The organism is Mesorhizobium sp. M7A.F.Ca.MR.176.00.0.0 (genome assembly GCF_004023165.1).
In the GTDB taxonomy this organism is placed as follows: domain Bacteria; phylum Pseudomonadota; class Alphaproteobacteria; order Rhizobiales; family Rhizobiaceae; genus Mesorhizobium.
In genome coordinates this window covers 1-57,671 of the sequence record NZ_RZTC01000016.1, presented here as the reverse complement: position 1 = coordinate 57,671, position 57,671 = coordinate 1, and the positions used below count along the sequence as shown (strand labels likewise).

48 protein-coding genes and 1 riboswitch (1 of these 49 running past the window's edge) are annotated in these 57,671 nt (G+C 63.1%); of the genes, 20 read left to right on the top strand and 28 right to left on the bottom strand.

Features of this window, described 5'->3' with window-relative positions; translation table 11 throughout:
- The 3 genes from EOB59_RS08200 to EOB59_RS08190 all read right to left on the bottom strand — a co-directional run.
- Positions 1-151, bottom strand: the 5' portion of a protein-coding gene (locus EOB59_RS08200; RefSeq protein ID WP_245486565.1) for a TonB-dependent siderophore receptor. 2,045 nt of this gene lie to the left of the window's left edge; 151 of the gene's 2,196 nt are visible here — the first part of the coding sequence; the start codon lies at positions 149-151; its stop codon lies beyond the left edge, outside the window.
- Positions 152-287: 136 nt separating this feature from the next.
- Positions 288-1,172: an AraC family transcriptional regulator gene (locus EOB59_RS08195; RefSeq protein ID WP_164895607.1), complete on the bottom strand. Its 885-nt coding sequence runs from the start codon at positions 1,170-1,172 to the stop codon at positions 288-290.
- Positions 1,173-1,298: 126 nt separating this feature from the next.
- On the bottom strand, positions 1,299-2,654 hold the full coding sequence (locus tag EOB59_RS08190; RefSeq protein ID WP_127268594.1) for a glutamine synthetase family protein: 1,356 nt from the start codon (positions 2,652-2,654) through the stop codon (positions 1,299-1,301).
- A gap of 211 nt (positions 2,655-2,865) precedes the next feature.
- On the opposite strand from EOB59_RS08190, the gene EOB59_RS08185 reads away from it, so the two are divergent.
- A complete protein-coding gene (locus EOB59_RS08185; RefSeq protein ID WP_128288126.1) occupies positions 2,866-3,372 on the top strand; it encodes a hypothetical protein in 507 nt (168 codons plus the stop codon).
- Positions 3,373-3,456: 84 nt separating this feature from the next.
- On the opposite strand, the gene EOB59_RS08180 is transcribed toward EOB59_RS08185, so the two are convergent.
- Positions 3,457-4,155, bottom strand: coding sequence for a GntR family transcriptional regulator (locus tag EOB59_RS08180; RefSeq protein ID WP_127811079.1), 699 nt, complete (start codon positions 4,153-4,155; stop codon positions 3,457-3,459).
- A gap of 385 nt (positions 4,156-4,540) precedes the next feature.
- On the opposite strand from EOB59_RS08180, the gene ftsZ reads away from it, so the two are divergent.
- The 6 genes from ftsZ to EOB59_RS08150 all read left to right on the top strand — a co-directional run bounded on the left by ftsZ (position 4,541) and on the right by EOB59_RS08150 (position 13,187).
- Entirely contained in the window at positions 4,541-5,575 is a 1,035-nt protein-coding gene (ftsZ, locus tag EOB59_RS08175; protein ID WP_127270104.1) for a cell division protein FtsZ, read from the top strand.
- A gap of 218 nt (positions 5,576-5,793) precedes the next feature.
- On the top strand, positions 5,794-7,179 hold the full coding sequence (locus tag EOB59_RS08170; RefSeq protein ID WP_245482764.1) for an SWIM zinc finger family protein: 1,386 nt from the start codon (positions 5,794-5,796) through the stop codon (positions 7,177-7,179).
- Entirely contained in the window at positions 7,176-8,615 is a 1,440-nt protein-coding gene (locus EOB59_RS08165; protein ID WP_127811077.1) for a DUF5691 domain-containing protein, read from the top strand. The genes EOB59_RS08170 and EOB59_RS08165 overlap by 4 nt, the downstream gene beginning before the upstream one ends.
- A gap of 19 nt (positions 8,616-8,634) precedes the next feature.
- Positions 8,635-9,714, top strand: coding sequence for an AAA family ATPase (locus tag EOB59_RS08160; RefSeq protein ID WP_127398719.1), 1,080 nt, complete (start codon positions 8,635-8,637; stop codon positions 9,712-9,714).
- Between the two features lie 4 nt (positions 9,715-9,718).
- Positions 9,719-11,968 carry a DUF5682 family protein gene (locus EOB59_RS08155; protein ID WP_127811076.1) on the top strand — a complete coding sequence of 750 codons (2,250 nt, stop codon included), beginning with the start codon at positions 9,719-9,721 and terminating at the stop codon, positions 11,966-11,968.
- Positions 11,961-13,187 carry a VWA domain-containing protein gene (locus EOB59_RS08150; protein ID WP_127270708.1) on the top strand — a complete coding sequence of 409 codons (1,227 nt, stop codon included), beginning with the start codon at positions 11,961-11,963 and terminating at the stop codon, positions 13,185-13,187. Before EOB59_RS08155 ends, EOB59_RS08150 begins: the two co-directional genes overlap by 8 nt.
- A 60-nt stretch (positions 13,188-13,247) precedes the next feature.
- Here EOB59_RS08150 and fba read toward each other — a convergent pair whose 3' ends face one another.
- The 3 genes from fba to EOB59_RS08135 form a co-directional block, all read right to left on the bottom strand.
- A complete protein-coding gene (fba, locus tag EOB59_RS08145) occupies positions 13,248-14,312 on the bottom strand; it encodes a class II fructose-bisphosphate aldolase (RefSeq protein WP_013532928.1) in 1,065 nt (354 codons plus the stop codon).
- Between the two features lie 162 nt (positions 14,313-14,474).
- Positions 14,475-14,948, bottom strand: a complete 474-nt coding sequence (locus tag EOB59_RS08140; protein WP_127397370.1) for a 6,7-dimethyl-8-ribityllumazine synthase — start codon at positions 14,946-14,948, stop codon at positions 14,475-14,477.
- A 76-nt stretch (positions 14,949-15,024) separates the two neighbouring features.
- A riboswitch (FMN riboswitch) is annotated at positions 15,025-15,172 on the bottom strand.
- A 66-nt stretch (positions 15,173-15,238) separates the two neighbouring features.
- Positions 15,239-16,408 carry an MFS transporter gene (locus EOB59_RS08135; RefSeq protein ID WP_128288125.1) on the bottom strand — a complete coding sequence of 390 codons (1,170 nt, stop codon included), beginning with the start codon at positions 16,406-16,408 and terminating at the stop codon, positions 15,239-15,241.
- A gap of 49 nt (positions 16,409-16,457) precedes the next feature.
- Between EOB59_RS08135 and EOB59_RS08130 the strand changes: the two genes are divergently transcribed.
- The gene (locus EOB59_RS08130) at positions 16,458-16,997 is read left to right on the top strand and encodes an Lrp/AsnC family transcriptional regulator (RefSeq protein WP_127320961.1); all 540 of its coding nucleotides are present in this window, start codon (positions 16,458-16,460) and stop codon (positions 16,995-16,997) included.
- A gap of 9 nt (positions 16,998-17,006) precedes the next feature.
- On the opposite strand, the gene mtnA is transcribed toward EOB59_RS08130, so the two are convergent.
- Both mtnA and mtnK read right to left on the bottom strand, forming a co-directional pair.
- Entirely contained in the window at positions 17,007-18,101 is a 1,095-nt protein-coding gene (mtnA, locus tag EOB59_RS08125; RefSeq protein WP_128288124.1) for an S-methyl-5-thioribose-1-phosphate isomerase, read from the bottom strand.
- Positions 18,098-19,372, bottom strand: a complete 1,275-nt coding sequence (gene mtnK / locus EOB59_RS08120; protein WP_128288123.1) for an S-methyl-5-thioribose kinase — start codon at positions 19,370-19,372, stop codon at positions 18,098-18,100. The genes mtnA and mtnK overlap by 4 nt, the downstream gene beginning before the upstream one ends.
- Positions 19,373-19,507: 135 nt before the next feature.
- On the opposite strand from mtnK, the gene EOB59_RS08115 reads away from it, so the two are divergent.
- The 4 genes from EOB59_RS08115 to EOB59_RS08100 all read left to right on the top strand — a co-directional run bounded on the left by EOB59_RS08115 (position 19,508) and on the right by EOB59_RS08100 (position 24,147).
- Complete coding sequence (locus EOB59_RS08115) at positions 19,508-21,019, top strand: sugar ABC transporter ATP-binding protein (RefSeq protein WP_128288122.1); 1,512 nt, start codon at positions 19,508-19,510, stop codon at positions 21,017-21,019.
- Between the two features lie 82 nt (positions 21,020-21,101).
- Positions 21,102-22,097 carry an ABC transporter permease gene (locus EOB59_RS08110; protein ID WP_127291078.1) on the top strand — a complete coding sequence of 332 codons (996 nt, stop codon included), beginning with the start codon at positions 21,102-21,104 and terminating at the stop codon, positions 22,095-22,097.
- Between the two features lie 50 nt (positions 22,098-22,147).
- Complete coding sequence (locus EOB59_RS08105; RefSeq protein ID WP_023808755.1) at positions 22,148-23,200, top strand: substrate-binding domain-containing protein; 1,053 nt, start codon at positions 22,148-22,150, stop codon at positions 23,198-23,200.
- A gap of 101 nt (positions 23,201-23,301) precedes the next feature.
- Positions 23,302-24,147: an acyl-CoA thioester hydrolase/BAAT C-terminal domain-containing protein gene (locus tag EOB59_RS08100; protein ID WP_128288121.1), complete on the top strand. Its 846-nt coding sequence runs from the start codon at positions 23,302-23,304 to the stop codon at positions 24,145-24,147.
- On the opposite strand, the gene EOB59_RS08095 is transcribed toward EOB59_RS08100, so the two are convergent.
- The 3 genes from EOB59_RS08095 to EOB59_RS08085 form a co-directional block, all read right to left on the bottom strand.
- A complete protein-coding gene (locus EOB59_RS08095; RefSeq protein WP_127811067.1) occupies positions 24,133-24,999 on the bottom strand; it encodes an alpha/beta hydrolase in 867 nt (288 codons plus the stop codon). The two genes, EOB59_RS08100 and EOB59_RS08095, sit on opposite strands and share 15 nt — an antisense overlap.
- Positions 25,000-25,136: 137 nt before the next feature.
- Entirely contained in the window at positions 25,137-27,191 is a 2,055-nt protein-coding gene (locus EOB59_RS08090) for a bifunctional aldolase/short-chain dehydrogenase (protein WP_128288120.1), read from the bottom strand.
- Positions 27,192-27,281: 90 nt separating this feature from the next.
- Positions 27,282-28,247 carry a sugar-binding transcriptional regulator gene (locus EOB59_RS08085; RefSeq protein ID WP_127396099.1) on the bottom strand — a complete coding sequence of 322 codons (966 nt, stop codon included), beginning with the start codon at positions 28,245-28,247 and terminating at the stop codon, positions 27,282-27,284.
- 191 nt (positions 28,248-28,438) lie between these two features.
- Between EOB59_RS08085 and EOB59_RS08080 the strand changes: the two genes are divergently transcribed.
- From EOB59_RS08080 to EOB59_RS08065, 4 genes are all read left to right on the top strand, one after another.
- Positions 28,439-30,079: an acyl-CoA synthetase gene (locus EOB59_RS08080; RefSeq protein ID WP_127396100.1), complete on the top strand. Its 1,641-nt coding sequence runs from the start codon at positions 28,439-28,441 to the stop codon at positions 30,077-30,079.
- A gap of 187 nt (positions 30,080-30,266) precedes the next feature.
- Positions 30,267-30,872: a TetR family transcriptional regulator gene (locus EOB59_RS08075; RefSeq protein ID WP_128288119.1), complete on the top strand. Its 606-nt coding sequence runs from the start codon at positions 30,267-30,269 to the stop codon at positions 30,870-30,872.
- A 51-nt stretch (positions 30,873-30,923) separates the two neighbouring features.
- The gene (locus EOB59_RS08070; RefSeq protein WP_128288118.1) at positions 30,924-32,066 is read left to right on the top strand and encodes an efflux RND transporter periplasmic adaptor subunit; all 1,143 of its coding nucleotides are present in this window, start codon (positions 30,924-30,926) and stop codon (positions 32,064-32,066) included.
- A gap of 199 nt (positions 32,067-32,265) precedes the next feature.
- Positions 32,266-35,412 carry an efflux RND transporter permease subunit gene (locus EOB59_RS08065; RefSeq protein WP_128288117.1) on the top strand — a complete coding sequence of 1,049 codons (3,147 nt, stop codon included), beginning with the start codon at positions 32,266-32,268 and terminating at the stop codon, positions 35,410-35,412.
- Between the two features lie 68 nt (positions 35,413-35,480).
- Here the strand turns inward: EOB59_RS08065 and EOB59_RS08060 are convergent, their stop codons facing one another.
- The 16 genes from EOB59_RS08060 to EOB59_RS07980 form a co-directional block, all read right to left on the bottom strand.
- Positions 35,481-37,190 (bottom strand): APC family permease, encoded by a 1,710-nt coding sequence (locus tag EOB59_RS08060; protein WP_127270074.1) that lies wholly within the window; start codon positions 37,188-37,190, stop codon positions 35,481-35,483.
- Positions 37,191-37,575: 385 nt separating this feature from the next.
- The gene (locus EOB59_RS08055; protein WP_128288116.1) at positions 37,576-39,945 is read right to left on the bottom strand and encodes an aminomethyltransferase family protein; all 2,370 of its coding nucleotides are present in this window, start codon (positions 39,943-39,945) and stop codon (positions 37,576-37,578) included.
- A 347-nt stretch (positions 39,946-40,292) separates the two neighbouring features.
- The gene (locus EOB59_RS08050; protein ID WP_128288115.1) at positions 40,293-40,916 is read right to left on the bottom strand and encodes a sarcosine oxidase subunit gamma family protein; all 624 of its coding nucleotides are present in this window, start codon (positions 40,914-40,916) and stop codon (positions 40,293-40,295) included.
- Positions 40,909-43,890, bottom strand: a complete 2,982-nt coding sequence (locus tag EOB59_RS08045; protein WP_128288114.1) for a sarcosine oxidase subunit alpha — start codon at positions 43,888-43,890, stop codon at positions 40,909-40,911. The genes EOB59_RS08050 and EOB59_RS08045 overlap by 8 nt, the downstream gene beginning before the upstream one ends.
- 241 nt (positions 43,891-44,131) lie before the next feature.
- The gene (locus EOB59_RS08035; RefSeq protein ID WP_128288112.1) at positions 44,132-44,407 is read right to left on the bottom strand and encodes a sarcosine oxidase subunit delta; all 276 of its coding nucleotides are present in this window, start codon (positions 44,405-44,407) and stop codon (positions 44,132-44,134) included.
- A gap of 17 nt (positions 44,408-44,424) precedes the next feature.
- Positions 44,425-45,678: a sarcosine oxidase subunit beta family protein gene (locus tag EOB59_RS08030; protein WP_127270293.1), complete on the bottom strand. Its 1,254-nt coding sequence runs from the start codon at positions 45,676-45,678 to the stop codon at positions 44,425-44,427.
- Between the two features lie 36 nt (positions 45,679-45,714).
- Entirely contained in the window at positions 45,715-47,022 is a 1,308-nt protein-coding gene (gene glnT / locus EOB59_RS08025; protein WP_127397470.1) for a type III glutamate--ammonia ligase, read from the bottom strand.
- A gap of 61 nt (positions 47,023-47,083) precedes the next feature.
- On the bottom strand, positions 47,084-48,412 hold the full coding sequence (locus tag EOB59_RS08020) for an FMN-binding glutamate synthase family protein (protein ID WP_128288111.1): 1,329 nt from the start codon (positions 48,410-48,412) through the stop codon (positions 47,084-47,086).
- Between the two features lie 6 nt (positions 48,413-48,418).
- On the bottom strand, positions 48,419-49,144 hold the full coding sequence (locus EOB59_RS08015) for a GXGXG domain-containing protein (protein ID WP_127811056.1): 726 nt from the start codon (positions 49,142-49,144) through the stop codon (positions 48,419-48,421).
- A gap of 4 nt (positions 49,145-49,148) precedes the next feature.
- Positions 49,149-50,045 (bottom strand): glutamine amidotransferase family protein, encoded by an 897-nt coding sequence (locus tag EOB59_RS08010; protein WP_127397720.1) that lies wholly within the window; start codon positions 50,043-50,045, stop codon positions 49,149-49,151.
- A gap of 103 nt (positions 50,046-50,148) precedes the next feature.
- Positions 50,149-50,472 (bottom strand): hypothetical protein, encoded by a 324-nt coding sequence (locus tag EOB59_RS08005; RefSeq protein WP_127397719.1) that lies wholly within the window; start codon positions 50,470-50,472, stop codon positions 50,149-50,151.
- Positions 50,469-51,158, bottom strand: a complete 690-nt coding sequence (locus EOB59_RS08000) for a hypothetical protein (protein WP_164873888.1) — start codon at positions 51,156-51,158, stop codon at positions 50,469-50,471. Before EOB59_RS08000 ends, EOB59_RS08005 begins: the two co-directional genes overlap by 4 nt.
- A gap of 45 nt (positions 51,159-51,203) precedes the next feature.
- Positions 51,204-52,607, bottom strand: coding sequence for an amino acid permease (locus tag EOB59_RS07995; protein ID WP_023808735.1), 1,404 nt, complete (start codon positions 52,605-52,607; stop codon positions 51,204-51,206).
- Between the two features lie 14 nt (positions 52,608-52,621).
- Positions 52,622-52,783, bottom strand: coding sequence for a hypothetical protein (locus EOB59_RS07990; RefSeq protein WP_013532900.1), 162 nt, complete (start codon positions 52,781-52,783; stop codon positions 52,622-52,624).
- Positions 52,784-52,818: 35 nt separating this feature from the next.
- The gene (locus EOB59_RS07985; protein ID WP_013532899.1) at positions 52,819-53,196 is read right to left on the bottom strand and encodes a hypothetical protein; all 378 of its coding nucleotides are present in this window, start codon (positions 53,194-53,196) and stop codon (positions 52,819-52,821) included.
- A 12-nt stretch (positions 53,197-53,208) separates the two neighbouring features.
- Positions 53,209-53,496: a hypothetical protein gene (locus tag EOB59_RS07980; protein ID WP_027036059.1), complete on the bottom strand. Its 288-nt coding sequence runs from the start codon at positions 53,494-53,496 to the stop codon at positions 53,209-53,211.
- Positions 53,497-53,781: 285 nt separating this feature from the next.
- On the opposite strand from EOB59_RS07980, the gene EOB59_RS07975 reads away from it, so the two are divergent.
- Genes EOB59_RS07975 through EOB59_RS07960 form a run of 4 tightly spaced genes read left to right on the top strand, consistent with a single transcriptional unit; the run spans position 53,782 to position 57,565 of the window.
- Positions 53,782-54,915 carry an aminomethyltransferase family protein gene (locus EOB59_RS07975; RefSeq protein ID WP_127397041.1) on the top strand — a complete coding sequence of 378 codons (1,134 nt, stop codon included), beginning with the start codon at positions 53,782-53,784 and terminating at the stop codon, positions 54,913-54,915.
- Positions 54,916-54,956: 41 nt separating this feature from the next.
- Positions 54,957-55,553, top strand: a complete 597-nt coding sequence (locus tag EOB59_RS07970; protein WP_128288110.1) for a dimethylamine monooxygenase subunit DmmA family protein — start codon at positions 54,957-54,959, stop codon at positions 55,551-55,553.
- Complete coding sequence (locus tag EOB59_RS07965; RefSeq protein ID WP_128288109.1) at positions 55,550-56,515, top strand: PDR/VanB family oxidoreductase; 966 nt, start codon at positions 55,550-55,552, stop codon at positions 56,513-56,515. The genes EOB59_RS07970 and EOB59_RS07965 overlap by 4 nt, the downstream gene beginning before the upstream one ends.
- Positions 56,516-56,524: 9 nt before the next feature.
- On the top strand, positions 56,525-57,565 hold the full coding sequence (locus EOB59_RS07960) for a DUF3445 domain-containing protein (RefSeq protein ID WP_128288108.1): 1,041 nt from the start codon (positions 56,525-56,527) through the stop codon (positions 57,563-57,565).
- Positions 57,566-57,671 lie beyond the last annotated feature (106 nt).

Below are 57,671 nucleotides of genomic sequence, written 5' to 3'. Positions count from 1 at the left end.
TCGCGCCGTCGCCGGCCTCGCCCTCGACCACCACCGGTTGAAGCTGCGTGCTGGTTTGCACCGACTGCGCGAACGCGGCCATTGGCGGGATCATCGCGGCTGCGGCGACGCTGGCCGCCAGAAGCGCCTTCATCCGGTAAGTTCTGCTCATCAGGAAAGTCCCCGCCTGTCGACATTGAGATACTTGATCATTTATCTCAGCTTAACTGCGGGTCATTGGACGGAATTGGGCGGTTTGTCCATTCTTGTCCAAACGAGGGACATGACGGTGTGATGTTGCGGAAATGTCACTGGCGACTGGTGCTCCTCATCCAGGCGCCGGGCGTCAATCCGACAATCGACTTGAACACACGCGTCAGATGCGCCTGGTCGAAAAACCCCGTTGCCTCGGCGATGTCGCCAAGTGAAGCGGCGTCGCGCGCCATCATCGCCTTGGCCCTGTCGACCCGAGCCTGCATTTGCCAGCGATGCGGCGGCACGCCCGTCGCCGCCTTGAAGGCATGGCTCATCGCGGTTTCGGACAGGCCGGTCAGCGCGGCGAGATCGGCAAGCCGGATCCTGCACAGGCAATGCGCGTCTATGTAGTCGGTGACGAGGCGCAGCTTGCGGCGCGAGAGCGGCGACCGTCGCCTGGCGGTATCAGGCTGGTCTATCTGGAACAGGCTTGCGAACAAGGCATTGAGCAAGCCCTCGCCATAGAGATCATGCAGAGGCCGGTCGTTGCCGCATTCGGCGGCAATCATGCCGGCAAGCATGGCGATCCGGTCGTCGCGAAACTGGAAGCGCGACATCCGCAAGGCCTCGTGGTCAAGGCTGCGGCCGAAGCGGCGCGTCAGCGCTGCGGCGTCGAAATGCAGGTCGAGATGCCGGATCCGCCGTAGCCCCTCGACCCGGCCGCGGATCGGCACGCCGGCCGGTATGTAGGCCATGGAAAAAGCCTGGTCGTGGCGGCGCAATTCGCCCTTGGCGCCTTCGACGAAGAAAGCGCCGTCGCCATCCACATCGAGCGCGACGAACAGCCGGGGGTCGGGAGAGACGTAATAGCCTTCGGCCTTGTCACCGCATGAGACATCCCAGAGGTCGGCGACCACGCCGTCCCAGACATGCCATTTCAGATCGCCAATGACTGAAAAGCCCTCAATCCGGCTTTCCATGCGCGCAACGAAGGTCAAGTCCTGTGATCCCAACCATAACATGATAAGAAACATCATGTTTATGCCCGGTTAGCGATCCCACCGCAAGTGCTTTGCGGCTGCTCGAAAATCGGCCGGAACCAATACCGCTGGGCCCGTCAGCCCTCAAACACTTTCGAGGTATGTCTCGATTTCGAAATCGCTGACATTGAGCGCGAACGTGTTCAATTCCTGGCGTTTGCAGGCAACGAAGGAGTCGCGCAGGATGGCTGGAAAAATCTCCGCCACATGCGTCCCGCTCTCGAAGGCGGCGATCGCGGATGCCCAGTCCGGCGGCAGCTTTGCCGGCGGGAGTCCCTGGCCGTCGGTGCCGATCGGATCGCCTGGCGATATTTGTCTTTCAATGCCCGTCAGTGCGGCGCCCAATATGGCCGCTAGCACCAGATAGGGATTGGCGTCGGCTCCCGAAACGCGATGCTCGATGCGGCGCGCACCGGTTGGCCCGCCGGGAATGCGGATCGCCACCATACGGTTCTCATAACCCCAGGCGACTGCGGTCGGCGCATAGGATCTCGGGCGCAGCCTGCGGTAGGAGTTGAAGTGCGGCGCGAACACCAGCGTGCTTTCGGCCATTGCCGCAAGCAGGCCGCCGACCGCATGGCGCATGGTCTCAGAACCCTGGTCGGTGCCGTCATCGAAGACGTTGCGCCCTTCGCCGTCGATCAGGCTGAAATGAACGTGAAAGCCGTTGCCTGCGCGGTCGCCATAGGGCTTAGCCATGAAGCAGGCGGCAAAGCCGTGCTTGCGGGCAATGCCCTTCACCGTGCGCTTGAACAGCACCGCATCGTCAGCCGCCCGCAAGGCGTCCGCGACATGGTTCAGATTGATTTCGAACTGACCGACGCCGTTTTCGGCGATGGCCGTGTCGACGGGAATGCCTTGCGTCCGGCAGGCCTCGTAGACGTCATGGATGAAGGATTCGAAGTCGTCGATCTCGTCGATCGACAGCGCCGCGTCGGAATCGAGACGGCGTCCGGTCACCGGCGAGACCGGTCCGACCGGCCGTTGCGATTGCGGATCGACGAGGTAGAATTCGAGTTCCGTTGCCGCGACCGGGGTCAGGCCCAAGGCCTTGTAGCGATCGAGGATGCGGGCCAGCGCCCGTCGCGGATCGCCGAGATAGGGCGCGCCGCTTTCGTCGGCCAGCCAGAGCGGGACAAGCGCTGTCGGATGCGCCGTCCAGGCCACCGGCAGAATGCCGCGCCCCGTCCACTGGCACAGTCCGTCGGCATCGCCGGTCGAGAATACCAGTGTGTTGCCTTCGATGTCCTCGCCCCACACATCGAGCCCGATCAGCGAAAAAGGCATGCGCAGCTTGCCTTCCAGCGCCTTTCTTGCCTGCTCGACGGGAATGCGCTTGCCGCGCATGATGCCGTTGAGGTCGCACACCGCGGCTCTCAGGCTCTGGATGTCGGTCCTGCTGTCAAGCCAGTTCAAAACGTCCGCAATTGCATCGCTCAATTTATGACCTCTGGTTTTCGAAGGTGCCGCAACCTGACCGGCTGCACTGTCCCTGATAAAAATAGCTTGTGAGTTTTAGGAAAACAAACTTGGCTGTCGCCAAGCGCTTTTCCTTATTTTTTCAAGTCACTAGCTGGGATGTCGGGAGGCATTTCAAAACCAATTGCGCGATCTGCGATCGCAACATAGAGGCAAGAGGTCGGAAAGCCAAGTGGCATTCAAACTGTGGGTTAGTTTGAAATTCAACCTTCAAACAATCCCCTCGGAGTGTCATATTGTTGGCATGGGGCCGCTGACAGGCTGGGGTCAGAGCGGGCGAGGTGTGGCGATTGTGACTGATAACCACGCGAAGCGCCCGCGCCGCCAAGGCGAAAGCAGGAAAGATGAAGAACGGCGTTCTATTATCCGCTCACTGGTTGAGCTAGATCGGCCGGTTGCAGAGCTTGAAAAGCTTTTGGCGCCGCTTCCCTGGGACTATCCAACTGCGCTGGTCACGCTGACCTACGATCACATTCGAAGCGTTCTCTTGCGCTTTCTAGCCGGGAACCTCGAGGCGAAGGACGTCGAGGAATGGGCCGATCTTGTTGAAATGCGAGATGATATCGAGTTCGCAGAAGACCGGACGAAAGAGGTAGTCCATATGCTGTCCACGCCGCAAATCCACTTTCCTATCGACGGCCAGCTTGCGCGGCTTCTGCTATCGCCAATTTCGCACTGACCGACTACCGGCATTCGACGTTCTGGGTTCGCCACCGAGACAACATGGCTGGGCCTTCGATCGAACAATTGTCGCCCGGCGATTCTAGCTTCTCATCTTCGAAAATCTCGCCTGCTGCAGGATGTGCGAGGCGCCTTCGTCGATGTCGCGCACGATGGCGGCGCGGGCGCGCTCGCCATCCTGAGCCTCGATCGCCGCTACGACTTCCTCGTGAAAGTCAATGTCGAGAATGGAGGCGAGGTCATCCTCGAACCCCGTGGCGAGATTCCTGAGAAACGGGCCGACCTGCATCCATACGGTCTCGATCAGGAAGATCATCTGCTCGTTGCCGCAATGGCGATAGATCGAGAATTTGAAGTCGTGGTTCTTGCGCAGATAATCGTCGATATCGCCCTTGCGAGCCGCCAATGTCAGTTCGGTGGCGTGGCGTCGGATCGTGCGCAGATTGTTGCCGTTGATGCGTGTTGTCGCCAGCTCGGTCGCCGAGCCTTCGAGGATAGTCCGCACCGCGGTCAATTGCGAAAACCGGTCGGCCGATATTGCCGGCACTTCGACGCTGCCGTTCGGCATTGGGCTGAGCGCCCGCAGCGCTTGCAGCCGCATGAAGGCGCTGCGCACCGGCATGTCGCTGGTGCCGAGTTCCCTTGCGAGTTTTCGCGATGTCAGCTTCTGGCCCGGCGTGAACTGGCCGGACATCAGTGCCCGCACAAGCTCAAGATAGACTTTTTCATGCAAGGGAACGGTGTCGACGGCGGTCAACCCGAATTGTGTTTTGTCGGCCATCGGCGGGGCGCTGCTTCATCGGTTCAGAAATCTGTGCGGCCGGCTGGTTTCGCCGCTGGGGATTCTGCGTGGCCGAGCCCGGCGAGAACGCCGAAGTCAGCGACTTATCAAGCACATGATAGACGCTTCGATCGTTGCGCGGCAAGCGACGCGTCGCGCCAAGGCTCACGGCTTGATTGTCAGGCACACGGCGTCTCTGCCACGCTGTGCAAAACGGTCATCACAAATCTTGACCTCGCATGCACTTGCACCTCTGGCCGCTGTCTGGCTTTTTGGGCTACCCATCGCAACGGAGTGATTCGCATCATGCCACTCGATTGCAAGGTTTCAAGGCAGTCTGCGGGTGGGTCGTGAAGCGCGCGCAATTGGCGAAGGAGACACAGGCATGGCCGAGTTCAAGAAGCCCGAAATCTCCGAGATGAGACCCAAGATCACCGTGATCGGCGTTGGCGGCGGCGGTGGCAATGCCGTCAACAACATGATCGCGGAGCAGCTTCAGGGCACTGAATTCATCGCCGCCAACACCGACGCCCAGGCGCTGACCATGTCGAAGGCGACGCGGCTGATCCAGCTTGGCGCCCACGTCACCGAAGGATTGGGCGCCGGATCGCTTCCCGAGATCGGCCGCGCCGCGGCCGAGGAATCGCTCGACGAGATCATGGACCATCTGGCCGGCACGCATATGTGTTTCGTCACCGCCGGCATGGGCGGCGGCACGGGAACCGGTGCGGCTCCAATCATCGCCCAGGCGGCGCGCAAGGCCGGCATCCTGACGGTGGGCGTCGTCACCAAGCCTTTCGCCTTCGAGGGCAGGCGCCGAATGCAGATGGCCGAAGAGGGCATCGAGCGGCTGCGCGAGAGCGCCGACACGGTGATCGTCATCCCGAACCAGAACCTGTTTCGGATCGCCGATGCCAAGACCACCTTCGCCGATGCGTTCGTCATTGCCGACCGGGTGCTCTATGCCGGCGTCAGCTGCATCACCGATCTCATCGTCAAGGAAGGCTTGATCAATCTCGACTTCGCCGATGTCAAATCGGTGATGCGCGATATGGGCCGCGCCATGATGGGCACCGGTGAGGCCTCCGGCGAGGGTCGGGCAATGAAGGCGGCCGAAGCCGCGATCGCCAACCCGCTGCTCGACGAAGTGTCGATGAAAGGCGCCAAGGGCGTTCTGGTCTCGATATCGGGCGGCAGGGACATGACCCTGTTCGAGGTCGACGAGGCCGCCACCCGCATTCGCGAAGAGGTCTACGAGGATGCCGACATCATCGTTGGCGCCATCTTCGACAAGGGCATGGAAGGCCGCTTCAGGGTCTCGGTGGTGGCGACGGGTCTCGACCGTGCGTTTGGGGTGGAGGATGCCGAAGCCGGCATCGCCCGCGACCACGCCGGTCAGCCGGCACGCACGCTTCAATAGGTCGTATCGCGCGTTTGTTCTCGCCAGGAGATAATTTCTCGGGGAGACATCGCTGAATAGCAATTGCATTGCCGACGGATCAGATTGACTGGCGCAACTATTGTGTTCAGCTGTATCGATCTCGGTGCCGCTGCTGCTACAAGAATCCGTCATAGACGGCCATCTATACTGGCTACCCGTATCGTTCGAGCGACGAGAGGCGCGGCTTGGAATTCGACTTGAAAACCATCGAAGCGCTTGCGCCCGATCAGGCGTCGTTGAGCGCCGCGTCCAGGTTGACCAGGCAATCGAACTGGCCACGGCTCGAAAAGAGCGATCAACTGGGGCTCCTCTGGGGGGAATGCCAGGGTTCCGGCTCCAATCCCTACCGTGTGGTCGTCGACACCGGCGACCATGGCTACAAATGCACCTGTCCGTCGCGGAAATTTCCCTGCAAGCACACTTTGGCGCTGATGTGGATTGCAGCCACCACGCCGGCCAGTTTTACCGCCGCAGGCTCGACCCCGGAATGGGTGAATGATTGGCTCGGCCGCCGCAGGAAGGTCTCGCCGCAGCCGGCGGCGCAAGCGCCCGGTGCGGGAGGCAAGAGCATTGGCGAGGCCTCGCGCGACGACGAAAGCGCTGATGTCGAGGACGCCGCTGCGGTCGAGCGCCGCGAGGCAGCGCAGCGCAAGCGGACGCTGGATACGCAATCCGCGGTGTCGGCGGCGTTGGATGAGCTGGATCAATGGATCGCTGACCAGTTGCGGCTTGGCCTGGCCGGTTTTGTCGACAACAGCAGTGATCGTTGCCGCCGGATTGCGGCACGGCTGGTCGACATGAAGGCGACAGCGCTTGCCGGCCGCATCGACGAGATTCCGTCACGGCTGATGGGGCTGCGCAGCGAGGAGCGCCCGGACGCGGCGATCCGCGAACTCGGCAAGCTCGTGCTGGTGGCCAAGGCCTGGCGATCGACACCAGGCGACGCCGAACTGAGGCGGCTCGTATCGACGTCCGAAAGCCGTGAGCAGGTTCTGGCCAATCCCGATGCCAAACAGGTCGAAAGCGTCTGGGAGGTGCTTGGCGAGAAGATCGAGTCGCGCCGTGACGGTCTCGTCAGCCATTCGACCTGGCTCCTCGACCTGAAGAGCGCGAGCCCGCAATTTGCTCTCTTGCTCGACTATTTTCCGGCCTCGGCCGGTCGCCGGTCGAACGCCTTCACACCGGGCGACCGGTTCGATGCCAGGCTGGTCTTTTACCCGGCACGCCAGCCGCTGCGGGCCTTGGTGGCGGACCGCAAGGGCGACGTCTCGACAGGTGAGTGGCCCGATTTCGGCTTTCGCACAGCCGATCCGCTCGCGGCGCATGCTGCTCACCAGAACACAGCCCCTTGGCTCACCGATTGTCCTGTCATGCTGCCGCCCGGCGCGATCCTGCTGGACGATCGGGGCGCTGCCTGGTGGCAAGCCGCCGACGATCCGCATGGTATCGCCTTGCCGATTGCCGACACCGTCAATCCAACGCTGCTTGGGCTGGACCTTATGGCAACGGCAGCACTTTGGAATGGCAGCCGGCTTGACCTGCTGGCAGCGCAAAGCGGTTTCGGGAGGCTTGACTTGTCGTGAACGAGATCGAGCAGACCGGCCTGGCGGCCATGCGCGACTGCTGGATCACCGGCGGGACCACCTTCGACCTGGCTCCGGGCGCGTGGAAGGAGATCGCCGGCGGTGCCAGCCCCGACGAGCGCGAACGCCGGCTGCTGGCGATCGCCGCACAAGCTCTCGACATTGCCTTGCGGCCAGCCGCGCCGAAGACGCTGAAACGCCGCCCGCAATTGCCCGAACTCGCCTTGCCGATGCTGCCGGAACGGCTGCGGCCGCTCTTGCGAGCCGCGCTCAAGCATGCCGCCGACACAAGAAGCAAGTCGCGTGTGGTCACGCTCGTCGCCAGCCGCGGCTTCGTGCTGCATCCGATGGACTGGATGCCAGCCGCGTCGGATCAGAGCAGTCCGGACGTTTATGCACCCTGGGTCGACTGGCAGGCAGGCGCGGACGGCGAAAAACCTGCAAGCCAGGAGCATCTGACGGTGGAAAACTGGGATGACTTCTATCCCGCCGCACGCCGCACCGCGCTCGCCGATATGCGCCGCACCGCACCGGCTTCGGCTCGGCAACTGATCGAAACCAAGGCCTCCGGAGAGCCGGCGGAGATCAGGATTGCACTCGTCGACCTGTTGCGCTTCGGCCTGGGCGCCGATGACGTGCCATTCCTGAAGAGCCTCTCCGCCGATCGTTCCGGGAAGCTGCGCGAACTCGCTGGCCGGTTGCTGGCAAGATTGGGAGAGCACGGCTCGCCAGGCGATGGCGGGCCGGAAGCTCCGACGGCCGAACTCGCTGCCTTCATCGCTGAAGGCAAATCCGGCTTCATCCGCCGCCGCACCACCTACACGCCGGCAAAACTCAAATCGCCGGCGCAGGAAAGACGTCGCGCCGAACTGTTCGAGACCTGTAACCTGGTCGACCTCGCCACGCGCTTCGGCACCACCGAATCCGAGTTTATCGGGGCGTGGCAATTCGGCGCCGAGAGCAATGCCGATATCCTTGTTGCCCGAATGGTCGCCGCGTCGGGCAGCGACGCCGCGGTGACGCACATGGCGGATACGCTTGTCGCCGAAGGTGGCAAGCCCACACTCTTCGTCCTCCACCTCATGGCGCGTCTGGACAGCCGCAGGAAGCGTGTCCTGGTCAGGTCGATCCTGAAAGACACGCAACATCTCGGCGCGCTCAATCTGGCCGAGGGCCTCGAAGCAAGCTGGCTGGAATGGGCCGACCTGACAAACGGCCAGATGCTCCCGGCGCTTCGCTCCGCTGTTGCAGGAAACGATGACGCTGTGAAGCGAGGCGTCGACCAGCTTCTGGAAACTATGGGCTTTCTCGCCACGGCGGCGACGGCGGAGAAATTGATCGGAGACGTTGTTGCGGCCGGTATGGCGCCGGCGGCGCCGTCTCTCGGTCTTCTGCGGCTCAACGCGTCACTGGCCGAGCATCGAACCAACATATGATCAATCCGGAGAACAGCAAATGAACGCAGCCATCCGTCTTCCGGTCGAGCAGGCCTATGCCGCCGAATTGCAGGCGCTCTCGCGCAACGATGACCGGCAAAGGCCCGCCGGCTGGAGCCTGTCGCCCAAGGCCGTGTTGACCTACCTGCTCGGCGGAAAGGCTGACAACGGGACAGTGATAACGCCCAAATATGTCGGCCGGCGCCGGCTGATGGAAACCGCGGTCGCGACGCTCGCCACCGATCGCGCGCTGTTGCTGCTGGGTGTCCCCGGCACGGCCAAATCCTGGGTGTCGGAACATCTCGCCGCCGCCATCATGGGCGATTCGACCCTGATCGTGCAGTGCACGGCCGGCACCGACGAGAACCAGATCCGCTATGGCTGGAACTACGCGCAGCTTCTGGCAAAGGGCCCGAGCCAGGACGCGCTGGTGCCGACGCCGCTCTACCGCGCCATGCAGGACGGCAAGCTTTGCCGCCTCGAGGAGCTGACGCGCATGGGCTCCGATGTGCAGGACACGCTGATCACCGTGCTGTCCGAAAAGATGATGCCGATCCCGGAACTGAACACCTCGATCTACGCGCAGCGCGGCTTCAACATCATCGCCACCGCCAACAACCGCGACAAGGGCGTCAACGAGCTGTCCTCGGCGTTGAAGCGCCGCTTCAATGTCGTCGTACTGCCCTTGCCCGAAGACATGGCGGAGGAAGTGGCAATCGTCTCCAAGCGGGTCGGAGAGATGGCCGGCGGTCTCGACCTGCCGGTGCCGAAGAATGTCGGCGAGGAGATCGCGCGCGTGCTGACCATTTTTCGCGAGTTGCGCTCCGGCGCTACAGCCGACGGCAAGGTGACGTTGAAGACGCCGTCCGGTTCGCTGTCCACGGCCGAAGCCATTGCCACCATGGTCGGCGGCCTCAGCCAGGCGGCCTGGTTCGACAGCGGCAAGCTCGGCGCCGAAGGCCTTGCCGCCAGCCTCGTCGGCGCGATCGTCAAGGATCCGGTGCAGGACAAACTGGTGCTGGAAGAATATCTGGAAACCGTGCTCAAGAAGCGGCCAGACTATGCCGGCTACTACGCGGCCTTGAACGCGGCAATCTGACGCCATGGCGCTCAGCGACGTTTCCTATTTCGGCATACGCCATCACGGGCCCGGCTCCGCCGACAGCCTGGTGCAGGCGTTGCAGGAGTTGAAACCGGTCGCCGTGCTGATCGAAGGACCGGCCGACGCCAGCCCGCTGTTGCCGTTGCTCGCCCGCCCCGAAATGCAGCCGCCGGTGGCGCTGCTCTGCTATCCCGAAGACGATCCGGCCTCGACAAGCTTCTGGCCCTTCGCCGAATTCTCGCCGGAGTACCAGGCGACGCTCTGGGCCGTCGCCAACAACGCAGCAGTGCGCTTCATCGATTTGCCGTCGTCAGCCCGCACTGCGCCGATTGAGGCCGTGGGGGAAACCGAGAGCGATGGAACGGAAGCCAACGTCGAGGCTGACTTGGCGCCGCATCTGCGGGACCCGATCGGAACGCTGGCACAAGCTGCCGGCTATGAAGATGGCGAAAGCTGGTGGTCTGATATCATCGAGCAGAACCCGCAGCCGGGTCCAATCTTCGCGGCAATAGCCGACGCGATGACGACGCTGCGGGACGGCGAAGGTCCGCTTGCGGCGTTTGAGGCGAAACGCGAAGCGCATATGCGGCTTGAGATCGCCGCCGCGCGAAAGGAATTCGATGGGCCGATCGCTATCGTTTGCGGTGCTTTCCATGTGCCGGCACTGCAGGCGACGCGACCGCTGAAGGAAGACCAGGCGCTACTCAAGGGGCTCGCCCGCCGCAAAAGCATGATGACCTGGGCGCCATGGACGGGGCCGCGCCTGGCGCTGGGCTTCGGTTATGGCGCCGGCGTTGTCGCGCCCGGCTGGTGCAAGCATCTGTGGCAGACGCGCGGGCAAGGCGACTCCTCGGTCCTGTGGCTGGCGAAGATCGCGGCGGTCCTGAGGGCGAAGGGGCACATGGTCTCGACCGCCTCGCTGATCGAAGCCGAACGGCTGGCCCGCACGCTGGCTGTGATCCGTGAGCGGCCAAAGCCCGGTTTCGAGGAATTGCGTGACGCCGCGATCGCCGCCCTGTTCAACGGGGAAGCGCTGCTGTGGGCGCTGGTCGAAGCCGAATTGCTGCTGGGCGCCGATGTCGGTGAAATTCCGCCAGACACGCCGCTGGCGCCGCTGATCGAGGACCTGCAACGCAACCAGAAAGCAGCGCGGCTGAAGCCCGAGGCGCTGGAGCGCGAATTATCGGTCGATCTGCGCAGCGAGAGCGGGCTGTTTCGGTCGACCTTGCTGCACCGGCTGTCCGTGCTTGGCGTGCATTGGGGCAAACTCACCGACAGCGGCCGTAGCCGCGGCACCTTTCGCGAGCGTTGGACGCTGTCGTGGGAACCTGAATATGCCGTTCGACTGGTGGAGAACCTGGTCTACGGACCAACCATCGAAAAGGCGGCCAATGGCCGGCTGATCCAGATGATCGGCGCGGCAACGTCTCTTGATGCGATGGCCGCACTGGTCCAGGGCGCCATCACGGCAAACCTGTCGGAAGCGTCGATCGCCGGTCTCGCGGCCTTGGAGGACCGGGCAGCCCGCAGCAGCGAATGCCTGGAAATCCTGACATCGGTGCCGCCGCTCGCCGACATCATCCGCTATGGCGAGGCTCGCAAGACGGAAACCGCCCGTCTGTCCGGTCTGCTGGAGCGGCTGATCGTCGAAGGCGGGATCGCGCTCGCCTATGCCGCCCGCGACCTCGATGCCCAGGCATCCACGACGCTGGTCGGCGCCATGCGCAAGGCCGACGAAGCGATCAGTCTGGTCGAGCCTGAACAGGACGTGCTGGACGCCTGGCGCAATGGGCTGGCTGCGGTCCTCGATGGATCGCGCTCGACGGCGCTGGTGGCAGGCTGTGCCGCGCATCTGCTCTACGAAGCCGGCCATCTGTCAGCCGACGCGGCAACCGGTCTGATCGCACGACGTCTGTCTCCAGGAACGCCGGTCACCGAGGCTGCAGGGTTCTTCGAGGGTTTCTTCAGCACTGCCGGCCAACGGCTGATCTACGACGAGGGCCTGCGCGGTGCGGTGGATGCCTGGCTCGCATCCCTCGACGAAGACGCCTTCATTGCGCATCTGCCGTTGCTGCGCCGGGTCTTTTCGCATCTGGACTCGATGGAGCGGCGGCGGTTGATCGAAGCGGTGCTCGGCCGCGCCGCACGCCTGCCTGCCGGACTGACGCCGACTCCGGATGGCGGCGAAGCGTGGCGCCGCCATCTTGAACGGCTCGGACCCTTGCTGACGGGCGGGAGCGGCAATGGATGACGAGGCTGAAATGAGCGAGCCAATCCAGGCCGGCGACGGACGGGAGCGCCGCTGGCGCCTGGCGATCGGTGCCGATGAGGAAACCTCGTCAGCGCTGTCCGACACCGACAAGCGGCTTTCCGCGGCGCTCGATGCGCTTTACGGCGATGGTGCCGGCGATGCGGCTGCCGATCCGCGCAAGCGGCGCGGCGGCCTCGGCCGCTCGGCGCCAAGGGTGGCACAGTGGATGGGCGATATCAGATCGTTCTTTCCCGCACAGGTCGTCCAGATCGTCCAGAAGGATGCCTTCGAACGGCTCAACCTGAAGCAGATGCTGATGGAGCCGGAATTCCTCAAGGCGATCGAGGCCGACGTCAATCTCGTCGCCGACCTGATTTCGCTGCGCTCGGTCATGCCGGCCAAGACCAAGGACATTGCGCGTACGATCATCGCCGATATCGTCGCCAAGCTGATGCAGCGGCTGGAGCAGAAGACAGCCGAGGCGATCCGCGGCGCGGTCGACCGGTCGCAGCGCACCAACCGCCCACGTCAGCGCGACATCGACTGGCCGCGTACGATCTCAGCCAACCTTCGCCATTACCAGCCCGAGCACAAAACCATCGTGCCGGAGAAGCTGGTCGGCTTCATGCGCAAACAGCGAAGGCTGGTCGACCTGGATGAGGTGGTGCTGTGCGTCGACCAGTCGGGCTCGATGGCAAGCTCGGTGATCTACGCCTCCATCTTCGCCGCGGTGATGGCTTCCCTGCCGGTCGTGCGGACCAAGCTTGTCTGCTTCGACACGGCCATCGTCGATCTGACCGAGGAGCTCAGCGATCCTGTCGAAGTCCTGTTCGGCGTGCAACTGGGCGGCGGCACCGACATCAACCAGGCCGTGGCCTATTGCGCGGACCGCATCGAACGGCCGACCAAGTCGCATATGGTGCTGATCACCGACCTTTATGAGGGCGGCAACGGGCAGGAATTGCTGCAGCGGCTTGCTGCACTCGTTCGCTCCGGCGTCAACGTCGTGGTGCTCCTGGCGCTGACCGACCAGGGCAGGCCAGGTTATGACCCGAAGATGGCAGGCTCGGTGGCCGCCCTCGGTATTCCGGTCTTTGCCTGCACGCCGGATTTGTTTCCAGACATGATGGCGGCGGCATTGCGTCGGGAAGATATCGGCGCATGGGCGGCTGGCGCCGATATCAAGCTGGTTCGTGCCGAGGCCGAGACTCCGGAGTAAAACAGCCGTCGCCAGAGCTGCCAGGATGCTTCTGGCAGCTCTGGGAAAAATGGCTGGAGCTCAGCCGAACTTCGGGTCGAGGCTGCCCGACTTATAGCGCTTGGCCATTTCGGCGACCGGCAGCGGCTTGATCTTCTGCGCGTTGCCGGCGGTGCCGAACTGTTCGAAGCGCTCCTTGCAGAGCTTGCGCATGGCGGCCATGGCTGGTGTCAAATATTTGCGTGGATCGAACTCGCTCGGGTTCTCGGTCAGCACCTTGCGGATCGCGCCGGTCAACGCCATGCGGTTGTCGGTGTCGATGTTGATCTTGCGCACGCCGTGCTTGATGCCGCGCTGGATTTCCTCGACCGGCACGCCCCAGGTCGGCTTCATCTGGCCGCCATATTTGTTGATGATCTCCTGCAGGTCCTCGGGCACCGAGGACGAGCCGTGCATGACCAGATGCATGTTCGGCAGCCGGCGGTGGATCTCCTCAATGACGTTCATGGCCAGCACCGCGCCGTCGGGCTTGCGCGAGAATTTGTAGGCGCCATGGCTGGTGCCCATGGCAACCGCCAGCGCATCGACATGGGTGTCCTTGACGAACTCGACCGCCTGTTCCGGATCGGTCAAAAGCTGGTCGTGGCTGATGGCGCCTTCGACGCCGTGGCCGTCTTCCTGCTCGCCGCCGCCGCTCTCCAGCGAGCCGAGCACGCCGATCTCGCCTTCGACGGACACGCCGCCCCAATGCGCCATGTCGACGACGCGCTTGGTGATGCCGGAATTGTAGGCGTAGTCGGCCGGCGTCTTGCCGTCTTCCTTCAGCGACCCGTCCATCATGACCGAGGTGAAGCCGTACTGGATAGCGGTGACGCAGGTGGCTTCGTTGTTGCCATGGTCGAGATGCATGCAGACCGGAATGTCGGGATGGATTTCGACCAGCGCGTCGATCAGCTTGGCCAGCACCACGTCATTGGCATAGGCGCGGGCGCCGCGGCTGGCCTGCAGGATGACCGGCGACTTGGTCTCCTCGGCGGCCTCCATGATGGCGAGGCCCTGTTCCATATTGTTCATGTTGAAAGCGGGCACGCCGTAGCCGTATTCGGCGGCGTGGTCGAGCAATTGTCTCAGTGTTATGCGAGCCACCCAATAGTCTCCCGTATCTGGTTTCAAGCGCAACGTCGCGGGCCGGCCGGTTGCCGGTCGGCCCTTGATGCTTCTGGCGGGATTTCAACGGAACCGCAACCTTCAGAGCTCTTCTCGATCGCAATTCTTGTTGCAGGGCTGAAATCCGGCCGTTTTGGTGACTTAAGCCGCGATCAACTCCCGCGCCGCCAGGAGTTGCACGCAGGCGTTCGCCGCTTCCTTGCCCTTGACCGTGAAGTGCTCAAAGAAGAAGCGGTGGTGCTCGGCGCTGTCGTGGTAGTTGTGCGGGGTGAGCACCGCCGACAGCACCGGCACGCCGGTCGACAGCTGCACGTTCATCATGCCGTCGATGACAGCACTTGCGACGAATTCATGCCGGTAGATGCCGCCATTGACGACAAAAGCGGTGCCGAGGATCGCGGCATAGCGGCCGGTCTGGGCCAGGGTCTTGGCATGCAGGGGAATTTCATAGGCGCCCGGCACGTCGAAGATGTCGACAGTGAAGTGCTCGCCTCCGATGTCGGCCAGTTCCGTCTCGAAGGCCTGTACGCATTGGTCGACGATAGCGGCATGCCAGCGCGCGCGGATAACGGCGATGCGAGTCTTTTCGTAGTCTTTATGGGAATGCTGATTCATGGGTCCATCCTTCCGTTTCGAACCAGAATCAGGACGCACGATACGGATTAAGCCCGCGAAAAGCGGGCCGGCTTCCGTTCGTTCTCTTCCATCCGGACTGTAACCGTCGGCTCCGGAATCACACCGGATCTGCTGACCTTTCCGATTTTGCCGGAAAGCGCTCGCGGGCTCAGGCCGAAACCTTTACCGCCGGTGGGGACTTTCACCCCGCCCTGAGAACATTAACAGCTTTGTATGAAAGGGCAGGGCGCTGCTGTCAACCGTGAGAAGGTTGGGCCAAGTTCGTTCGATTATCGCGTGCGCCACGCCGCCGCCGATGCGGCGATCAGCATCAGCAATGCTGCGACCATTGCGCAGGTGGCAAAACCAAAGCTGGTGTAGAGCGGCCCGAAGCTGGTGGTGCCGACAAAGACCGCTAGGTAAGTCACCGCGCTGTTCAGGCCCATGATCGTGCCGCGCCGCGACGGATCGAGTGCAGACAGGCGCATCACCAGGACATTCAGGCCGAAATGATTGGCCAGTCCCCAGATGGCCACCATGGTCAAGGTCAGCCCGAAACTGCCGCTCGTCGCGGCCATCGCGACGTAGACCACCGCAACCAGAAGATAGGCAAACGGCATGACGCGCCGCGCACCCAGTCTGTCGATGACGCCGTCGAGCAGAGCAGCGGTGCCGAAGCCTATACCGTAGGCAAGCGCCGCCAGGCCATTGGCGCTCACCGGCTGTCCAAGCCCGACATGAAGATGGTCGCCGAGATAGCCATAGACGCCGTAGAAAGAAGTCATGAAGGCGGCGCACGCGACCAGCAGCGGCAGGATTCCGGGAATGCCGAGCGCTTCCAGCGGGGCGGGCGCCGGTCCGGCCTTCCTGGTGTCGCTGAGCGACGTCGCCGTCAGCCCCATCCATGCAAGGGCCGCAAGCACCGCGACCGCTGCGAAAACGGCGCGCCAATGCACAAGATCGGCAAGCACGGCCGAAAGCGAAACGCCGGCCACCATGCTGAGCGTCCATCCGGTCAGCACGACGCCGATCGTGCCGCTCTCCCTGCCCGGTGGGGCGATGGCCGCGGCGCTGGCATAGATCGCGGGCATGGCGATGCCGGCAGCGATGCCGGCGAGTAACTGTGCCGCGACCAGCATGATCACCGTGGGTGCGACGGCACTCGCAACCAGCGCCAGTGCCAGCAGCAACAAAGCCCCCTGCAGCATCCGGCGGGCGCCGAGCCGGTCGATGTAGCGGGCCAGGAACAGGGCGCTTGCGGAGGTGCCAAGGCCGAACGCTGCCGCCGCAATCATCACGGCCGGCACGCTGGTGCCGAACGACGAGGCGACAGCCGGTGCAATCGGACCCAGCACTAGCGAGTTCGAGCCGATGACGGCGATGCAGCCCGTCAGCAGATAGGCAAGCGCCGGGATCGGGGCTCGGGCAGTCAATGGCGCAACTTGATCAATGTTCGACATATCAGCATAATGGCCGTATTCTATTCAGCGGAGAACCAGGAATTTCGCCATGGATGAAGAAACAGATGGCATTCTGCAGAACAGGCCCGCGGCCCGCGATCTCGACGCGATAGACCGAAGAATATTAGGTGTCCTGGTCGATGACGCCACGATCAGCTACGCCGAACTCGGCGATCGCGTCGGCTTGTCGCCACCCGCAGCGCATGAGCGGGTCAAACGGCTCCGTCGCAGCGGCGCCATCCGCAACACGGTCGCCATAATCGATCCCCGGGCGGTGAAAAAGCCTTTGCTTGCCTTTGTCCATATCGACACCAGGGGCTGGGGAAAGACGCCGGAACTGATGGCGGTCTCCCAATATCCCGAAGTCGAGGAGATCCATACGGTCGCCGGTGATACCTGCATGCTGCTGAAGGTCCGCACGGAAGACACCAGAGCACTCGAAGGCCTTTTGGCGCGCCTGTACGAAACGCCGGGGGTCACCTCGACGCGCAGCTATGTGGTTTTATCGACCTATCTGGAGCGGCCGGTGCAGCCGGGCATTACCGAGACATGGCCGACACCGAAGCATATGGCCGAGCCTCTGTACTAGGGACGTGGGCTACGCCCGCTCGGGGAACATCGCCTTCAATCCCTCGCGCGATGCCTTGGCAACGCCGCGCTCGGTGATCAAGCCGGTGACCAGCCGCGCCGGCGTCACATCGAAGGCCGGGTTGGCCGCAGGCGTCGTCTCCGGCGAAATGCGCACCTGGACAATCTCGCCGGCGGCGGTCTTGCCCCAGACCAGCGAGACCTCGTCGGCCGAGCGCTGCTCGATCGGGATCTCGGCCAGTCCGTCATGCACGGTCCAGTCGATAGTCGGCGACGGCAGTGCGACATAGAACGGCACATCATTGTCGGCGGCGGCGAGCGCCTTGAGATAGGTGCCGATCTTGTTGCAGACATCGCCGTCGGCCGTGGTGCGGTCGGTGCCGACGATGACCATGTCGATCTCGCCGCGCTGCATCAGATGGCCGCCGGCATTGTCGACGATCAGTGTGTGCGGCACGCCGTGCCCGGCCATCTCCCAGGCGGTCAGCTGTGCGCCCTGGTTACGCGGCCGCGTTTCATCGACATAGACATGGACCGGAATGCCGGCTTCTGTGGCCAGGTAGATCGGTGCCGTGGCGGTGCCGTAGTCGACCGTGGCCAGCCAGCCGGCATTGCAGTGGGTCAGGATGTTGACCGGTTCGCCCTTCTGCTTGCGCGCCGCGATCGCCTTGATGATGGCAAGACCGTTCTCGCCGATGGCGCGGTTGAGGCCGACATCTTCGTCGGCGATCTCACTGGCCCGCCGATAGGCGGCTTCGGGGCGTTGTTCGGGAGGCAAAGGCCGCAGGAAGCGCCGCATCTCGTCCAGCGCCCAGCGCAGATTGATCGCCGTCGGCCGCGTCTCGTGCAGGGTCTCCCACACGGCATCGAGCGCTGCATCCGACGGATCGTCAGCCATCTGCATGGCGACGCCGTAGGCAGCGGTGACGCCGATCAGCGGCGCGCCGCGTACCCACATGTCGCGGATGGCGGTGGCGATGCCGTCGACCGTGCCGATCGTTTCGATGCGGAAATCGTGCGGCAGCCAGCGCTGGTCGATGATATCGACCGAACGGCCGTCGTCGCTCAGCCAGATGGTGCGATAGTGGCGGTCGCCGACGTTCAATTGCTGCTCTCCTGTTCGATCAGCGCGGCCAAATTGTTGACCTCGTCGATGCTGTGGATCTGGCGCCGGTTGACGGCGAGATGGCGGCCGAATCGCAGCGCCTTTGCTTCACAACTGGCGCGCAAATCCTCATCGGCAATGGTCTCGAAATCGGCATTGTGGGCGAGGCCGAGGATACGTCGATGAACCTCGATGCCGGCAAAGCCGAGCAGGTCGGTCCACATCTGGTGCAGCACATGGTCGAGCGCCTGCCCGGCGCCGAGCCTGTCGCCCTGATCCTCGAACAGGCTCCTCTGGTAGAGCATGCCGGTGCGCTCGGTTCGCCATAGATGCGAGAATTCGGCGCGGAACACTGACCATGTCTCGACCGTCACACCGAGCAGATAGGCGCGCATGGCGTCGCGCTTTCCCTCCTGTTCGTGGCCGCGTTGCGAGAAGAACGACATCCAGAAATTGGCGAGCAGCATGCCGACATCGAAAGCCATCGGACCGTAGAAGGCGAACTCCGGATCGATCATCCGGGTTTCGCTGTCGGTGACCATGATCGAGCCGGAATGCAGATCGCCATGCAGCAGCGTTTCGGCATTGGCGGCGAAGATGTGCTTCAGCCGCTGCGCCTCGACCTTGAGGTCGCGGTCGGCGCGCAGATCGGCGACCAGGCCGTCGAGCTGCGGCGAGGTGTGCCGGTTCATCTTGGCGTCGAAATAGGGGTCGGAAAACACCAGGCTCTCGGTGATGTCGCAGAGCTCGACATTGTCGGCGAACAGCGCCAGATCGGCCTTGCGGTCCTTGGCGGCCATGTGCAGGTCGGAGCCGCGAAACAGCGTTCGGGCCATGAACAGGCCGATGTCCCGGGCAATGTTCGGCAGCTGGCGGCCGTCGATCAGGGCGCGGCGCAGGATGATGTGCGGCGGCGCAAGATATTCCATGATGATCAGCGCCTGGCCTTCATCGAAATAATGGATCGCCGGCACCGAGCCTGGCGCGCGCGCCTCTTGCCTGGTCAGCGCGTGATATTCGAAGAAGGAGCGCTTCAACGGCAGCGGCCAGCTGTCGCCGACCAGGCGAACATAGGGCAGGGCCTGCTTGACCACGGCTGCACCGCTGGCGCCCTCGACAATGAACACCAGGTTGAGATTGCCGTCGCCGACCTCGCGAACCTTCCAGGCGCCAGTGTCCTTGCCGATCTTCGCGCATAGCGCCTCGTTGCCGCCAAGGCGTGCAGCCAGGGTTTCGACCGATAGTGCTTCGAACGGCAATTTTTCAGTCATCGTCATCCTCCCGCTTATGCGCTCCGAACATAACGGAGGCGTGGCGGCTGGGCCAAGCTAGGAAGCGATCTGGCAATTGTCAATCGTGTTGACAAATGCCGATGCAGCCCATAGCGTCATGTCAGGGAGGAACGCATGGTCGGCAATGCCGTGTTCCGCGTAGAGGGACTGAGGAAATCCTTTGGCCATAACGAGGTGCTAGGCGGCGTCTCGGTCGAATTGCATGCCGGCGAAGTCACCGTGCTGATGGGCGCCAATGGCGCCGGCAAATCCACCCTCGTCAAGATCATCTCCGGTGTCTACGAACGCGGCGGCGGCACGATGGCGCTCGCCGACCAGGATTTCGCACCGAAAACCCCGGCCGAAGCGATCCGCGCCGGCGTCGTCACCGTGCACCAGAATATCAACGACGGTGTCGTCGCCGACCTCGACGTCGCCACCAACCTGACCCTCGACCGGCTGAGCGGCAGCGGCGCGCCGACCCTATTCAACCCAATGCGCGTGCGGCGGGAGGCCAAGGCGGTTGCCGACCGCATGGGGCTGGCCATCGATTTGAAGGCGCGGGTGAGCGATCTTTCGCTGGCCGATCGCCAGATGGTGGCGATTGCCCGCGCGCTGGCGCACAAGCCGAAAGTGCTGATCCTCGACGAGCCGACCTCATCGCTGTCCAGCGCCGAGGCCGACCGGCTGTTCGCGCTGATCGACAGGCTGCGCGAGCAGGGCGTGGCGATCCTCTACATCTCGCATCGTATGTCGGACATCAGGCGGCTGGCCGATCGCATCGTCTCGATGCGTGACGGGATCATCTCAGGCATTTTCGACAAGAAACCGCTCGACTATGAAGGCGCGGTCAACGCCATGCTCGGCCGCAAGATCCATCTCGACCAGATCGTCGTCAGGAATTCGGCCAAGGCAGTACTGACGATCGAGGGTCTGCGCATTGCACAAGGCGCCAGGCCGATCTCGCTGACGCTCGGCGACGGCGAGGTCGTTGCCATCACCGGCCTCGTCGGCGTCGGCAAGACGGCGCTTGCCGAGACTCTCTTTGGTGTGCGCCAGCCGCTCGCCGGCACCATGACGCTGAACGGCAGGCCTTATGCACCTGAAACAGCCGGCGAAGCGATCGCCGCCGGCGTGTTCCTCGTTGCCAAGGACCGCGGCGAAAACGGCATCGTCCAAGGCTTCAACATCCAGGAAAACATCAGCCTGCCGTTTCACAAGCGCATGTCTCGCTTCGGCATCCTGAGGCGCCGCCTCGAACGCACCACGGCACGCCGGCAGATCGAGGAACTGAGCATCGTCTGCCGTTCTGAGAAGGACGAGATGTCGGAGCTGTCCGGCGGCAACCAGCAGAAGGTGATGGTCGCCCGCTGGATGGCGCAGGATGCAAGGCTGTTCATTCTGGATGAGCCGTTTCAGGGCGTCGATATCTCGGCCCGGCGCGACATTGCCGCCAAGCTCAGGGCCAGTGCAAACGGACGCGCCACGCTGCTGTTCGTCACCGAACTCGACGAGGCCCTGGAGACCGCCGATCGCATCCTGGTCATGTCGGAACAGACCATCGTCGGCGAACACCGCAATGCCGATGTCGATCTCGACCGCCTGCTGGCCGAGGTCGCCGGCGGGCCGCTGCACAGCGCCGCCTGATGATGGCGGCAAATGGGAATTGGAATGGAGAGAGCATGGGTTCGAGTTGGGTAAAAATCGCGGCGGCGTGCGGGAGCGCTGAATGACGTTGCGCGATCACGCCATCCGCTACGGGTTCATCGTGCTCTTGTTTGGGCTCGTCGCCTATTTCTCGATCGCCGCCGACGGTTTCGTTTCGCCGCAAAGTGCGGTTTTCATCTTCCAGTCGGTCGCCATCACCGGCGTGCTGGCGCTCGGCGTCACCGCCACGCTGGTTGTCGGCGGCTTTGATCTGTCGATCGGCTCGGTCGCCACCTCAGCCATGATGGCGGCCGCCTATGTGATGGTGGTGCTGGAGCAGAACGCTCTTGTCGCGGTCGTCGTCTGCCTGCTGATCGGCGCCGTTGTCGGCCTGATCAATGGCTGGCTGATCGTCTACATGCGCGTGCCCGATCTGCTGGCGACGCTCGGCATGATGTTCCTGCTCGTCGGCCTGCAGCGCATTCCGACAGAAGGCCGCTCGATCGCCACCGGCATGACCATGCCGGACGGTTCGGTCGCCAACGGCAAATTCTCCGACGCCTTCCTGGCGCTCGGCCGCCACCGCTTTGACTTCTTCATCCCGAACCTGATTCCGGTGTCGGTGGTGGTCCTGCTCGTGCTCGCTGTGCTGATCTGGTTCTTCCTCGAATACACACGTTTCGGTCGCATGATGTATGCCGTGGGCAGCAATGAGCGCGCCGCCGAACTCGCCGGTGCGCCTGTCAAGGCATACAAGATCTGGGCCTACGTTATTTCAGGAGTTTTTGCCTCGATCGGCGGCATTTTGCTCGCTGCCCGGCTTGGACGCGGCGACATCGCCTCGGGTAATAATCTGCTGCTCGATGCGGTTGCCGCGGCACTGATCGGCTACGCGGTGCTAGGTGCCGCCAAGCCGAACGCCTTCGGCACTGCCATCGGTGCGCTGTTCGTCGGCATCTTGCTGCAAGGCCTGACGATGATGAACGCGCCTTACTATACGCAGGATTTCGTCAAGGGCGTGGTTCTGGTCGTCGCCCTTGTCTTCACCTTTGCGCTTTCTGGCAGAGGCCGGAGGTAGCTTTCGACCGGAACAGGATTTTGGGTTCAACAAAAGTGGAGGAAAACAAAGTGAGCATTACAAGAAGACTTCTGGGGAAGGTGGCGCTCGGATTGGCCGGCGCAACCATGCTGATGCAGGTCCCGGCTTTTGCCGCGGACAAGCCGGCGCCTTTCGACAAGCCCGGCGTCAAGATCGCGCTGGTGCGCTATCTCTCGACCGGCGACTTCTTCCAGGCCTATCTGTCGGGCGTCGAGGCGCAGTCGAAGGCGCTCGGCATCGACCTGCGTGTCCTCGACAGCCGCCAGGATGCCGCCCTTCAGTCCGACATGGTCGATCAGGCCATCGCGCTCGGCGTGCAGGGCATCATCATCCAGCACGGCCTGACGGAATCGATGAAGGACGCTGCCCAGCGTGCGGTCGACGCCGGCATCAAGGTTGTGGCCTTCGACGTCAATGTCGAGAATCCCAAGATCCCGCAGATCGAACAGTCCGACCGCGACCTGGCGCGCCTCGCGCTCGAGCAGGCTGTCAAGGACAATGGCGAAAGCTGGAATGCCGGCTATGTCTATGTCGCCGGCATCGCGCCGCTCGACCGCCGCAACGAGACCTGGGTCGACGTCAAGAAGAAGTATGCCGGCATCAAGGAAGTCGCGATGTTCGGCACGCTCGACAATCCGATCGCCAACTCCGTCGCCAACCAGGCGCGTTCGGTGCTGACGGCGCATCCCGACATCAAGGTGATGTTCGCTCCCTATGACGAATTCGCCAAGGGCGTGAAGATCGCCGTCGACGAAGCGGGCTTGAACAAGGGCATCAAGATCTATTCGGCCGATATCTCGACGTCCGATATCGCTGCGATGCGTGAGCCCGACAGCGCCTGGGCCGCGACCGCCGCGACCAACCCGGCCGTCGTCGGCCAGGTCTCGGTGCGTGCGCTGGCGCAGCTGCTGGCCGGTGAAGATCCGGGCCACAACGTCGTCGTGCCGCCGACACTGATCACCCAGAAGGACCTCATCGACAAGGACATCAAGAACATGGAAGACCTGTCGGCCAAGCTGCCGCAGTTCGCCCATGCCGATGTCGCGATGCCGGCCTGGATGCCGAACCCGAACGCCAAGTAGGTTTCGCTATCGAAGGCCGCCTGCAGCCGCTTGCTGCAGGCGGCCTTTTTGCTGAATATCTGCAGCCGGCGCCAGGCTCCGGCCCAAGGTACGGTGCTTATATGGAAGTCCAGGCGGCAATCGAGGAAGACCTGTCCGGCGCCGTCGCCGGAACCTTGTTTCGATGCCCGCAGGCCACCACCGGTGTCGTGGTGTTGGGTGGGTCGAGTGGCCGCATCGATGTCGGGCGCGCACGGCTCTTTGCAAACCAGGGTTCGTCGGCCCTTGCCCTGCGATGGTTTGGCGGTGAGGGACAGCCTCCTGGAATATGCGAAATTCCCCTCGAAACCTTCTTTGCGGCGACCGACTATCTCATTGGAACGGGATGCCACCGCATCGTCTATGTCGGCACATCCAAGGGTGCCGAGGCCGCATTGTGCGCAGCGGTCCATGATCAGCGTGTCAACGCTGTGGTCGCGATCAGCCCGTCATCGGTGGTTTGGGGAAATATCGGTGCGGGCCGGGATGGCTTCAGCTGGCCTGAACGATCCTCATGGTCGCTCGACGGTATTCCCCTGCCATTCGTGCCGGCAGATCCGGATTGGGCATCCAAGCAGGTAGATGGTCTGGTGTCTTACAGCGGGTTATTCGAACGCAGCATGAAAACCTTCAAGCGGGAGGCGAATGCCGCGACCATTCCCGTGGAAAAGATATCGGCCGAGATTGTGCTTGTCGCGGGTGGCGACGATGCGCTGTGGCCCTCCCTATGGTTCGCGGAAGAGATTGTCCGGCGGCGCGGCAAAGCCGGCAAGGTCACCCACCTCGTTTCATCGCCGGATGCGGGGCACCGTATTCTCTTGCCGGGGGAAACCACGCCGCGCTCGGTGTCGCATGAGCATGGCGGCAGTGACGAGGCTGATTCGAGGCTGGGAACCAGGGCCTGGAAACACATTCTAGAGTTGCTGTAGCAGGGGTTTCGCGGCGGCCGAAGGATGCTGGTCGTTCCAGAAGTCGAGCACAGTCGAGATTATTGCCTCCGGCGCGTCTTCCTGAACGAGATGTTTGGCATTTGGAACTGTGATGAACGGCGCACCGGGGATGCGGCGCGCCAGTTCTCGCCCGTCGTCGAGCGGAATCCACTCGTCGTCTTCACCCCACAGGATCGTCACAGGGCAACGTATCTCGTCGTACCGCCACTCGACCTCTCGACTGTACTTGTCGTCCATCTGTGCGATCTGACGCCAAAAAGCCTTCTGTCCCTCGTCTCCAAGCCATGGCTGCAGATAGAGCTGCATTTCGTCCGCGCGCAACGCGTTCGCGACAGAGCCGCCGATATAGGCGCGAAGCATGGCTTCATGGATATAGGCCGGCAGACCGGCAAACGCTTTCTCGTGTTCTTTTGCCGCTTGAACCAAGGGCGATCCCTGAGGGCTGATCGCGACCGGATCAATCAGCACCAGAGAGCGATAATCGAGCCCGTTGAGCAGGTGGCCGCGCAACGCGACGGAGCCGCCGAAGTCATGCGCCACGATGTCGGGCCACTCCAGCTCCCAGTGAGCGTAGAGCGCCGCGAACAACTCGTTTTGAAAGCCGCGCGACACGTCCGCGTCGGGCTTGGCGGATTGCCCGTAGCCGAGCATGTCGAAATAGTAGATCCGGCGCCGTTGCCCGAGCCAAGCTGCAATCCGCCGCCATTCCACCGACGAGAACGGGGTACCATGAAGCAAGACCGCCGGCGGCCCGTCGCCGATCGTTCCCCATGCGATCGGGTGACCCGAAAAAATAAAGCGTTCGGGCAGGGACCAGTCATCGGTTGGCATGAGGGAACTCCCGGCAACAATTTAGCTGCTTGACCTTGCTCGATCTCAATGGCCGGTCGGGTCGAAAGTTCCCAACCGCCCCTTCTCGAGCAAGCTTCGGAGTTGCACCGCACCTTTCGTCTGGACGGATCTCTACGTCAGCGCAACGCTGCCGCGATATTACCGCCGTCGACGGTCGTCACATCGGCGGTGGTGCGGTCGGCCAGCGCGTGATGCAGGAAGGCCTGCGCCACGTCCTGCGCCGTCACTTCCTGGCCGAGCAGATTGCCGGACATGTAGTCCTTCTCCGACACGCCGCGCGCGCCTGAGCGGCTGGCGATCATGGCGTCGGTCAGAAGCCCCGAGCGGATGCGGTCGGCGTTGACGGCGTTGGAGCGGATGCCATGCGCGCCATAGTCAAGCGCGTATTGCCTGGACAGGAACAGTGTCGCCGCCTTCGGCACGCCATAGGCGCCGAACTTCGGGCCGGGGTTCACCGCCTGTTTGGAGGTGTTGAACAAAAGCACGCCGCCTGTGCCCTGCTCGAGCATGATGCGCACGGCATTCTGCGCCACCGATTGGTGGGCGAAGAAATTGAGCTCGAAACTCTTGCGCAGGAGTGCGTCGTCGAGCTCGCCGATGCGGCCTTCCCAGGCGGCGCCGGCATTGGAAACCAGGATGTCGACACCGCCGAACACGGCGACCGCCCTGTCGAAGGCGGCACGCACCTGCGCCGGGTCGGTGATGTCGGCGGCGACGCCGATCGAATTGTTGCCGGCTTTCTTCGCCGCATCGGCAGCCTTTTCGGCGTCGAGATCGACGACGACGGCATGGGCGCCATTGTCGGCGAACAATTTGGCTGTCGCTGCACCGATCGCGCCGGCGCCGCCGGTGATCAGCACCACCTGGCCAGTCAGTGGCTTCGGCTTGTTGGAGGCGAGCTTGGCCTGTTCCAGCGACCAGTATTCCAGCGGGAACAGATCGGCCTTGGAGAGCGGGTGGAAACGGCCGACCGCCTCGGCGCCGCGCACCGCCTCGATCCACATCTCGCCGACGTCCGAGGCGATCTTCGCGTCCTTCAGCGTGCGGCCATGGCCGAACATGCCGAGGCCCGGCACCAGCGTCAGCCGCGGCATCTGGTCGAGCATGGTGCGCTTGACGTCGTCGAGCGCATCATTGGTTTCGAAATAGGCGCGATAATCCTTGGCGAACGCGTCGACATGGCTCTTGATCACCGCCTTGTAGTCGCCGGCCTTGTCAGCATCGGGCGCCGGCAGCGCCATTGGGCCGGTCTTGATGCGGATCGACAGATCCGGTGTCGACACGCCGCGTCCGGCATAGTCGGCGATCTCGGCCGAATTGATGAAATCGACAATTGCCGGCGAAGTGCGGAAATCGCTGACCATGCGGTCGAAGCGGCCTTCGCCGCGCGCCACCGCCACCGCACCACGCAGCATCGGCGCGATGGACGCCGGTGTCGCGAGGCTTGCCGGCAAGGCCGCCTTTGCCGCCTTCGGCTTGCCGCTTGCGGCAATGAAGTCCTCGGCGACATTCACATAGTGGATCATCCGGTCGTAGGCCTGTTTGGCGTCGTCGCCGAAGGTGAAAATGCCGTGCTTGTCCAGGATTAGGCCTTCGACATCAGGGTCGGCGTCGAAGATGTCGGCCGCCGCCTTGGCGAGGTCGAAGCCGGGCATGATGTAAGGCACATAGCCCATCTTGGCGCCGAAAACCGTCTTCACCAGAGGTTTGGAGTCCTCCTGGTCGACGATGGCGAGGATGGCGGTCGAGTGCGTGTGGTCGACGAATTTGTGCGGCAGGAAGGCATGCAGCAGCGTCTCGACCGACGGGTTGGGCGAGGACGGATCGATGAGGTTGACGCGTTGCAGGGCAACCATGTCCTCGTCGGCCAGCCTGTTCAGCGCGCGCGCCTTGAGCAACGGCTTGAGCTTGACCGCCGGCAGGCCCTGCGGCTCGATGACGCCCATATCCCAGCCGCTGCCCTTGACGCACAGCACGTCCCACTGGTCGCCGACGAGGTCGGTTGCCGTCGTCTTGCAAGAGGTGTTGCCGCCGCCATGCAGGACCAGCCGTGGTTCGCCGCCGAGCAGCCGGGTCGTGTAGACGCGCAGCGCCAGGTCGCGGCCGACACCCTTTTTCGCGTAGTCTGCGACGAGATTTTCGGCTGCTTCGTCATTCCACAAATTCTTCATGTTCGCTTCGTCCGGTTGCTGTCTTTGTTGGTGAAACAGGATTGCCGCGACGCTTTGATGACAATGCGCCGGCAGCGGAGAGGAGGATTTCTAGGAGGCCTTTTCTATGGTGGCAGCCGCATGGTCCAGGAGCCGCTGCGCCATGTGCGCGCCGACCACCAGATGCGTGCAAAGGCCGCCGGCGATCGCCGCGAGCAGCGGTTCGAACTTGCTGTCCTCCTGCACCACCACCAACCGCCTGGTGATGGCGCGCAGCGAGGCAAGTTCGGCGGAGATCACCCGGCGGTTATAACCGCAGCCGAGCACCTTGCCTTCGGCGTCTATGATCTGCCCGGCAATCACGCCGGCAGCGCCTTGGCTACGCAAATCCGCCATTTCGTTTGGCGTCAGCGCGCCGCATTTGACCAGATGGCTGTCGGCGTCGACCGCGCCGACCGAGTATAACGCCAGGTCGCATTCGCTGACACCCGACAATTGTTCCCGGATCACCGGCTCGGCACGCAGCGCCCGCGCGAGTTCTTCCGTCGACAGCACCAGCGGCGCGTAGAAATTGAGCCCCTTGGCGTTGAGCCGCCGCGCGATTTCCATGGTGCATTGGTCGGGGCGATAGGAATAGGGCGCGCCGAGATTGCCGCAGAGCTGCACCACCGTGACATCCTGTAGATCGGCATAGGACATCACGTCGGCGATCATATAGACGGTGCGGCCCCAGGCGACGCCGATGCGGTCGCCCTTCTTGACCAGTTCGAGAAAGACGCTCGCCGCCAGCACGGCGATTTCCGTCGATGGGTCGGCAATATGATCATTCTCCGGCGCGATCCAGACGGCGTCGAGGCTCAACGCATCCTCGAGCTTGCGCGCCAGCACGTCGTCGGTGAAAAGCTGGGTCGAGGTCGAGATGTTGACGATGCCGGTCTCGCGCGCCTTGCGCAGATACATGGCGACCGAGGCACGGGAAATGTTAAGCTGGCTCGCCACCTGGTCCTGCCGCAGGCCATGGGCATAGTAGAGCCAGGCGGCCTTGTGGATGAGTTGTTCTGCCGGTCGGATCGCCATGCCGTCTCCTCGGCTGACATTATTCACGGCTCTCGACAAAAGTCAAACTGGGCAGAGGTATGCGATACTCCCGCTTACGCCGAATCTGGTTCATCATTGTGCCAAATGCGCTCTCTCGTGGCATAGTTTGTGGTGACGCGGCCCGAGCCTGTGATTAGAACGTCTGAAAGAAACCGCGGGGGGAGCATGGGATGGGCAGTCCTTACGAACAGGATCTCGACAAGAACGCGGCCAACCATCAACCGCTGACACCGCTCACCTATCTTGAGCGCGCGGCCAAGACCTATCCCGACCATGTCGCCATCATTCACGGCCGCCAGCGCATCGACTATCGCACTTTCTGGCATCGGTCGCTGAAGCTTGCCTCCGCGCTCGACAGGCGCGGCATCGGCAAGGGCGACACCGTCACCGTCATGCTGTCCAACACGCCGCCGATGCTGGAGGCGCATTTCGGCGTGCCGATGACCAAGGCGGTGCTGCATTCGCTCAACACCCGCCTCGATGCCGCGGTCATCGCCTTCCAACTCGATCATGCCGAGACCAAGGTGCTGATCGTGGACCGCGAATTCTCCGGCGTTGTCAGGCAGGCCCTGGAACTGACCGAGGTCAAGCCGCTGGTCATCGACTATGACGATCCCGAATACGCCGACGACGCGCCGTATCCGAAGGGCGAGCGGGTTGGCACGCTGGACTATGAGGCGTTTGTCGCAGGCGGCGCCGAGGATTTCGCCTGGTCGATGCCCGACGACGAGTGGGACGCCATCTCGCTCAACTACACTTCCGGAACGACAGGCAATCCGAAGGGCGTCGTCTACCACCATCGCGGTGCCGCGCTGATGGCCTACACCAACACCATTCATGCGGGCATGGCCAAGCACGCGGTCTATCTCTGGACGCTGCCGATGTTCCACTGCAATGGCTGGTGCTTTCCCTGGACGCTCGCTGTCCAGGCCGGCACCCATGTCTGCCTGCGCTGGGTGCGGCCGAAGCCGATCTACGATGCGATTGCCGATCACGGCGTCACCCATCTGTGCGGCGCCCCGGTCGTCATGTCGGTGCTGATCAATGCCAGGGAGGAGGACAAGCGCGAATTCCCGCAGACTGTCACCTTCAACACCGCGGCAGCTCCGCCACCGGAAGCGGTGCTGTCGGGGATGGCCGATGCCGGCTTTGCCGTCACCCACCTCTACGGCCTGACCGAGACCTATGGTCCGGCGGTCGTCAACGAATGGCATGGCGCCTGGGATGATCTCGAAAAGGGCGAGCGCAGTGCCAGGAAGGCGCGGCAGGGCGTGCGCTATGCGGCGCTCGAAGGCCTGACCGTCATGGACCCCGAGACGATGCGGACCACACCGGCCGATGGTGAGACCATCGGCGAGGTCATGTTCCGCGGCAACATCGTCATGAAAGGCTATTTGAAGAACCGCAAGGCGAGCGACGAGGCCTTCGCCGGCGGCTGGTTCCACTCCGGCGATCTCGGCGTCATGCACCCCGATGGCTACATCCAGTTGAAGGACCGCTCCAAGGACATCATCATCTCCGGTGGCGAGAACATTTCCTCTATCGAGATCGAGGACGCGCTCTACAAGCACCCGTCGGTTGCCTCTTGCGGCGTCGTCGCCAGGCCCGACGACAAATGGGGCGAGGTGCCTGTTGCCTATGTCGAGCTGAAGCCCGGCAAGGCCGCGACCGAAGCCGAGATCATCGATCACTGCCGCGCGCTGCTTGCCCGGTTCAAGGTGCCGAAGGCGGTCATCTTCGCCGAAATCCCGAAGACCTCGACCGGCAAGATCCAGAAATTCCGGTTGCGCGAGATGGCGAGGGGGACTTAAGCCTCGTCGCTGCTCTCCTCCAGTTACGACCTTTGCGATTGGGCAAAGCCTCCGCGACTTTCGTCGGTTCCCTGTCACCATCTGTCATCATTCGTACGTGTACACCGAATCCGCATTGACAGGTCGCTCTTTTCAATTTACGAGTGACGAAAATCGAAATTCATCACTCGTAAATCGATAGAGGATCATGTCCGAAGCCGCCACCATAGTCGCCGAAGCCGCCCGACAGGAAAATGTAACGCGCATTCTCGATTGCGCCGAGCGCCTGTTCCGGCACTATGGCTACGGCAAGACCAATGTCGCCGACGTCGCGCGTGAGCTCGGCATGTCGCCCGCCAACATCTACCGTTTCTTCGCCTCCAAGGTCGAAATCCACCAGGCCGTCTGCGGCCGTATGCTCGGCGCCAGCTACAAGATGGCCTACGAGATTTCGCGCCTGCCGATCAGCGCCGAGGAGCGGCTCCGGCGTTACGTGCATGCGCAATACAAGATGACGATGGAGGTCATGCTCGACGACCAGAAGGTCCACGAGATGGTCATCGTCGCCCTCGAACGGGACTGGGGTGTGATCGACAAGCATGTCGACAGCATCCACGACCTGTTTGCGGAGGTGATCCGCGACGGCATCGAGGCCGGTGAGTTCAGACAACAGGACCCGGTGACCGCGTCGCGCTGCTTCGGTGCCGCAACGGTCATCCTGTGCCATCCGCAAATGGTGGCGCAGTGCCTTGCCAAGACCAACCGGGCGATGCCCGACGATCTGATCGACTATGCGATCAGAGCTCTGAAGTAATAGCCCCCGCCAGCCGGTTGTCGACCATTCATCTCCAGTCGGAGTACCAAGATGTCTTTGTCCAATTCCATCCTTCGCAAGCTGCCAGTTGCCGGCCTGATCGTCGCCACTCTCGGGCTTGCCGGCTGCAGCCAGGAAAAAGCCGAAGTCAAGGATATCATCCGTCCCGTCAAGGTTGTCGAGATCGCGAAGGTGCACGACACCCGCACGCTCTCCTATTCCGGCTCGGTGCGAGCCCGCACCGAGAGCGCTCTGGCGTTCCGCGTCAATGGCAAGATCACCGAGCGCCTCGTCGATATCGGCCAGCATGTGGCCGCGGGCGATGTGCTCGCCCGCATCGATCCCATTGACTACGACCTCTCGGTCAAGAGCGCGCAGGCAGCGCTCGATGCCGCCGAGCGGCAGGTCGAGACTGTGGAGCTTGCCCGCAAGCGAGCCGAGCAGCTTTTTGCCAAGAATTTTGCCCCGAAATCACAGCTCGAACAGGCGACCTTGACCTATGACCAAGCGGTCGCCACGCGTGATTCCGCCCTTTCGACACTTGCACAGGCGAAGAACCAGGTCGGCTATACCGATCTCAAGGCCGACAGGGATGGCATCGTCACCACGGTCAGTGCCGACGTCGGTCAGGTCGTCGGTTCCGGTACGCCGGTTGTCACTGTCGCCGTCGACGGCGAGAAGGAAGTGCTGATCGCCGTCCCCGAAATGGAAATCGCCGAATTCAGGCCGGGCAAGGCAGTCAAGGCGGGCTTCTGGTCCGACGATGCGCTGGCGCTCGATGGCAAGGTCCGCGAAGTCGCCGGCAGCGCCGATCCGCAGTCACGCACCTTTGCCGTCCGCGTCAGCCTGCCAAACGATCCGCGTGTGCTGCTCGGCATGACCGCCAGCATCGAAGCCTCGGCGGCCAATGAGCGGCAGCTGGTCTCGATCCCGCTGAGCGCATTGGCCGAGCAAGGCATCCAATCGATCGTCTGGACCGTCGATCGTGGCGCCGACACCGTTCATGCCCGTCCGATCAAGGTTGCCGAGTTCGCCGCCGATGGCGTGCGTGTCGCAGAGGGTTTGAAACCCGGCGATGTCGTGGTCGCCGCCGGCACGCAATTCATGACCGAAAACCTGAAGGTGAAGCTCGCTGGTGATGCGGCGCTGCAATCGGCATCCGCGGCAGACGGCGACGCCAAGCAGGTGCGCTGACGACAGACAACCGGCTGCGCGTTCCCGCAGTCGTTGGTTTCCGGGCGGCAGGCGCCCGACCGAGACGCTCGATTGATGTAACCCCCACATCGATCTCGCGTCCCACCGCGATGAGTGCTTCTCCGCTCGGAGAGCCTTGCCGCCCGGAAGCCACTATGAACCCTCGATTTTGTTGCGCTAGATAGATGGACCAGCGTCGATGACCAATTCCACGGAAGAGAAGCGGCCCTTCAACCTGTCGCGCTGGGCAATCGGCCATCCCGCCATTGCGCGGTTCCTGTTCGGCCTGATCATCATTTCCGGCGCGCTCGGCCTGATGCGTATGGGCCAGAAGGAAGATCCCGATTTCACCTTCCGGATCATGGTCGTCCAGGCGATCTGGCCGGGCTCCTCGATCAAGGAGATGGAAGACCAGGTCGTCAACAAGATCGAACGCAAGCTGCAGGAAACGCCGCATCTCGATTTCGTGCGCTCCTTCACCCGCGCCGGCAGCGCCATCATCACCGTGCAGATCAAGGGCGACACCAACACCGCCGAGGTGACCGACGCCTTCTACCAGGTGCGCAAGAAGGTGGGCGATATCCAGGGCGACCTGCCGCAGGGTCTGCTCGGCCCCTATTTCAACGACGAGTTCGGCGACACCTTCATCACCTTGCATTCGATCAGCGGCGACGGCTTCAGCTATCCCGAACTGAAGAAGTTCGCCATCCAGGCGCGCGACATGCTTTTGACGACGCCCGGCGTCGAGAAGGCCGTCATCATCGGCGACCAGCCGGAAAAGCTCTATATCGACGTCTCGTCCAAGGCCTTGGCCGAACGCGGCCTGACGCTGACCGATCTGCAGAATGCGATCAAGGGACAGAACAATGTCGACCCGGCCGGCTCCGTCGATACCGGCACCAACTCGGTACGCATCTCCGTCGAGGGCGATGTCGGCAAGGTCGAGGATATCCGGAACCTGCGCCTGCGCGCCGGCGGCCAGGTCACAAGGCTGGGCGACATCGCCACGGTGACCTCGGGGCTGGAAGATCCGTTCCAGCGCAAATACCGCTTCAACGGTCACGACAGCGTGCAGTTGGGCGTCGTCATGGCCAAGGGCTTCAAGGTTACCGACGTCGGCAAGGATGTCGAGGCCACCTACAAGCGCTTCGAAGAGGCGCTGCCCTACGGCGTTGCGGTCGACCAGATCTCCGACCAGCCGGGCGTCGTCACCGATGCGGTGGCCGAGTTCATGCATGCGCTCGGCGAAGCGCTGCTGATCGTGCTCGTCGTCTCGTTCCTGTCGATAGGCTGGCGTTCTGGCCTGGTCATCGCCATCGCCATCCCGCTGGTGCTGGCTGCGACCTTCGCCATCATGTACGAACTCGGCATCGACCTGCAGCGCATCTCGCTCGGCGCGCTGATCATCGCGCTCGGTCTTCTGGTCGACGACGCGATGATCGTCGTCGAGATGATGGAGCGCAAGCTGGAGGAGGGGATGGTCAAGGTCGAGGCGGCGAGTTTCGCCTATTCCTCGACCGCCTTCCCGATGCTGACCGGCACGCTGATCACCACAGCCGGCTTCATTCCGGTCGGCTTCGCGGCCTCGACCGCCGGCGAATATGTCCGCACCCTGTTCTATGTCGTCGGCATCGCGCTGATCGTCTCCTGGTTCGTCGCGGTCTATTTCACGCCATGGCTCGGCAACATGATCCTCAAGCAGCGCAAGCATGCCGGCAGCCATCACGATGTCTTCGACACGCGTTTCTACCGCCGGCTTCGTGCTACCGTCAGCTGGGCCGTGCGCCATCGCATCATCGTCCTGGTGATGACGCTGGTCACCTTCGGCACCAGCCTGTGGGCTTTCCAGTTCATTCCGCAGAACTTCTTCCCGCAATCGTCGCGGCCGGAAATCCTCGTCGACCTTTGGCTGCCGGAAGGCACCAGCATCAAGGAAGTCGAGGCGCAGGCCAAGGCGCTCGAAACCAAGATGATGGACGACAAGGACAAGCGTTTCATCGCCACCTATATCGGCGAAGGCGCGCCGCGCTTCTTCCTGCCGCTGGACCAGCAGCTGAGCAACCCCAACTTTGCCCAGCTGCTCGTCATGGCCAATGACGAACCGGCCCGCGAACGGCTGATCGTCAAGTTGCGCACTGTTCTGGCTGAAGACTTCCCATCCATCCGTGCCAAGGTCGATCGTCTGTTCCTCGGCCCGCCGACCGGCTGGCCGGTGCAGATGCGCGTCATGGGACCGGATCGCCAGGAAGTGCGCCGCATCGCCGACCAGGTGAAGGCGAAGTTCCGTGAGGATCCGCTGCTTGGCGCCGTGCATGATGACTGGCTGGAGCCGGTTCCGGCGATGAAGCTGGTCATCGACCAGGATCGTGCCCGCGCACTCGGCGTCACCTCGCAGCGAATCCGCCAGATGCTGCAGGCGGCGATGTCCGGCGCGCCGCTCGACGACTTCCGCGACGGCGAGGAGACGGTGTCCATCGTTGCCCGCGAGCCGGATGCCAGCCGCAGCCTCCTGTCCTCGGTCGACTCGGTCTATATCCCGACCGACTTCGGTGGCTTCGTGCCGCTGTCGCAGGTTGCCAAGGTGGTGCCGGTGCTGGAGCAAGGCATCGAGTGGCGCCGCGACCGTCTGCCGACCATCAGTGTGCGGGCAACGCTGCCCGACGGCGTGCAGTCCAATGACGTCGTCACCAAACTGTACAAGGATATGCAGGGCCTGCGTGACGGATTGGCGCCCGGCTACAAGATCGAGATCCAGGGCGGTGCGGAGGATTCGGCGGAAAGCCAGGCTTCGATCGCCGCCAAGGCGCCGATCATGTTGGCCGTCATCGTCGTGCTTTTGATGATCCAGCTGCAGAACTTCGGCAAGGCGATGCTGGTGCTGGCGACCGGTCCGCTTGGCATTATCGGTGCTGCCGCGGCACTCTTGATCAGCGGCGCGCCGTTCGGCTTTGTCGCCATTCTCGGCGTCATCGCGCTGCTCGGCATCATCATGCGCAACTCGATCATCCTGGTCGACCAGATCGACCAGGACATCGCCGCGGGCATGGACCGCTACGAGGCGATCATCGGTTCGGCCGTTCGCCGTTTCCGGCCGATCACGCTGACGGCGCTGACGGCGGTGCTGGCGCTGATCCCGATCTCGCGCGGCGTCTTCTGGGGTCCGCTCGCCTACGCCATGATGGGCGGCATCCTCGTTGCCACGGTGCTGACCATCCTGGTCCTGCCTGCCGGGTACGCCCTGTTCTTCGGCCGGGAGCCGAAGAAGCGCGGGGCGGAGGGGCGGACCGACGATCTGGAACTGAGCCAGGAAACCGAAAAGCCCCAACTGGCGCTGGCCGCCGAATAGATCGATCACGCCAGTCGAAAAGGATCGGGCGCGCCGAAGCGCGCCCGATCCTTTTCACTTTTACGAGGTCAGATGACGAAGAACCAGTTGGCGAGCAGCATCACCACCACGCCGGCGACCAGGGTCAGATAGGGCAGTATGCCCGCCTTTTTGACCGAGAGGTCGGCCCCCGTCATGCCGAGATCGGCCAGCATGTGGTCGGGGAACTTGCCCTTGTCCTGGATGTAATGGCGGAAGCAGAACACCGGGATAATCAGGGCTGCCGTGATCAGGCCAGCCCACAGCGCCATCGGGTTCCACACCTTGGCGCCCGCGCCCATGAAGATCATGTTGACATAGGCGAAGATCGCGCCGACGCCGAGCAACCAGCTCGGTGCTTTCCAAGGCCGGGCGATATGGCCGTTGTCGATGCGGTGGATCCAGCCGGCATTGAGGTTGAGGAAGTTGAAGATGATATAGCCGCAGTTCGACACGGCGAGGATGAAGAAGAAGCTCGTCGCGTCGGCAGAGGCGATGGCCAGCACGATCAGGTTGAAGACGAGATCGGTCCACATTGCCCGCGTCGGCGCGCCATGTTCGTTGACATGGCTGAGATAGCGCGGCAGCCAGCCATCGACCGAGCCCTGGTAGAGCGTGCGTGAAGAGCCGGCCATGGCCGTCATGATGCACAGAACCAGAGCCAGGATCATCAGCATCACCAAAAGGCTGTGGATCAGTGCGCCGCCGCCGACCATGCCGGCCAGCGCGTCGGCTACACCGGAGCCGTCGACGATCGGTGTCGCCAGCATGCCGTTGAGGCCAAGCACGCCCTGGAAGGTGAACGGCACCAGGATGAACAGCAGCATGCACAAAAGGCCGGAATAGAAGATCGCCTTGAACGTGTCGGTGCCCGGGTTCTTGAACTCCGAGGTGTAGCAGACGGCGGTCTCGAAGCCGTAGGTCGACCAGGCGGCGATGAACATGCCGCCAAGCACCAGCGTCCAGCCGGCAATGTTCCAGGCGCCGGGCTCGGGCGCATAGGCGGCCGCCAGCGGCACCAGCGGCGAAAAATTCGCCCAGTTGATCTGGCCGGTGACGATCGGCACGACGCCGACGATCAGCATCGGGATGATGACCAGCAGGCCGATATATTTCTGCACATTGGCAGTGCCGAGGATGCCGCGATGCTGGATGGCGAAGATGATCAGCATCAGCACCGCGCCGATGAAGAAGGTCGCGTTGAGGGTGAACGAGACCGGCCCCAGCGTGTGGCTGTAGAGCGTCCAGTTGCGGATCACCGGCGTTGCCGCGGTGGTCACCGCCGTGATGGCGTCGGCGGCACTCGTCCCGGCATGCGCCGCGATATAGGCGACGACTTCGGGCGAGGCATCGGTGAACAGCGGCACCGGCGCCAACGCGTTGAGGATATAGGCTGCGGCGATCGAGCAGCCGAGCGACAGCACCGGCGACCAGGCGAACCAGTTGCACCAGACCGACAGCGGCGCGATGAACTTGGAATAGCGCAGCCATGCGGTGGCGCCGTAGATCGACGCGCCGCCCGACTTGTTCGGAAACAGTCCGGCGATTTCGGCATAGGTGAAGGATTGCAGGAAGCCCATGATCATGGAGAAGATCCAGATCGCGAAGGCCAGCGTGCCGGTCGTGCCGGCAATGCCGCCGATCGAGAACAGGACGAGGGCAGGCACGCCGCTCGCCACCCAGAAGGCGCCGCGCCAGTCGATATTTCGGTGCAACTTGCCTTCGGCAAGCGGCTCCAGGACAGTCGTTATCGTGCTCATATGTCTTTGTTCCCCATTTTGATGTTCCCCGTTCGTGACCGCCGCGGCTTCGCTAGGCTCACCATCGACGCATGCATAGATGGACTGCCGGTGTTTCCACTCAGTCGTATTTTTTTCTTAGGAGTGAAGATTGATCCGGCGCGCTTTCACGTCAAGCGAATTGTCGCGCCGTGCACATCACGCTTGCGAAACATGTCAGCTTCACACTGGCGGGCAGGATTGTTCGGAAAAGGACCAGGGGTCTGGAAACGAAAAACCCGCCGCAGGCGGGTCGCGGCGCAAATCAGCACCATGGACGAATATGTAGCATAGCTGCCCTCAGCAGGTCAAGAAAAAATTCCTATCGGGCTGCCAGCACGGCCTCACTGTCTTGGGAGGAAGGCCGTCAGGAGCGTGGTTTGGTCTTTTGCGGATCGTAGTGGGCGAAGGCGACGACGCGCGCCGGCAGCCGTTTGGCATGGCCGTCGAGCTTGCCGATCTCGACCTCGGTACCGACAGCCGAATGGGTGACGTCGAGCCTGGCCAGCGCGATGGTCTTGTTCAGCACCGGCGAGCGCATGCCCGACGTGACCACGCCGATCTGGGCGCGGCCGACATGCACGCAGTCGCCATGGCCGACGTCGACATTGGCGTCGATGTCGAGGCCGACCAGCTTCGTCTGCGGGTGCTCCTTGCGGCGGATCAGCGCCTCGCGGCCGATGAAATCGTCGGTCTTGCTCTTCAGCGGCACGGTGAAGCCGATGCCGGCCTCGAACGGATCGGTCTGGTCGGAGAATTCGTAGCCGGCGAAGATCAGCCCGGCCTCGATGCGCACCATGTCCAGCGCCTGCAGCCCCATCGGCTTCAGCCCATGCGGCTGGCCGGCTTCCCAGATGGCGTCGAACACCTTTTCGGCGTCGCGCGGATGGCACCAGATCTCGTAGCCGAGTTCGCCGGTATAGCCGGTGCGCGAGACGACGACCGGAATGCCGTTGCCGCCACCAATGCGGGCGACGGCGAAGCGGAACCATTCGAGCTCGTCGATCGACGGCTGCAATGGCGAAGTCCAGATCACTTCTCGCAGGATGTCGCGGCTCTTCGGACCCTGGACGGCGACGTTGTGCATCTGGTCGGTTGACGAGCGCACCAGCACGTTGAGGCCGAGCTTCGTCGCCGTCTCGCGCAGCCATTCGCCGGACAGATCGTCACCGCCGACCCAGCGGAAATTGTCCTTGCCGAGCCGCAGCAGGGTGCCGTCGTCGATCATGCCGCCATGCTCGTAGCACATGGCCGAATAGACCACCTGGCCGACACCGAGCTTCTTGACGTCGCGGGTCAGCGTGTATTGTAGCAGCGCCTCGGAATCCGGGCCGGTGACCTCGAACTTGCGCAGCGGCGACAGGTCCATGATCACCGCGTCCTGGCGGCACGCCCAGTATTCCGCGATCGGCCCGTCTTTGGCGAAGGAATTGGCGAGCCAATAGCCCCTGTACTCGCCGAAGTTGCGGGTGTGCTTGGCAAAGCTCGAATGAAAAGCTGTCTCGCGGGTCATTTTCTGTTCCGAATCGGGCGTCATGCGTCTGGCGATCGCTCGCGAGAATTTGTGCTGGCCGGAATAGGTCCGCACATGGATGTCGGTCGGGTTCCAGCCATTGGCCGGCGTCGTGTCGTCGGGGCAGGCGGAGGACACGCAGACGATGTCGGTGAGCGCCCTGAGCAGCACATAGTCACCCGCCCGCGACCACGGCTCGTCGGACACCATGACGCCATGCGCGTCGATCGCCGTGTTGAAGAAGAAGTTGATCGCCATCCAGCCCGCGCGGGGATTGACGCCCTTGCCGGCCAGAGCGCCGTTGAAATTCTCCGAGCAGTTGGTGTGGCCGGGATAGCCGATGTCGTCGTAATATTTGGCCGCGCAGGCGAGCGCGAAGGCGTCGTGCCGGCCGCATGTGTCCTGCACCACCTCGACCAGCGGCTCCATGTCCTGGTCAAAGTATTTGGAATGCAGGCCGGGCATCGGGTAGCTTGCACCCATCAGCGTGCGAGTCGTCGTCACGTCGAGCGGATGATCCAGTCCCCTGTCCAGCTTGCGCGCCGAAAAGCACTGGAAATCGGTGCACTGGCGCCCGTCGACATCGATGATCTGGAGATAGTCGCCAGCCTTGACGAAATAGGATTCCGCCGTCGCCGAATGGACGCGCAAATCGAGAACCGGGTCGGCCAGCGGGTCGGCCAGTAGCGATTTCGCCGCCGGGCGGATCGTGGCACGGCGGACGATGGCAGTCAGCGGCGTCGCCGTGTCGTGGCCATCGACCAGCATCGGCCCGCCGGGGGCCGCAATCAGCATCGCGCCGTCGCGTGCGACCGTGAAAGCCTGCTCGGTGCCGGCGGGTGTCGCGCCGCCGAACACGCGAACCGCCTTGGCATGGTCAAGCTGCACCTGCCGGCGCGCGAGCCCGCTCCGTAGCGATGCGAGGCTGTCGTCGTCCTCGGCCAACAGCGCCTTGATGCCGGCAGCGTTGCTGTTCGATGCTTCACCAAAAATGCCGGGATCGGTCGCGCCGCTCCTGTCCCAGGCCAGCAACTCGCAGGCCTGGCCGCCCTCGACATTGCGCACGGTGACCGTGTCGCCGGCCTCGATATCGATGAGCACCGCGCCATTGCCATGGATCGTATAACGCTCCATGCCCGGCGGCAGCGCGATCTGGCCGGGCCTCAGGATGAGGCTCGGCCGCGGCGGTCCGGCAGCAATTGCGGGGTAGGGCGACTGGCTCATTTCAGCCTTGCGGTTCGAGAAACAAGTTTGCCTGTGTGTGAAATTATTTTAGCGGTAAGAATAGCAGTGCGCGTGCGTTTGGCAAGGCGAAGGTGATGCTTCGAACCCAGTCAATTGGGATTGAATTGGCCTCCCAGTCTATCTTCCAAACGTCGGTGCTGCCCCTCATCTGGCTGCCGCCATCTTCTCCCCGTAAACGGGGCGAAGGACGCTGTCGTCGCCGGTTTCGCCAATCGCCAACATTGCAGAAATAGCGCGGCACTCCGAACAGCTTCTTTCTCCCCGTTCACGGGGAGAAATGCCCGGCAGGGCAATGAGGGGCGGCGCCGAGGTCCACAATTGGCGGGCTAGAATTCCTCGGAATGGCCGATAACCACACCATACTCCGCGGCCGAGTCCAGCATCGTGTGCCACAGGCTCTCGGCAAAAGTCGCGAACACCAGGAGGTTGAACACCGCCAGGCCATCTCGATCATTCCCACGCCTGAGCGTGACACTGGTGTGGTCAATCGACGTAGCCGCCGCCGCGCCAACCGGAAACGCATCGGGATGCAAATCGATCGACGACAGTTTCGCCAGCATCGCCCGCGCCTTGTCACCCGAGATGCTGATCAGCACGCGCGCATGCGATTGGTCGGACAGCGAGGCGGAAGATGCAAACGCCTGAGCGAGTGCTTCAGTCGAATGCTTGCCGCCCTTCGACAGCACGAAAAACTGATCCGGTCCCGACCAGATCAGCGTTGCGTCCGCCGCGCCGACTGCCGTCGGCGTTTCCGGAGCAGCAACGCCAAAGCGAACTTTCGCAGCCTTGGCCATGTCAGCCGCCTTACCGCGCCGCGCCATCACCTGGACGAGATCAAAATTGCGGATTTCGGTCAGCGAGACGCCGGCCTCGATACCGCGTGCACCATGCACGCCGGCAACAAGCGCCTTTTCAAGGGGACTGCGGGGAACCCAGGAAAAATCAACCACGCTGGCGCCCTCCATCCGGATCGTAGAAGACGGGATTGCACAGTTCGACATCGTAGTCCTCGCCGCGCAACGGGTCATGCGCATGCACGATCTCGCCGATGCGTTCGCGGCCGCGTTCGACAAGCGCGAGCCCGATCCACTGATCCAACGTCGGCGAGAAGCAGACCGAGGTGACATAGCCCTGGTCGTTGCCGGGGGCGGGTGTCTGTCCCTTCGGGATGATGTGCGCACCGGAGCGCAGCCGGCGTGCCTTGTCCGTCGGCTTGATGCCGACGACGACCTGCCGGTCCGGGTCTACCAGCGCCTCGCGTCCGGCCATGACGCGGCCGATATAGTCTTTCTTGGTCGACATCATCTTGCCCAGGCCAAGATCGGCCGCCGTCGTCGTGCCGCTCAATTCCGGTCCGGCAATGTGTCCCTTTTCGACGCGCATGACGCCGAGCGCCTCGGTGCCGTAGGGCGTCACGCCGAATGGCGCGCCGGCCAGCATCAGATTGCGCGCCATGGCATCGCCAAAGCGCGCCGGCACTGAAATCTCGAACGCCATTTCACCGGAGAACGAGATACGGAACAGCCGCGCTCTCAGGCCGCCGCGAAGTGCGACTTCGCGCACGCCCATGAACGGAAAGCCTTCGTTGGAAAGGTCTTCGGCCGGGTCGACGATTTCCCTGAGCAGGTCGCGTGTCTTCGGCCCGGCGATCGAGAATTGCGCCCACTGGTCCGAGACGGAAGTGAGCTGCACGTCGAGCTCCGGGAACAGCACCTGGCGGCAGAATTCGAGATGCTGCATCACCAGCCCGGCCTTGGCCGTGGTGGTGGTCAGGAAGAAATGATCCTCGGCCAGCCGCGATGTCGTGCCATCGTCATAGACGATGCCGTCCTCGCGCAGCATCAGCCCATAGCGCGCCTTGCCAACGGCCAGGCTGGAGAAGGTGTTGATGTAGACGCGATCCAGGAAAGCGCCGGCATCGGGACCGTGCACGTCGATCTTGCCGAGCGTCGAGACATCGCAGAAGCCGACGCCGCCGCGCACCGCCTTGACCTCGCGGGTCACCGATTCCAGCCAGTCCTTCTCGCCGGCGCGAGGGTACCATTGCGCACGCTTCCACAGGCCGGTGTCGACGAAGACGGCGCCCTGTTCGGCCGCCCAGTGATGCGACGGCGTCAGCCGCGTCGCATGGAACGTCTCGTCGCGATGATGACCGGCGAAGGCGCCGATGGCGACCGGCACGTAAGGCGGCCGGTAGATTGTCGTGCCGGTCTCGGGGATCGAACGGCCGCTGACCGCGGCCATGATGGCAAGGCCGGCGACATTGGAGGTCTTGCCCTGGTCGGTCGCCATGCCTAGCGTCGTGTAGCGCTTCAGGTGCTCGACGGATTCAAAGCCTTCGCGTTGCGCCAGTTCGATGTCGGAGGCGGTGACGTCGTGCTGGTAATCGACAAACGCCTTGCCCTTGCCGGCGACGTGCCATAGCGGCGTCAGCGAGAATGCCTCGTCGTCGGCGGCAGGCGCGATACCCACTGTGCCGCTATGTCCCGTGTCACGCGCCGCTGCCGCGCCGGCGGCAAATCCCTGGCTCAGGCAGGCGCCGAGGCCGAAATCGCCATTGGCGGCACCCGCGGCGACCATGCCTGGAGGCGCGCCGTCCGGCACGAAGGCAGATATGTCGTTCTGCCATTTCGGCCGGCCACGATGGTAGGAAGTCAGCCCGACAGCCGGGTTCCAGCCGCCAGAGACCGCGAGGCCGTCCGCCTCGACCTCGGCGCGCGCGCCACCGGTCAGCGAGACCGCGATTTTCCTGACGCCATTCTTGCCGCCATCGACGCCACTGACGGAACCATGCAGCACCGGGAAGCCACCCTTGGAGGCCAGCGAACGATGCGCCGGCGACACTTCGGACCCTGCATCGATGACCGCCGCGATCTGCAGGCCGGCCCCGAGTGCAGTCTCGACCGTACGCCAGCCATCCTCATTGTTGGTGAACAGCGCGAGGCGCTTTGCCGGTGTCGCCGCATAGCGCGCGACATAGGTGCGCATGGCGGACGCCATCATAACACCGGGCGTGTCGTTGCCGGCAAAGACGATCGGCCGTTCGATGGCGCCGGCCGCGACAACGCAGCGCTTCGCCACGATCCGCCACAGCCGCTGGCGCACCTGATGCTGAGGCGGGGAGGGCAGGTGGTCGTTGACCCGCTCGATCGCGCCATAGGTGCCGCCATCGTAGACGCCGAACAATGTCGTGCGGGTCATGATGCGGACGTCCGGCATATCGGCCAATTCAGCCAGCGTCCGCGACAGCCATTCGGCTGCCAGCACACCATCGATCGTGCCGCCATCCGACAGCAGGCGGCCGCCGGGGACAAAATCCTCTTCGCACAGGATGACGCGGGCACCTGCACGGCCGGCTGCCAATGCCGCGGCCAAACCGGCCGGACCTGAACCGGCGATCAGCACATCGCAATGCGCCCATGCCTTGTCGTAGTGATCGGGATCGGCGATGCCTGAGGCACGGCCGAGGCCGGCGGCGCGGCGGATCGCCGGCTCGTAGATCGCTTCCCAGAACTTCGCCGGCCACATGAAGGTCTTGTAGTAGAAGCCGGCGACGAAGATCGGCGCGAACAGCTGGTTCACCGACATCACATCGTGGCGCAGCGACGGCCATCGGTTCTGGCTGGCGGCCTCGAGCCCGTCATAGAGTTCGGCTGTCGTCGCCTTGGTGTTCGGCTCGCGCCGTGCGCCGGTGCGCAGCTCGACCAGCGCGTTGGGTTCTTCCGAACCAGCGGTGAGAATACCGCGCGGGCGATGGTATTTGAACGAGCGGCCGACCAGCTTGACGCCGTTGGCGATCAGCGCGGAGGCGAGCGTATCGCCCTGGAAGCCGAAGAAAGCCTTGCCGTCGAAACGGAAGTTCAGTGGCACCGAGCGGTCGATGAGACCGCCGGACGTGAGACGATGGGATTGGCTGGAAGTCACGATTGCCGACCCTTCGTCGCTTCGATGTCATGCGGCAGCGTCGAGCCGCCCCTCATCGCCCTGCCGGGCACTTCTCCCCGTATAGTGACGGGGAGAAGGACGCTCTCGTCCACGATTTCGCTAATCATCAACGCTGCAGGAATAGCGGCCAGGTTGCGGCCAGCGTCCCTCTCCCCGTCTCTATACAGGGAGAGGATGCCGGCAGGCAGGTGAGGGGCGGCGCTGACTTGCACAAGAAAATTCATTTCGCGACCTGCCTCGCACCCACGCCAGCCGCCGGCTCAACGGCGGAAATCTCATGCGTCAGCGTGTTGCGTGTGACCTTCAGCCAGGCCCGGCAGCCGCCGCCATGGTACCAGTATTCGCTGGTCTCGCCGGCGACATTGTCGCGCAGATAGATATAGTCGAAGACCTCGTCTTCCGAGGCGTCGGCGACCGGCCGCACCGGCTTGGCATCGCCGAGATAGGTGAACTCGCCGAGTTCGCGTTCGCCGCAAAAGGGACAGACAATGCGCATGCTGTTCTAGACCGCCTTCAATGCAGGTTCGGTTGGGCGCCCTGGCCCTTTTCGTCGATCATCGCACCAGTCCGGAACCGGTCGAGGCGGAACCGTGCGGCCTCTTCGTGCGATTCATCGCGGGCCAGAAGGTGGGCAAAGACAAAGCCGGAGCCCGGCGTCGCCTTGAAGCCGCCATAGCACCAGCCGGCGTTGAGATAGAGCCCGTCGACCGGTGTCTTGTCGATGATCGGCGAGCCATCCATCGACATGTCCATGATGCCGCCCCACTGGCGCAGCAGGCGCACGCGGCCGATCATCGGCATCAGCGCCATGCCGCCCTCGCAGACATCCTCCATCACAGGCATGTTGCCGCGCTGGGCGTAGGAATTGTAGCCGTCTATATCGCCGCCGAAGACCAGCCCGCCCTTGTCGGACTGGCTGACGTAGAAATGGCCGGCGCCGAAGGTCATGACGCCAGGGATGAGCGGCTTGATCGCCTCGGAGACAAAGGCCTGCAGCACATGGCTCTCGATCGGCAGGCGCAGGCCGGCCATCGCCGCGACGCGCGACGAACTTCCGGCGACCGCCATGCCGACCTTGCCGGCACCGATCTTGCCGCGCGATGTCTCGACGCCGGTCACCTTGCCATTGGCGTCCCTGACGAAGCCGGTGACTTCGCAATTCTGGATGATGTCGACGCCGAGTTCGCTCGCCGCATGGGCATAGCCCCAGACCACCGCATCGTGCCGCGCCGTGCCGCCGCGCCGCTGCAAGAGCCCGCCTTGCACGGGAAAGCGCGCATTGTCGAAGTTCAGGAACGGGATCATCTTCTTGACGGCAGCGAGGTCGAGCAGTTCGGCGTCGATGCCGTTGATGCGCATGGTGTTGCCGCGCCGCGCATAAGCGTCGCGCTGTGCGTCGGAGTGGTAGAGGTTGATGACGCCGCGCTGGCTGACCATCGCATTGTAGTTGAGGTCCTGCTCCATCCGCTCCCACAGCTTCATCGACAATTCGTAGAAGCCGGTGTTGCCGGGCAGACCGTAATTGGAGCGGATGATGGTGGTGTTGCGGCCGGCATTGCCGGAGCCGATCCAGCCTTTTTCGAGTACGGCGACATTCTTGATGCCGTACTCGCTGGCGAGAAACCAGGCGGTGGCAAGCCCGTGGCCGCCGCCGCCGATGATCACCACGTCGTAGCGATCCTTCGGCGTGGCGTCGCGCCAGGTGCGCTGCCAGTTCTTGTGGCCGGACAGGGCGGCGCGGGCGAGCGAGAAGATAGAATATTTCATCAGTTCATTCCGAGGTCGCTCGCACCGCGCTGGTGGTCAGATATCCAGCGTGTGGTCGCGCTCCCATTGCGTGAAGTGCGAAGCATAGGAATTCCATTCCTGGTGCTTCAGCTTTAGGTAGGCCGACGAGAATTCCTCACCCAGCGCCGCCTTGAGCGATTTGTCCTTGTCGAACTCTCGCAAGGCGTCGAGCAGGTTGAGCGGCAGTTTTGGAGCGCCCTTCACCGTGTGCCCATGCTGGTACATGTCGATGTCGTAGCGCTTGCCGGGATCGGCCTTCGAGCGGATGCCGTCGAGGCCGGCGGCGATGATAACCGCCTGCAGCAGATAAGGGTTGGCAGCACCATCCGGCAGCCGCAGCTCGAAGCGGCCGGGGCCGGGCACGCGCACCATGTGGGTCCGGTTGTTGCCGGTCCAGGTCACCGTGTTCGGCGCCCAGGTCGCGCCCGAGATGGTGCGCGGCGCGTTGATGCGCTTGTAGGAGTTGACCGTCGGGTTGGTGATCGCAGCAAGCGCGGAAGCATGCTTCATGATGCCGCCGAGGAAATTCCGGCCCTTGGCCGACAGGCCGAGTTCCATCGCATTGTCGGCGAAAACGTTGGTCTTGCCCGATTTGTCCCAGACCGAAATATGGGCATGGCAGCCATTGCCGGTCAGGCCCTGGAAGGGTTTGGGCATGAAAGTCGCGCGCAGGCCGTGCTTCTCGGCGATCGACTTGACCATGAACTTGAAGAACGAGTGCTTGTCGGCGGTCGCCAGCGCGTCGTCGAAGGCCCAGTTCATCTCGAATTGGCCGTTGGCATCCTCGTGGTCGTTCTGGTAGGCGCCCCAGCCGAGCGCCAGCATGTGGTCGCAGATCTCGGCGATGACGTCATAGCGGCGCATCACCGCTTGCTGGTCGTAGCAGGGCTTTGAGGCCGTGTCGTATTCGTCGGAAATCGTCTTGCCATCCGGCGAGATCAGGAAGAACTCGGCCTCGACGCCGGTCTTGACGTGCATGCCGTCGCTGGCGGCCTCTGCGATCAGCCGCTTCAGCGTGTTGCGCGGCGCCTGGTCGACCTCCTTGTCGTCCATGATGCAGTTGGCCGCGACCCAGGCGACCTCAGGCTTCCACGGCAGCTGGATCACCGAATCCGGATCCGGCACCGCCAGCATGTCGGGATGTGCCGGCGTCAGGTCCAGCCAGGTGGCGAACCCGGCAAAGCCGGCGCCGTCCTTCTGCATGTCGGCGATTGCCTGCGCCGGCACCAGCTTGGCACGCTGGCCACTGAACAGGTCAGTGTAGGAAATCATGAAATATTTGACGTTTTTCGCCCTTGCGAATTCTGCAAGATCAGTTGCCACGCTAGTTCCCCATTTTTATCGATTGTTGTTCCCGAGTATGCGGGAGTCGGCCCTTCGTTGATCAGAAGCCGTTCTTCCCCGGTATCCAGTTGGTGCCGGCCAGCGGCACGCCGGCCATGGCGGCTGCCTCGATCGTCAGCGCGACGAGGTCCTCGGGTTCAAGATTGTGCAGGCTGTTCTTGCCGCACGCACGCGCGATGGTCTGCGCTTCCAGCGTCATCACCTTGAGGTAGTTCGCCAGCCGGCGCCCGGCAGCCACCGGGTCGACCCGCTTCATCAATTCCGGGTCCTGCGTGGTGATGCCGGCGGGGTCGCGCCCCTCGTGCCAGTCGTCATAGGCGCCGGCCGTGGTGCCGAGCTCGTTATACTCGGCCTCCCAGCGGGGATCGTTGTCGCCGAGCGCGACGAGGGCAGCCGTGCCGATCGAGACCGCGTCGACGCCGAGCGCCAGCGCCTTGGCGACATCGGCGCCGTTGCGGATGCCGCCGGAGACGATCAGCTGCACCTTGCGGTGCATGCCCAGATCCTGCAGCGCCTGTACCGCCGGCCTGATGCAGGCAAGCGTCGGCATACCGACATTTTCGATGAACACTTCCTGGGTGGCGGCGGTGCCGCCCTGCATGCCGTCGACGACAACGACATCGGCGCCGGCCTTCACGGCAAGCGCGGTGTCGTAGTAGGGCCGGGCGCCGCCGACCTTGACGTAGATCGGCTTTTCCCAGTCGGTGATCTCGCGCAGCTCGAGGATCTTGATCTCGAGATCGTCGGGGCCGGTCCAGTCGGGGTGGCGGGAGGCCGAGCGCTGGTCGATGCCTTTCGGCAGCGTGCGCATTTCGGCGACGCGATCCGAAATCTTCTGGCCAAGCAGCATGCCGCCACCACCCGGTTTGGCACCCTGGCCGACGACGACTTCGATCGCATCGGCGCGGCGCAAATCGCGCGGGTTCATGCCGTAGCGCGACGGCAGATATTGATAGACCAGCTGCTTTGAATGGCCGCGCTCTTCCTCGGTCATGCCGCCGTCGCCCGTCGTGGTCGAGGTGCCCGACAGGGTCGCGCCGCGCCCGAGTGCCTCCTTGGCGGGGCCTGACAGTGAGCCGAAGCTCATGCCGGCGATGGTGATCGGGATATTTAGCTCGATCGGCTTCTTGGCATGGCGAGAGCCGAGCACGACTGATGTGTCGCAGCGCTCGCGATAGCCTTCGAGCGGATAGCGCGAGATCGATGCGCCGAGGAACAGAAGGTCGTCGAAATGCGGCAGCTTGCGCTTGGCGCCGGCGCCGCGGATGTCATAGATGCCGGTCGCCGCGGCACGGCGGATTTCGGAAAGCGTATAGTCGTCGAAGGTCGCGGATTTGCGCGGCGTCGTCGGAGGGTTGCGATAGGTCATGCTGCCTCAATACGCGTCGGCGTTGTCGATATTGAAATTGTAGAGCGTGCGCGCCGAGCCGTAGCGCTTGAACTCCGACGGCTTGACGCCGGTGACACCGGCGCGGTCGAGCAGGCCTTGCAGCAATTCCAGATGCTCAGCCCGCATCTCCTTGGCGATGCAGTCGGCACCCAGGCTGTCGACCTTGCCGCGCACGAAGAGCCGCGCCTCGTAGATGGAATCGCCCAGCGCGTCGCCGGCATCGCCCAGCACCACCAGATTGCCCGACTGCGCCATGAAGGCCGACATGTGGCCGATATTGCCGTGCACGACGATGTCGATGCCCTTCATCGAGATGCCGCAGCGCGACGAGGCATTGCCTTCGATGACCAGCAGGCCGCCCTTGCCGGTGGCGCCGGCATACTGGCTGGCGTCGCCTTTGATGGTGATCGAGCCCGACATCATGTTCTCGCCGACGCCGGGACCCGCCGAGCCATGCACGGTGATGGTGCTGCCGGAATTCATGCCGCCGCAATAATAGCCGACGCTGCCACGCACATCGATGGCAACAGGCTGGTCGACGCCAACGGCGACCGAATGGCTGCCTTTCGGGTTCAGCACTTCCCAGGCCGTTTCATTCGAGCCGGGCGACAGATTGTGCAGCGCCTGGTTGAGTTCGCGCAGCGACGATTGGTCAAGATCGAAGACCCGAGGGTCATGTGCTGCGGTCTTTGAAAGCGTGGTTGCCGACATGAATTCAATGCTCCCAGAAATAGACGGTTGCGGGCTCGGGTTCCCAGACCCTCGCATTGTCTATGCCGGGTAGTTTGGTCAGCGCGCGATATTCCGAGCCGAAGGCGACATACTGGTCGGTTTCGGCCATCACGGCAGGCTTGCAGGCGATCGGATCGCGCACCACGCCAAAACCGTTCTTGGTGCCGACGACGAAGGTGAAGAAGCCGTCGAGGTCGGAGAGCGTGCCTTCCAGCGCCTCGCCGAGATTCTTGCCATGCGCCATCTGCGACGAAAGATAGGCGGCGGCCACTTCAGTGTCGTTCTCGGTCTCGAAGGTCATGCCTTCACGGATCAACTCGCGGCGGACGTTGTTGTGGTTCGACAGCGAGCCATTGTGCACCAGGCACTGGTCGGCGCCGGTCGAGAACGGGTGCGCGCCCATCGTCGTCACCGCCGATTCCGTTGCCATGCGGGTATGGCCGATGCCATGCGTGCCGGTCATCTTGCGGACATCGAAGCGCTCGACGACGGCCTCCGGCAGGCCGACTTCCTTGTAGATCTCGACAACGTCGCCGGCGCCCATGATGCGGATGTCGGGGCGCAGCGCCTGGATGGTTTCGCGCGCTTCATCGATCTTGGCCGGCGTGGTCCTGACGACGGCATGGGTGGATTTCACCGCGATCGTCACCGGCGTGCCGATGGCCTTGGCGAGCTCCGCCTCGAGGCCGCGGAAATCGCGGTCGGGCCTGGCTGACTGGATGGTGATCTTGGCCTCATTCTTGGAAGGCGCGCCATAGATGGCGATACCGGCGCTATCGGGACCGCGGTCGCTGAGGGAGATCAGCATCTGCGACAGCATCGCACCAAGCTGGGGTTCCAGCGACTTGTCCTTCAAAAACAGTCCGACAATTCCACACATGTCAGCCTCCCGATGTTTGTAGCTAAGAGATCGTTTGTAGCTAAGAGAGGATGTATCGAATGAGCCGCACAAATTCAATCGTATGAAAAAAATATTCCTCCAGTTACCTATGCGGCTCAATGCCGCTCTGCGCACTGTCGCCGTCTCGCCGGGCATTGTGAACCCATTTGGCGGTGCGGATGCGGGCGAGCTTGTAGGCGTCGAGAATCGACAAGGCATAGATCAGGAAGCCGCCGGCGTGACGGCCGACAAAGCTGGCATCCGACGGTGCGATCTTGGCCGTCACCCATGCCAGGATCACCATGAAGAAAAGGAACTGAAGGCCGCGCACCGGCACGCCGAGAATGACGTGCCCGCTTCCCGGCAGCACGATTGCGGCGCCGAGAACCAGATAAGGATTGGTGGGTGCCGTGGTGGGAATGGTCATGCGGCTTGGCGTTCGCTTTTGTTGATGGCGTCGCGAAGCGCCGACACCGACACCAGCAGTCTTTCGATCAGCGCGGGATCGAGTGTGGCGTCGCCAAATTCGGCCTGCCTGAACACACCGTAGCGCGCCCGTTCGGCTTCGGCCAGCAGCCACACGATGCGTACCCCTTTCGGGGTGATCAGCAGTTCCTTGGCGCGCCCTTCGGAAAAAATCCCGAGGTGGCCGGCGATGGTCTCCAGTGGGAAGTGGACGCCCCTGCGATCCGTCCGCAACACGGCCTCGGCCGGAAATGCCGAACTCTTCGGCAGCGTGTGGTCGAGATGATCGAAATTGGAGAAGGTCGTCGGCGACCCCGGCCGCATCATCATATCGAAGGTGCCGGGCACGGCCACCGGCTCAGTGATCGAAACACTGAGCCAGCGCGCCGGCAGTTTCCGCGTCGCCAGTGTGTCGACGATGGTGCGCACCTGGACACGTTTGCTGTTCCAGGACCCTTCCCAGGTGATGACACCGGCGGTGCCGTCCGAGACATTGGCTGCGTCGGCGATGGCTGTGCGGATGCGGTCCTGCTCGACGGCAAGCGCCATCGATGCCCTGTTGCGGCTGGCACGCGCCTGCCAGGCAAGGTGGAGAACGATAGCCAGGACAATGGCTCCGGCCAGCAGTGCTGATGTCAGCTCGGACATTTTCTCATGCCACGCCCATCCAGGATACGGACCGGCCTACTCCCATCAATAACCCTGCGGCTTCGGCCACGGCATGGTGAACTGATCGCCGCGCCGCACGAATTTGTAGCGATAGAAATGGAACCACAGTGAGATCAGGAAATAGAAGGCGACCATGGCGATCAGTTGCGAGCCGAAGCCGAGGAAGATGGCGAAGAAGGTCACCACGCACAGGCAAAACAGCACGATGGCCGGGATCGGGTGGAAGGGGTGCGTGTAGCCGCGGCGGATCGAGCCGAGCGGCCACTTCTTGCGGAACATGATGATGTTGATGCTCATGAACGTGTATTGCAGCACGCCCGACAGGATCGAGAAGGTGATCGCCTGGTTGAGGTCGGCGATGAAGGCGAAGGCCAGCGCGATCGGCAGCAGGAACAGGATCGAACGATAGGGCGTGCGATATCTCGGATGCACGGCCGAGAACCATGTCGGCAGATAGCGGTCGCGGCCGAGCGAGAACCAGGCGCGCGCCGCATCGTTGATGCAGCCATTGGCGGAGGCCATTGCAGCAAGCAGCGTGGCGACGAACAACAGGTTCTCGAGCAGCGGGCTGCCAGTCAGCTTGCCGGCGTCCCACAGCGGATAATAGGTGATGCCGAGATATTCCCATGGCATCATCGAGGCGCAGACATACCAGGTCATGGCGGCGGCGATCAAAAGCGTGATCATGCCGGCCATGGTGCCGTAAGGCAGCGAGCGGGCCGGCGAGCGCACTTCCTCGGCGGCCTGTGTGGTGCCTTCGATGCCGAGATAGTACCAGATGCCGAACTGGAAGGCGGCGATGACGCCGATCCAGCCATAGGGGAGCGCATTGCCTGGCGTGACCAGCTCGTTCAGCTTCAGCACGGCGCCTTGCGTCCACGGGCTGACCGAAAAGAACAGGATGACGATCGAGATATAGGCGACCGCTGTGATGACGAAGTTGACATTGAGCGTCATCAGCACGCCGCGATAGTTCAGCCACGCCAGCACGACGATGGTCGCGGCGATGAAGGAATTGTGGGTGAGCCCTTCGACGCCGGCCTTGGCGACGATGGTGTCGCCGAGCAGGATGGCGTCGGATACTTCGAGCATGGTGTAGGCAAAGACCAGGAACAGCGCGACGTTGAACGCCATCAGCGGTCCGACGATGTGCTTTGCCTGCGCATACTGGCCGCCGGCGGCGGCCACGGTCGATGTCACCTCGGAATCGATCATGGCGACCGAGGTGTAGAGCAATCCCACGACCCAGCAGACGATCAGCGCGGCCAGTGCGCCACCCTTGTCCGCCGAGAAATTCCAGCCGGTGAATTCGCCGACCAGGACGATGCCGACGCCGAGCGCCCAGACATGGGCCGGTCCGAGCACGCGCAGGAGTGAAACTCTGTCCCCTTGGGCAGCCGGGGCAGCCGGTTCAAGTGCGATCGTCATTGTTCAATCCTCACTCAGATCCGGTGTTTTTCGGAAGTGGCTTCCAGTTCGCCCTCGCGAGACGAGGTCAGCACCTCTTCGGAGAAGGTCGTGTCAACCTTGAACCAGTCGTAGAGCATCCACAAAGCGAGCACGATCGAGATGCCCCAGCATGCGTAAGAGAGTGCTACCCACATGATCGTGTCCCCCGATTAAATCGTCCTCAGAACTCTTACTTGTCGTCGAATTTTTCGTTGATGACGTCGCGATATTCGCGGTCTGATGCACGAAACAGGAAGACGAAATAACCGATCAGCACCGCCGCCATGATGATCAGCGTCGGCCAGTCGATGACATAGTGGAAGCGGTTCTGGATGATGTCGTGCGCGGTCTCGGGCGTATAGCCGAGCTTTTCCCAGATAGACGCCATGGTCGGGTTCTGGCCTAGCGCTTCCCAGGTCTTGGCGTCGAGCGCGTCGATGGATTTCGCCGCGCCGGCGAGGCCCAGCTTGAGCGGTAGCCACAGTGCCACGAAAATGGCAACGACGACGACGGCGATGTCGAAAACCTGCCCGGCCTTGCTTTGTTCCGGCGGCGTGTAGCGGGACATCTCTTTTACCCCTCAGGACTTGCGGTTGCGGAACGCGTCGGCGTTCTTGATATCGAGCCCGTAGATGAATTCCTTGTCTTCCTTGTAGTGCTTGACCATCGCCAGGATGGCGGCCGTGTTGAAGATCAGCACGGCGGCGGCGGCGATCGCGACCACGGCCTTGATGCCGCTGTGCGGGATGTAGGGCCATGTCATGAGGAGGACGAAGAGGATCGTCGCCCACAGGCAGACGATCAGGAGCGCGGCTCCGCGCACGTCGGAACGATACAGCGCTTCGATGCGCTGTTGCATGTCTGACATCGGTTTCTCCCCTTTTCCGCCGTCCGGTTCCGAATCCCCGTCCGCCGTCCTCTTTCAACAGAGTGAAATTTTTTTCATAAATTCCGTCTGAATCTCGCAATTGTCAAGCGCGATTTACGTGGGGTTGACCGTTTGGTTTGCGCGGCGGATTTTGCCTGACAATGAAATTAATTGCTTATGGGTATTGCGGCGCCCGGAGGTTTGCGATCAATATTCGGCCAAAGCTCCCGCCGCTGCGCAGGGGGCAGGGAACAGCAGAGCATTATCGAAACGGAGGACGAGCGGATGACGGCATCCTGGAGATTTTCGACCCTGGCGGATCGCCATCGCGCGCTCGGTTCGAAGCTCGAAGACTGGAGCGGCATGGGAACCGCCTGGACCTACGACAAGGATGCCGACGAGGAGTACATCGCCATCCGCACCAAGGCTGGTCTGATGGATGTCTCCGGCCTCAAGAAAGTCCACATCACCGGGCCGCATGCCTCACACCTGATCGACCTGGCGACGACGCGCGATGTCGAAAAGATCTATCCCGGCAAGTCAGCCTATGCCTGCATGCTGAACGAGGCGGGAAAATTCACCGACGACTGTATACTCTACCGGACCGGACCGAATGCATGGATGGTCGTGCATGGTTCGGGCACCGGCCATGAGGAGTTGCAGCGTGCTTCGGTAGGACGCGACGTCTCGCTGCGCTTCGACGACAACCTGCACGATCTGTCGCTGCAGGGGCCAACCGCCGTCGACTATCTGGCCAAGCATGTGCCGGGCATTCGCGACCTCAACTATTTCCATCACATGCAGGCGCAGCTGTTCGGCTTGCCTGTCATGATCTCGCGCACCGGCTATACCGGCGAGCGCGGCTACGAGATCTTCTGCCGTGGCCAGGATGCCGGCACGATCTGGGACAGGATCCTCGACGAAGGCAAGAGCGCCGGCATCATTCCGTGCCGCTTCACCACTCTCGACATGCTGCGTGTCGAAAGTTATCTGCTCTTCTACCCCTACGACAATTCGCAGAAATATCCGTTTGAGAACGAAGGCCCCGGCGACACGCTGTGGGAACTCGGCCTCGACTTCACCGTCAGCCCCGGCAAGACCGGCTTTCGCGGCGCCGAGGAGCACTATCGCCTGAAAGGCAAGGAGCGCTTCAAGATCTATGGCGTGCGGCTCGATGGCAAGGAGCCGGCCGATGAAGGGGCGCCGGTCTACCGCGACGGCAAGAAGGTCGGCGTGGTGACCTGCGCCATGTATTCGCCGCTGGTCGAGAAATCGATGGGCATCGCCCGCCTCGACGTTGACTGCGCGGTAAAGGACACCAAGCTCGAAATCCGCAACAAGAGCGGCGCCATCAAGGCCACCGCGCAGCCGCTTCCGTTCGACGATCCCAAGAAGACCAAGCGCACGGCGAAAGGTTGAGGCATAGTCGATAGCGAGGGGTTCGAGGCACGAAGACTTAAATGGCAGCCAAAAGCATCATCAGCCGGCCCGTTTACGGAACCTTGTCTCCGCAAGCCGGCAAGCATCATCTTTTTATCGCGGATGCGGAAGGGGCGCTGGCAATAGCGGAGATGGCCGAGAGGGCGCCGCCCGGGTTTTTCGACGACGCCGAAATCGTCTTCATTCCTGGGCCTGACGGAAAACCCATCGCCGCCCTCGAAGCGCTGAAACCGGCACAGTTTCATCAGGCACCGTCCTTCGCCAGCCTGCTGCCACGGCTCAGGCAGACACTCGCCAACGCGCATATGGGCCTGCGCCTCTATCTCTCGGGCACCGAGGGCCTGATCGGCCAGGCGATGCAGGTGGCGCTTGAAGCCGGCATCGACCACACCTCGATCCAGACCGAGCACCGCGGCTCGCTGGCGCGGCGCATGCAATGCGTCCACTGCAAGGGCATCACCGAGGATGTGACCACGCAGCCGGCGACCTGCGCGCATTGCGGCCTGCTGCTTCTGGTGCGCGATCACTACTCCAGGCGCATCGCCGCGTTCCAGGGCGTCTGCATCAATGCGGAAGATCGCTCAGAGATTCCTCCGCTGGAGGAGATTTTTCGATGAGCACCGGCACAACAAAACTCGATGTCGTCGTCAGCGACGTCGTCCCGGTCAACGACCTAGTCACCCGCTTCCATTTCCGCCGGCGCGACGGTGAGCTGTTGCCGACCTTTTCCGGCGGCGCCCATGTCGTGGTCGAGATGCGCGACGGCGAGCGGACCCGGCTCAATCCCTATTCGCTGATGGGCTCGCCGCTCGACACGCGCGAATACACGATCTCGGTACGCCGCGACGATGTCGGCCGTGGCGGCTCGCTGTTCATGCACCGGAATGTCCGGCCTGGCCTGGAGATGGTGGTCAGCTACCCGGTCAACCTGTTCTCGCTCGACCTGCGCGCCAAAAAGCACCTGATGCTGGCCGGCGGCATCGGCATCACGCCTTTCATGGCGCAGACCGCGCAGCTGGCGGCGGAAGGCGGCAATTTCGAGCTGCACTACACCTGCCGCACCGCATCGCTCGGCACCTATGCCGATGTGCTGCGCGAGCGCTACGACCGCAGGGTCAGGCTCTATCATGACGACCTCGACGAGCGCATCGAACTCGACCGGTTGCTGTCGACGCAGCCGCTCGGCACGCATCTCTATGTCTGCGGCCCGGCCGGCATGATCAACTGGGTGCGCGATCGCGCGGCAAGCCTCGGCTGGCCGGCGGAAACCGTGCATTTCGAGCATTTCGCCGCACCCCAGCCCGGACTGCCGTTCGACGTGACGCTCGCCGTCAGCGGCAAGACGATCCGCGTCGATGAACAGCAGAGCCTGCTCGAGGCGATCGAGGCGGCCGGCGTCGATCCGCCCTATCTCTGCCGCGGCGGCGTCTGCGGCCAGTGCGAAACCAACGTCGTCTCCTATGACGGCAAGTTCATCCACAACGACCACTGGCTGAGCGACGAAGAGCACCGTTCGGGCTGTAAGATCATGCCGTGCGTGTCGCGCTTCGAAGGCCGGTCGCTGGTGTTGGAGCGCTAGGAGAAAATCATGGGCATCACCTTTCGCAAGGAAACGTTCCGCGACGACTTCACCTTCAAGAACAGCCCGGAGCACATCAGGCGCTTCCCGTTTCCGTTCCACGAAGACGCCTACATGTATGCGGTCAACATCGAGCCGCATGTCGTCGGGCCGAAGGGTAGCGTGCTGGAAAACCCGATCGATGTCGACGAGCACTATGTCGCCGAGATGCAGGACCGCGCGCTGGTGCTGGCCGAGGATCCGCTGCGCTGCCAGTCGCTGCCGCACATGACGCTGGCCGGCTGGGACCTGCTGGAACTGCTGATGGAGCAGCAGGCGCTGGGCTATCCCGAGCATTTCACGCTGACCCGCGATGGCGACCGCTGGCGCTGGATCAACCGCCCGCTCGGCATCGACGACACCTTCACCTTCGGCGACACCTCGACGCTGCCTTATGGGCCGATGGAATACATCACCCGGCAGAGCCAGGGTGATTTCTGCATCCTCGACCAGCGCGACGGCAATCTGTGGATGGATGCCGGCATGGTCACCACCCAGGCCGACTGGTCGCTCGATTTCGACATCGGCATGAACTTCTTCGAATGGCACGCGCCGGTGCCGCTGGCGCATGAGAAGGGGATTTTCGTCAGGGCGCTGAAATTCCTCACCAACATCCAGCAAGGCAAGCCGGCACGGCGCCTGAATTGGACGATGACCATCAATCCACGCCTCGACACCAGCCCGGAGAACTATCACAAATGGGGACCGGACCGGGCGACGGTGACGCCGGAGAATGTCGGCGACAAGGTGCATCTGCGGGTCGAGCTGCAGAGTTTCTGGCGGCTGCCGCGCTCCAACGGCATCGTCTTCCCGATCCGCTGCTATCTGATCAAGATGGACGAACTGGTGACGCAGCCGAAATGGGCACGGCGCCTGCACCGCGTCATCCGTGACCTGCCTGACGAACTCGCCAACTACAAGGGCCTTACGCGCTATCGTCCGGCGTTGGTCGAGTGGCTGTCGAAGCTGGATGATGGGAGCGCGACAAGTCCGGGTTTTGGGCCGGATTGAGCAAGGCCCCCTCGTCCGGCCGCTACGCGGCCACCTTCTCCCCGAGGGGAGAAGAGATAGCCAACGCTGGCGCCAGCCTCCTCTCCCCTCGGGGAGAGGTCGGATT

Bases quoted from the DNA above. Each gene is read 5' to 3' on its own strand.
- EOB59_RS07990 (WP_013532900.1), bottom strand. From the start codon at position 52,783: ATGTGGGTAGCACTCTCTTACGCATGCTGGGGCATCTCGATCGTGCTC.
- EOB59_RS08110 (WP_127291078.1), top strand. From the start codon at position 21,102: ATGACGTTGCGCGATCACGCCATCCGCTACGGGTTCATCGTGCTCTTG.
- EOB59_RS08020 (WP_128288111.1), bottom strand. From the start codon at position 48,412: ATGACCTATCGCAACCCTCCGACGACGCCGCGCAAATCCGCGACCTTC.
- EOB59_RS08160 (WP_127398719.1), top strand. From the start codon at position 8,635: ATGAACGCAGCCATCCGTCTTCCGGTCGAGCAGGCCTATGCCGCCGAA.
- EOB59_RS08090 (WP_128288120.1), bottom strand. From the start codon at position 27,191: ATGAAGAATTTGTGGAATGACGAAGCAGCCGAAAATCTCGTCGCAGAC.
- EOB59_RS07985 (WP_013532899.1), bottom strand. From the start codon at position 53,196: ATGTCCCGCTACACGCCGCCGGAACAAAGCAAGGCCGGGCAGGTTTTC.
- EOB59_RS07995 (WP_023808735.1), bottom strand. From the start codon at position 52,607: ATGACGATCGCACTTGAACCGGCTGCCCCGGCTGCCCAAGGGGACAGA.
- EOB59_RS07960 (WP_128288108.1), top strand. From the start codon at position 56,525: ATGGGCATCACCTTTCGCAAGGAAACGTTCCGCGACGACTTCACCTTC.
- EOB59_RS07975 (WP_127397041.1), top strand. From the start codon at position 53,782: ATGACGGCATCCTGGAGATTTTCGACCCTGGCGGATCGCCATCGCGCG.
- EOB59_RS08100 (WP_128288121.1), top strand. From the start codon at position 23,302: ATGGAAGTCCAGGCGGCAATCGAGGAAGACCTGTCCGGCGCCGTCGCC.
- EOB59_RS08060 (WP_127270074.1), bottom strand. From the start codon at position 37,190: ATGAGCACGATAACGACTGTCCTGGAGCCGCTTGCCGAAGGCAAGTTG.
- EOB59_RS07970 (WP_128288110.1), top strand. From the start codon at position 54,957: ATGGCAGCCAAAAGCATCATCAGCCGGCCCGTTTACGGAACCTTGTCT.
- EOB59_RS08085 (WP_127396099.1), bottom strand. From the start codon at position 28,247: ATGGCGATCCGACCGGCAGAACAACTCATCCACAAGGCCGCCTGGCTC.
- EOB59_RS08130 (WP_127320961.1), top strand. From the start codon at position 16,458: ATGGATGAAGAAACAGATGGCATTCTGCAGAACAGGCCCGCGGCCCGC.
- mtnK (WP_128288123.1), bottom strand. From the start codon at position 19,372: ATGACTGAAAAATTGCCGTTCGAAGCACTATCGGTCGAAACCCTGGCT.
- EOB59_RS08030 (WP_127270293.1), bottom strand. From the start codon at position 45,678: ATGAAATATTCTATCTTCTCGCTCGCCCGCGCCGCCCTGTCCGGCCAC.
- ftsZ (WP_127270104.1), top strand. From the start codon at position 4,541: ATGGCCGAGTTCAAGAAGCCCGAAATCTCCGAGATGAGACCCAAGATC.
- EOB59_RS08075 (WP_128288119.1), top strand. From the start codon at position 30,267: ATGTCCGAAGCCGCCACCATAGTCGCCGAAGCCGCCCGACAGGAAAAT.
- EOB59_RS08150 (WP_127270708.1), top strand. From the start codon at position 11,961: ATGGATGACGAGGCTGAAATGAGCGAGCCAATCCAGGCCGGCGACGGA.
- EOB59_RS08095 (WP_127811067.1), bottom strand. From the start codon at position 24,999: ATGCCAACCGATGACTGGTCCCTGCCCGAACGCTTTATTTTTTCGGGT.
- EOB59_RS08115 (WP_128288122.1), top strand. From the start codon at position 19,508: ATGGTCGGCAATGCCGTGTTCCGCGTAGAGGGACTGAGGAAATCCTTT.
- EOB59_RS08015 (WP_127811056.1), bottom strand. From the start codon at position 49,144: ATGTCGGCAACCACGCTTTCAAAGACCGCAGCACATGACCCTCGGGTC.
- EOB59_RS07980 (WP_027036059.1), bottom strand. From the start codon at position 53,496: ATGTCAGACATGCAACAGCGCATCGAAGCGCTGTATCGTTCCGACGTG.
- EOB59_RS07965 (WP_128288109.1), top strand. From the start codon at position 55,550: ATGAGCACCGGCACAACAAAACTCGATGTCGTCGTCAGCGACGTCGTC.
- EOB59_RS08140 (WP_127397370.1), bottom strand. From the start codon at position 14,948: ATGAATCAGCATTCCCATAAAGACTACGAAAAGACTCGCATCGCCGTT.
- EOB59_RS08035 (WP_128288112.1), bottom strand. From the start codon at position 44,407: ATGCGCATTGTCTGTCCCTTTTGCGGCGAACGCGAACTCGGCGAGTTC.
- EOB59_RS08070 (WP_128288118.1), top strand. From the start codon at position 30,924: ATGTCTTTGTCCAATTCCATCCTTCGCAAGCTGCCAGTTGCCGGCCTG.
- EOB59_RS08080 (WP_127396100.1), top strand. From the start codon at position 28,439: ATGGGCAGTCCTTACGAACAGGATCTCGACAAGAACGCGGCCAACCAT.
- EOB59_RS08065 (WP_128288117.1), top strand. From the start codon at position 32,266: ATGACCAATTCCACGGAAGAGAAGCGGCCCTTCAACCTGTCGCGCTGG.
- EOB59_RS08135 (WP_128288125.1), bottom strand. From the start codon at position 16,408: ATGTCGAACATTGATCAAGTTGCGCCATTGACTGCCCGAGCCCCGATC.
- EOB59_RS08155 (WP_127811076.1), top strand. From the start codon at position 9,719: ATGGCGCTCAGCGACGTTTCCTATTTCGGCATACGCCATCACGGGCCC.
- EOB59_RS08055 (WP_128288116.1), bottom strand. From the start codon at position 39,945: ATGAGCCAGTCGCCCTACCCCGCAATTGCTGCCGGACCGCCGCGGCCG.
- EOB59_RS08005 (WP_127397719.1), bottom strand. From the start codon at position 50,472: ATGACCATTCCCACCACGGCACCCACCAATCCTTATCTGGTTCTCGGC.
- EOB59_RS08180 (WP_127811079.1), bottom strand. From the start codon at position 4,155: ATGGCCGACAAAACACAATTCGGGTTGACCGCCGTCGACACCGTTCCC.
- EOB59_RS08010 (WP_127397720.1), bottom strand. From the start codon at position 50,045: ATGTGTGGAATTGTCGGACTGTTTTTGAAGGACAAGTCGCTGGAACCC.
- EOB59_RS08000 (WP_164873888.1), bottom strand. From the start codon at position 51,158: ATGTCCGAGCTGACATCAGCACTGCTGGCCGGAGCCATTGTCCTGGCT.